This is a genomic window from Parapedobacter pyrenivorans, assembly GCF_014636865.1.
Classification (GTDB): Bacteria; Bacteroidota; Bacteroidia; order Sphingobacteriales; family Sphingobacteriaceae; genus Parapedobacter; species Parapedobacter pyrenivorans.
In genome coordinates this window covers 1,394,475-1,452,145 of record NZ_BMER01000001.1, presented here as the reverse complement: position 1 = coordinate 1,452,145, position 57,671 = coordinate 1,394,475, and the positions used below count along the sequence as shown (strand labels likewise).

Here is a 57,671-nt window from a genome sequence, read left to right as displayed (position 1 = left end):
GCGCAAAAAATATAGACAGAAAGGCTACAAAGTAAAAAACGCTCATGCTGTTTTCGTAAGGTTTTTCAGCGGATTAAGCTGTGGGTTCATGTTCATCTTTATAATCAAATCGGGGTTCCACCAATTTGTCTTTACCATAAATAAAATCCTTGCGCAGGTAATCGGCGGTCACATGCGGCCCATCCAAGTAAATGGCTTCCTTCGGGCAGGCTTCTTCGCATAGGCCACAGAATATGCAACGCAACATATTGATTTCGTACACCGCCGCATATTTCTCTTCCCGGTACAAGTGTTCTTCCCCTTTCTGCCGCTCTGCAGAAATCATTGTAATGGCTTCCGCGGGGCATGAAAGGGCACACAATCCGCACGCGGTGCACCGTTCGCGACCTTCTTCATCGCGCTTGAGCGAATGCTGGCCGCGGAAATTCTTCGAATAAGGCCGCTCCACCTCCGGATAACGAACTGTGGGAATCGGTTTAAAAAAATGCTTGATGGTAATGGAGAGTCCCTTGAAAATGGCGGGAAGATAGATACGCTCCCAAAAATTCATGGGCTTCTGCTCCAAAACTTTTTTTCTATTACTCAAAGACTGCATGTCGTTTCCCTCAACCAAATTTCGTTAAAAAAAAGTATCTTTTATGACGGTGATTACCCCGGTCAATACAATATTGGCAATTGCCAATGGAATGAGAACCTTCCACCCCAAGTTCATCAATTGGTCATAACGGAATCGCGGAAGGGTCCACCGTATCCACATAAAGAAAAAGATGAATGCAAATATTTTTGCAAAAAACACCAATACACCGATGATGGTAATCCAATTCTGAGACAGCCCTAAATCATTCATGAAGGGAAAGTTATATCCCCCGAAGTAGAGTGTCGCCATCAATGCGGAAGAAACAAACATGTGGATGTATTCAGCGAACATGTAGAGCCCTAGCTTCATTGATGAGTATTCCACATTGTAGCCGCCGATCAACTCCGTTTCGCATTCCGGCAAATCGAAAGGCACACGGCTACATTCGGCAAAAGAACAGATCAAAAATATGAGGAAACCTAAAGGTTGCACCCAAATGTTCCAATTAACAAAGCCCTCTTGCTGTACGACAATTTCCTTCAGTGAAAGCGATTGGGTAACCATCAATAGCGCAATTAGTGAAAGCCCCATCGCCAGTTCATAACTGATACTCTGTGATGCGGCACGTACCGCGCCCATCAATGAAAACTTATTATTGGATGCCCAGCCGCCCAACATGATGCCATATACACTTAAGGCTACTACGCCAAACATATAAAGTACCCCTACATTAACGTCCGTTACCTGCAACTCGATGACCCGCTCGCCGATCGTCAGCTCTTGCCCCCATGGGATGACCGCGCTTCCAATGCATGCGGTAATGATGGCAATGGTGGGCCCCAGGATAAACAACGTCTTATGCGCGCCTGCGGGTATAATTTCCTCTTTGAAGAAAAACTTGCCTCCATCACACAATGGTTGTAAAATCCCGAACGGTCCGGCACGGTCCGGCCCAAAGCGATCCTGCATAAAACCGGCTACCTTGCGCTCGGCTAAGGTCGAATACATCGCGATCACCAACGTAATCACGAATATCAGGCTCACTAATAACACTTTCTCGATGACAAATGCCAATTCCATATCTTGTATTGAATTAGGCGGTGAGCAATGAGGCGCACCGGCTTCAAATTTTCAAATCAATTGATCTCCCGTCAACCTTACGGCAGTAGCCGCTCTATGCGTTCAAACTGCTCCTTATTCGCTGCCTGCAGCGTTAAATTCTTTTTTACCACAGGTGGCGGATTCAACTGCTCATAATGATTCGACGAAATAACCGACGTACGTTTAACGACACGTGGGCCCTCTATGATCCAATCAGAAGTAGCTTTATTCTCAAACCTGCAGGTATTGCAAATAAACGCTTCTGCCTCCCCATAGGTGTCCTTTCTCGCAGTTACGCGCAATACGTCCTCGCCTTTATACCAAAGGGTCACTTTGCCACTACATGTAGGGCAATCGCGATGTGCTTCTACTGGTTTGGTAAACCACACCCGGTTTTTGAAACGAAATGTCTTGTCGGTCAATGCCCCGACCGGGCATACGTCAATCATGTTACCCGAAAACTCATTATCAACGGCCTTTGCGATATAGGTAGATATTTCGGCGGCATCACCGCGGCCCAATATGCCATGCACCCGCTGCGGGGTCAGCTGGTCGGCTACAAACACACAGCGGTAGCAGAGTATGCAGCGTGTCATGTGCAACTGAATCTTATCGCCGATATCAATTTTATCAAAAGTTCTACGCTCAAATTCATAACGGGTATCCGCCAAGCCGTGCTCATAGCTTAAATCCTGCAAATGGCATTCCCCGGCCTGGTCACAGATCGGGCAGTCCAACGGATGGTTGATCAACAGCATCTCCACCACTCCCTTCCTCGCTTCCAGCACTTCCGCCGACGTGATACTCTGTACCTCCATCCCGTCCATCACCGTAGTACGGCATGAGGCCACCAATTTCGGCATCGGTCGCGGGTCTTTTTCCGATCCCTTGCTGACTTTCACTAAGCAGGTACGGCATTTTCCGCCACTGCCCTCCAGTTTGGAATAGTAGCACATTGCCGGCGGCACAACGTCTCCGCCAATCAGACGGGCAGCATTCAATATCGTAGTTCCCGGAGCTACATCCACCGGAATTCCGTCTATGCTAACCTTGAATCTAACGTCTTCAGCCATGGTATTCTAACTATCAACTATCGGTTTTCGGCATTCCGCCTAGCATCGGTAGCTTATGTATCTAATTTCGTAATTTATATCACCGGTTCCAACGGGTCCGCATAATGGGCCAAGCCATAATTGCGTGCCTGTGCTTCCTGACCATTCGTCACATGCCACTCAAACTCATCCCTAAAATGACGGATTGCACTGGCTACAGGCCAAGCCGCAGCGTCGCCGAGCGGACATATCGTATTCCCTTCAATTTTCTTGGCCACGTCTACCAACAAGTCGATATCACTGAATGAGCCATGCCCATGTTCGATCTTATGCAGCACCTTCTCCATCCATCCTGTGCCTTCTCTGCAGGGTGAGCATTGCCCGCAACTCTCATGGTGGTAAAACCGTGTAAAATTCCAGGTATTGCGTACAATACATTGATCTTCATCATAGGCAATGAACCCGCCTGAACCCAACATCGTACCACTTTGGAATCCACCATCAGCTAACGATTCGTAAGTCATCAAACGTGGCTCCCCCTTGAGTGTCTTCAAAATCAGGTTGGCCGGTAAAATAGGTACTGAAGATCCACCCGCCACTACAGCTTTCAACCGCTTGCCATTGGCAATGCCGCCGCAATACGCATCGGAATAAATGAATTCCTCAACTGGCAATCCCAACTCGATTTCATACACGCCTGGCTTATTCAGGTTGCCACCAGCGGAAATCAGCTTCGTACCGGTACTGCGTTCAATACCGATTTTCGCATACTCCTCACCGCCATCATTGATAATGGGTACCGTAGCGGCAATGGATTCCACGTTGTTCACTACAGTTGGGCAATTATAAAGCCCCGACACTGCGGGAAACGGCGGTTTTATACGGGGATTGCCTCGCTTGCCTTCCAATGACTCCAGTAATGCCGTTTCCTCCCCACAGATATATGCGCCACCGCCCGGCTGCACGTATACTTCCAGGTCATACCCCGTTCCCAAGATATTCTTCCCCAGCAATCCCGCATTTTTTGCTTCGGCAATGGCTCTTTCGAGGATGCGTATTTGGGGCATCATCTCTCCACGCACGTAGATGTACGACGTATTGGCACCGAGTGCGTAGCTCGATACAATCATCCCTTCTATCAACGCATGCGGGATGTGGGTCATCAAGTAACGATCCTTGAACGTACCCGGCTCCGATTCATCGGCATTACACACCAAATAGCGAGGCACACCTTCCGGCTTGGCGAGAAAGCTCCACTTCATTCCGGTAGGGAAACCCGCCCCGCCCCGCCCACGCAAGCCCGATTTCTTCACCTCTTCCACCACCTCTTCGGGCGTGAGTGTTTTCAATGCCTTCTCAACCGCCCGGTATCCACCTTTTTGGCGATACACCTCGAACGTATGGATGCCCGGAACATCGATATGCGTTAATAGTAACTTACGAGCCATAATTGCTAACTATCAGCCATTGGCTATCGGCGATTGGCCGTTAGCCGATGCTTTCTCTTTTAATTCATCAATTAGTTTGTCCACACCCGCTTCGGTAAGGTTTTCATAGAAGGTATACTCCGGTCCGATTTGCAGCACAGGCCCATAACCACATGCTGCCAGGCATTCCACACCACGCCAGCTAAACAATCCGTCTGAGGTTACTTCCCCCTCCTTCACGCCCAACCGCTCTTCGATATGCTTCATGATACGCTCAGCCCCCACCAGGCAACAGGGTCCGGTACGGCATACTTCCAAGGCATATTTGCCTTGCGGCTGCAGGAAATACATGGTGTAAAACGTAGCCACTTCATACACCTCTATCGCTTCCAATTGCAGGTAAGCTGCCACACGATCCATGGCAGGCACGCTCAGCCAGCCATAGTTGGCCTGCACTTCATGCAAGATCGGCAGCAAAGCCGATTTCTGCCTTCCCTCGGGATAGCGCGTGACGATCTCGGCAAACTTACCAAGCATTTCTTCCGTGAACTCCAGCGGTTCGTTTTGTTTCACACTAAGCATCCAGTTCTCCTGCTATAACATTTAAGCTACTCATGTTGATAATAGCGTCCGAAAGAAGCATCCCACTGCTCATTGGCGCATACATCTGATAGTTGATAAACGAGGGCCTGCGGAAATGTAACCGGTAAGGTGACCTGCCGCCATCACTGATCAAGTAGAAGCCCAATTCACCATTGGCCCCTTCCACACTATGATAAACTTCTGTTTTAGGGGTATCGATCTCGCCCATCACGATCTTGAAATGGTAGATCAGTGCCTCCATATTGTTATACACCTGCTCCTTGGGCGGCAAGTAAAAATCCGGCACGTCTGCGTGGAAGATTCCTTTTGGTTCCTTTTCGATTTTATCCAGCGCTTGCTCAATGATTTTTAGGCTTTCCCACATCTCGTTATTGCGCACCATAAAACGGTCGTACACATCGCCCTTGGTACCGACAGGGATATCAAACTCAAACTCCTCGTATGAAGAATACGGTTCGTTTACCCGCACGTCATAGTCCACACCGGTAGCCCGGAGTATCGGGCCGCTCCAACTATAGCCCAATGCAGTCTCGGCATCCACGGCAGCAACATCGGCCGTACGGTCGACAAATATCCGGTTGCGATTGAAGAGTTCCTCAAACTCTTTCAATACAGGCGGGAAGCGCTTCAGGAACTCCCTGATCTTGGCAAAGGCGGTTTCATTGAAATCCCGCTCAAATCCGCCTATACGACCGATATTGGTGGTAAGCCGCGCACCACAAATCTCTTCATAGATCTCATAGATAAATTCCCGCTCCTGCAAAACATACAGGAAGCCGGAGAAAGCACCCGTATCTACCCCTAATATTCCGTTGCAAATGATGTGGTCCGTGATACGCGCCAGTTCCATGATAATCACCCGCATGTACTGAACCCGCTTCGGCAATTCGATATCCAGCAACTTTTCAACCGTCATGTGCCATCCCATATTATTGATGGGCGACGAACAGTAATTGAGGCGATCAGTTAGTGGTGTGATCTGATAATAGGGGCGATGTTCGGCTATTTTCTCAAACGCCCGATGGATATAACCGATGGTGGACACACCACTTACGATGCGCTCGCCATCTACCTGCAGCACGTTTTGGAACACCCCATGTGTGGCCGGATGGGTAGGCCCCAGATTGAGTGTGAATAATTCATCCTGTGGGTCATTATCACTGTAAACAGGTTTATTGCCCGATATTTTGGAAACCGAATCGTTCATCATGTCTTATCTGCCGAAGAAATAATCTTTCTTATCTACTTTGTTGGGGTCCTCCAGCGGGTATTCTTTCCTCATGGGAAATACATCCATATCGTCCACGTTTAATATCCTGCGCAGATCGGGATGCCCTACAAACTGTATCCCAAAAAAATCATAGGTTTCGCGCTCCATCCAGTCAGCGCCATTCCATAATACCGTAGCTGTAGGAATAGCCGGATAATTCCCCTCCAAAAAAACCTTGATCCGGATACGCACATTATTGACCAAACTATGGACATGATAGACCACAGCAAACGCCCTTTCCAAATCCGGATAGTGTACAGCGGTAATATCCGTCAAATAACCAAACTGCAATTCGCTATCCGTTTTTAGAAACTCTAGAACATCCAGAATCCGCGTAGTATCGGTCTCAATCGTGAGCAAACCAAATGGCTCAGACACGTTTCGGATAGTCTCGGCAAACCGCTCCTGAAGGCGTTGCAATACCGTGTTGTTATTGAGTTTAGCCATGGGTATCTATTCCGTACTGTTCGAGTAAAGCTTTGTATTCCGGTGAGTTCCGCCTACTCAATGACTCATTCTTCACAATTTCCTGCAACCGCATCACACCGTCCAAGATCGCTTCGGGGCGCGGGGGGCACCCGGGTACATATACATCCACGGGAATGACTTCATCGATACCCTGCAAAACGGAATAGGTATCAAAAATGCCACCGCTTGACGCACAAGCACCTACCGCAATTACCCAACGTGGCTCTGCCATCTGAATATATACTTGCTTAAGTACAGGGGCCATTTTCTTAGCAATGGTGCCCATTACCAACAACATATCTGCCTGCCTTGGCGAAAAGCTCGGCCGCTCGGCACCAAATCTAGCCAAATCATACGTAGCCCCCATCGTCGCCATGAATTCGATGCCACAACAGGATGTCGCAAATGGTAGCGGCCACAATGAATTAGCTCTTGCCAACCCGATCGCCTTGTCCAATGTTGTTGCAAAAAAGCCCGACCCTTCCACACCTGGTGGCGCCGCCGCTAACTTAATATCGCTCATGCTTACTCCGGTCTTACCTCAAAAAAAAACCCATCTATATTACTGTACAGATGAGTTACAAAATTACAACATATTGGGTGCTTATGGGGCTAATTATATTATTTAGAAACGTTCTAACATGCTGTTAATCCCATTCCAACGCTTTCTTTTTTAGGATATAAATAAAGCCCAACAATAGCATTCCCATAAACACGAACATCTCAATCAGCCCCGAAAGTCCGAATTCCCGGAAGTTGACGGCCCATGGGTACATAAAAATAACTTCAATATCAAAAATAACGAATAATATCGCGACTATAAAATACTTAATGGAAAACGGCTGACGGGCATTTCCAATAACCTCTATCCCCGATTCAAATGCCCCCAATTTGTTTTCAGTCCTCACTTTAGGCCCGATGAGATGCGTAATGATGATGGTCCCCACGCCAAATCCAGCCGCCACAATCAATTGAATCAGTATGGGCAAATAATCATGAGGGGTACTTAATATTTCCGATTCCATATTATCAGCTTTAAGGTTCGACAAAGCTAAAAAATAAAGCGCTAATTCGAAAATTAGCGCTTTAAAACATTCTTACAGATTTAAAACGATTACTACTGCACTGTTGTGGTATCCGCTGAAGTAGCTGTTTCTTGCTCCAAATACTGCAGCGTACTTTTAGCCCAGGTATTTTCAGGATCAAGTTTCAGGATCTCGCCAATCAAATCCCTGCCCTTCTGGTACTCGCCCCGCTTAACACTGACCACCGCAATGGTGCTGTACGCGTCAACCAGTCTGGCTTTATTTTTCTGCACTTCAGCATCGCCCTTTTCCTTCACCATCTCAATATATTTAAGGAAATAGGGCTCTGCCGTCCCTTTCGGATTCTCGGAGTCTTCCAACAGATTATTTACATTGCCACGAAACAGGTAAGCGTCTTGTGTAGTCGGTGCTTTCTCGATCACAACGCCGAAAGCGGTATCCGCTTTGTGCAATAGCGCAGTTTCGGCTTCGCCACGTTGGGCCACCGGCTTGGTCGCAACCGCATAATACGCGGAATAACCCAGATAGAAATTATCGTAAATGAAATTTCTCGATGTCGGTGTAGATGCGGCGATCTCGAATACCTTGGATGCGCTCAAAAATTTCTTGTCGGCAAAAAGCTCCTTGCCCACATCGTTCAGATCGTCAGCGATCGACGAATCGGCAGCGACGGCCTTTTTAAGTTGTGCAATACCTTCATTAAACAACGCTTCTTCCACGGGCTCACTTTGGCTTGCCAATCGAATGTCTGCTAAACCCAAATGCAGGTAGTCACGCGGGATGATGCGCTCGGCATCCATCCGGGTAAACAATTTATCCAACGCGTCCTTGCTTTCCTGAAACTGCTTATTTTCATAAGCTGAATAACCCAAATAACGCAACACCTTTGGATTCACATCTTCCAGTTGCGCCAATTCGGCCGCCTGAACCTGCAGTTCCGCATAGTCCTTCACATACACCAAAAAGTCGGCGTAGCGGATCCGGGAGTCAACCGTATAGTCGGTTTTATCCATGTATTGCTTGTAGTACGTTACCGCTTCCTTATTCCGCGCATTATAGTCTTCTATTGTGGTCGCCGTATTCGCCCAAGCGTGATAGGTTTCGGCCAGTTCACGATAAGTCGGTGCATAATCCGGTACCTCCCCAGCAATCTTCTTCAATCCATCAATTGCTTCCTGCCATGCATGGGAAAGCCGGGTGATAACCTGCAATTGTACCCGAGCCCGTGTAAGCGTATTATCCAACGACGATGCATCGCGGTAATTCACATAGGCCGGACTTGCATTTTTCAGTCCAAAGTACGCATCGCCCAATGCCAACGGAACCATCGGATCCTCACTATTCTTGGCTTTCGCTTGATCCAAGTACTCCACGGCCTTCTTGTAATCAGGTTCGGGAGCGTCGATGTAAGCACGGCCGATGTGATAGAGCTCCAAATAATCTTTCCGCTTCAACTTTTGTGTAGCTTCCGCAAACTTAGCAGTCGCCCCACTTGCATTATCTTGGTACAAAGCGACAATACCCTGCCCCACTTTGTTCAAGTTGTTTTTCGGATCGGCAGCCAGTCCTTGATCAAAAAGGGTCAGTGCAGAATCTAAGTGCTCATTATTTACATATACGAGCCCCAAATAAAAGTAATTCTCACCATCTTTCGGCTTGTTCTTCACAAGCGTTTCCAGCATTCCCTTAGCTTTGGCGAACTGTTCAGCATCAATCGCCTTTTTCGCGTCGTCTAAGCTTTGGGCATGTACTCCAGTAACCACAAAAGCAAGGGATATACCCCATATCATTGCTTTTTTCATCATGTTCATTCTATTTAGTATTTAATCTATTTACTCCTGATAATCAATTCTCTTGGTGGCAGGCTATCGGGCATCAATCCCGATTTCAAAATAATCCGTTGCCCCGTCACCCCTGTCAAAAATGCTGCAAACCCCATGCCCAAACTTTTACGCGGTTCGGCATTAACGATATAAACCGAGCGCGACAGGGGATAGTGTCCCTCAGCCAAATTGGATTGCGAGGGCTTGTAAAAGCCATCGGACCCTGGCTTTCCGGCTTGATTACGCACACCCAACACTTTTACGCCGTCCGCGTACATTTGGAGCGTGCTATCGGGCCTAACGATCCAGCTAATTCCCAAAACACCCATAGTTTGGGGTGTTTCATACACATATTTCAGCACATCTGCATTCGACTTCATCGCATAAACACCTTTATCGGGCAATGAATCCACTCCTGCCAATTCCTTTAAAAAGCGGACCGTACTGGAGTTGGGGTTATCAAACACCAATCTGTTCACATGGCCAGCCGGTTGCTTTCCCCGCATCACCCGGATGATATCATCCACATGCACCACCGAGTCCGGACTATTCTTGTTCACAATCAACGCGATGGCATCCGTTGCGAATTTATGCACCCGGGGCCGGAATTGACGGGCTTCAAAGAACTTCATTTCATCTTCATTCAATTGCCTGGTCAGCACAACCACTTCAACGTCAGTATTCACTAATTTGCTGACAATCTGGTTTTCCTGCCCTACTGATAAAGCCACATCCGTTCGTTTGTACAAGTGTTCAAAAACAGCCACTTGTTCCTCCATGATCGGCGACAATGTCTCATCGACCAGCACCTGCAATTGACCGCTTACGATGGTTTGGTTTTCCTTAGGTTGTCGATTATTACAGGACCACAAGAAAGCCAAAAGACCAAAAATGAGCGGTAATAATACTAATTTTTTCATTGTCATGAAAAAATATCCGTTTTTTTTATAAAATCACCCATCAACATCTACCGGTTCTGCCAAAGCCGCACAAAGCGAAAGAACGAATACACCACCAATAAAACCCCAAACAACACGCGGTATGTACGATCCAATTCGAGCGGGAAGTCTTTCCAAAAGATCACGACCAAACCCAACACCAAGTAAAGGCCAAACATGAATAGGCCCAAAACAGACAGAAATCGCTTGGCGGGCGATTTCTGTCTACCATTGTTATCCCTATGGTAATGTGATGCCAATATTTCTATTGTTGCAGATTAAGGCGGATAGGCAAGGTATATGCTACGCGCACAGGTCGCCCGTTCTGTATACCAGGACTCCATTTTTTTGCCTTCTGCAACAGTTTGACCGCTGCTTCACCCGTACCGTATTTCAAATCCCGCACCACTTTGATGTCGGTTAGGCTGCCATCCCGTTCCACCACAAAAGAGACCTGTACCTGTCCATTCACACCGGCTTCGATAGCACCTTGTGGGTAGTCATAATTTGCGCCGACCCATTTCATAAACTCAGCCATTCCTCCAGGCGGATTCGGATCAATTTCGACCGATTGAAAAATCTGGTCACTGTTTGTTTCCGTTACCTCTGCATCAATCTCACCTTCACCAACCGGCAGGTCAATACGGATTTCTGCATTGGGATCCCCTTCAATCGTTTTTGATCCGGGATCGGCGAGCTTTAACTGCTCCACCGTAGGCGGTTCTTCGTCTTGCACTTGCTCAGCCGGAACCACTTTCATCTCCGGCATCCGCACTTGGTCTACGCGCGGGGGGGGTGGCTCCACCGGCGGCGGGGGAGGTGGTTCTTCCTCGTTTACCGGCGGTGGTTCAGAAAGCACCACCTCGGTTTCGATAACCTTCTCAACCTCATCGCCTGCATTCATATCAACGCCGATCCACCTCGCAATAGCAGGTGCCATCAGCAGCAGCACAAATGCTACCGATGCCACTAGCACCCCGACGTTCGTAGCCCTGGGCGAAAGTTTCCGAAGTTCATACGCTCCGTACTCCTTATTCCGCCCCTCGAACACCACATCGAGCCATTCCTTCTTAAAAATATCTAATTTAGTACCAAACATAACTTACTGTTTTATGTGGTGAGCATTAATCATTGTATATGCCATCACGCTCCAATACCTCAATCTCCGGCTCACTGATTGTTCCGATCGTATATTGCTTGGCTTCCACAATATTCATCTCGTCCAAGATATCGACGAGATTGCGGTGTGTAGACTTCTCACTAGGCCGAATCACCACAATGAGTCCTTTTTCCGAATCGCCAGTAATCTGCGGAACCTCCTTCAGTTTTTTCAACAATATCGGACGGATACCATCTTTTCCGTAACCTACAATTTCCGGTCCTTCGATAGGTTCACTATAGGTGCCCATGTACCATTCGATTTTATTGTCAGAGCCTAGAAGGAGGGTCATGGAACGGTTATCGGCAATCTCCAGCCGATCCTCTGGATCCTCTTCGTTTTTATCCGGCATCGCCACGTCCATAGCATTGGGCTTATTCAGGGAAGTCGTAAGCATGAAGAAGGTGATGAGCAGGAATGCCAGATCCACCATCGCTGTGAGGTCGACCCGTCCGCCCGCCTTCTTACTTCTTACCTTGCCGCCCTTTTTGCCACCGCCACTATCTTGATTTAATTCTGCCATTGCATTAAAATCTTAAACTGTTAACAAAATCCCAGCCACTAAAAATCCTCGTTCCGGAGGCTCGTAATCAAGCTGAATTTATTCACCTTCTGGCTCTGCAGAATATCGATTACCTGCTTAATAGCGGGATACTTCTCCTCCGCGTCGCCCTTTATGGAAAGCCTCATTTCCTCATTCTTGAGTTCCTTGGTCGCCACCCGGGCAGAATAGATCCAGTGAAACAACTGATTGGAGAGTTCCTTCGTGGTATCGGCCGGAATGCCTGGCTGCAATCCCGGGCGCACCCGATCATTCGCATCCATATTAATGACTTCCTTCAGGTTACCCATCGGGACGCCGAATGTCTCCATGATCGTGAACTTATTTTTCTCCTCGGCTGTAAAGGGAATGGCATACTTCTCAGACATCAGCTCAAGCATACGTCCCCTGACGTCGCGCCCTTTTACACTGAAGAAAACCTTGCCTCCATCGCCCACGGTAATCAACCCCAGGTTTTCGTCAGGCACCTTCACTTGCGTCACGGATGCCGGCGTATCTACCTTCATCGGCTCGGGTTGAACCGCCGTGGCCGTCAATATAAAAAATGTGAGCAGCAGAAAAGACACATCGCACATGGCGGTCATGTCTATTGTCGTACTGGCTCGCTTTACTTTTACCCTTGGCATAATTGCAATTTTTTTCTATTACTACTAACTATGATGCATTTTCATCCGGTTTTCCATAAAGCCGAATGAAAATATGCTATTTGTGGCTAGCCGCGTACGTTTGCACGATAGAAAAGCCTGCTTCATCTATCGAATAGGTGAGCGTGTCGATCTTAGAAGTAAAGATATTATAGAATACAATGGCGATTGCTGACGTAGCAATACCTGTAGCCGTATTTACCAATGCTTCAGAAATACCGTTTGCCAATTGCGCCGAGTCTGTAGAGCCACCCGTTGCCAAAGCCGCAAACGCCCTGATCATCCCGGTTACCGTACCCAACAGTCCGGTCAATGTACCGATAGATACCAACGTTGCAATAATAGTGAGGTTCTTTTCCAGCATCGGCATTTCTAGCGCCGTAGCTTCTTCGATTTCCTTTTGGATAGCCACAGTAGCCTGTTCAGTATCCAGATTCGGATTGGCAGATACGTCTTTGTACTTCAACAAACCGGCTTTGATAACATTTGCAACAGAACCTTTTTGCTTATCGCATTCCGAAATAGCCGAATCAATGTTACCGTTGCCGATCAACGATTGTACCTTTCTTACAAAGTTACCGACATTCCCTTTACCTGATGCTCTTCCGATAACGATAAAACGCTCAATCGCAAATACCCACACCATAAGGAACAGGCCTAATAACACCGGCACCACATAGCCCGCGTGGTACACCATCCCGAAATAATTGCCCGGCTTCGGTTGGTTTTCGGGATTGTTATCGATAAAGTTGTTTGGATCGCCCATGATATACTTCCAAACCAATGTTCCGATTACGAAACAGATAATAATCGCCAGACTTGCAAAAACATTCGAACTTGAATTGCCTTTCTCTGTGTTTGCTGTACTTGTTTTTGGTGCGTTTGCCATTTTTGTGAATTTTAGATTTTAATGTTGTTAATATGATTTTTTAATAATTTGTGCAATTTAATCCATGGTTAGCCGCCATCGCGGCTAAAGCAAATATAGTGTTTTAAACCAATAACAAAACGTTTGTCAATAATTGTTTAGTAAACCACTCCCTATCCAAGGGGCGCGCAGCAGCAGCATCGGCACACCCTAAACAAACCTCGCTTCTGTAATCCAAAAGCAATTTTTTTACAATGAAAACTATTTTTTTTTGTAATTGCAAATTAAACGTTCAAATAAATCGGTTTTAGCAACACATAAACGGCATTTGAACATTTATACCTCATTTGAATGGCTGTTCAATTCAATACCAACGAACTATGTGCCAATCCCTTAAACAGAAGCAACAATCGTTTAACGTATTTTAATTGTTACTATGGTTACGTAAACGATTATCCACCCGCTGGCTTAGCCCGGTAACCGTCATCCAGTAAAAGCTGCAATATTCGTTGTTTGAAATCGCCCTGAATGATGATTTCGCCCGCTTTTGCACTTCCGCCCACACCACATCGTTGCTTGAGCCGCTTGCCCAATGTCTCGAGGTCTGCCGATGTGCCTGTAAAACCTGTCACCAGCGTCACTGTTTTTCCACCCCGCATTTTCCGATCCAACATCACGCGCAGGTTTTGCTGGTGATTGGGTAGTGTCTCTACGTCATCGTCCTCCGAACCCTGATAGGCAAAGGTCTCATCCGTTGAATACACAATACCTTCATAGCGTTGCTTCTTCTTCATGCTTTTTTCAACTTCATGTCTTAGTAAACGATAGTTTTACAAATAAATTGTTTTTTTTAATCACTTCAGCAAACAATCCGTAATGTATTCGGATTTACAGCAATCTCCAACACTGCTCCCATATCCTTGGGTTCGCCATCCACATGCACGGCATCGGCCGTCTCCCGCTCGATGCGAATGCGTTTGCCCGGTATAATTTCTACGTATTCCGATTGGTCGGCCGTCTTGTTAAACAGGTGGAACAACATCATTGGAATGGTGTATAAGGGAAATTTATGGATAATGCAAACGTCCAACAGACCGTCGGTCACCGATGCTTGCGGAGCGACATAGGCATTATTGCCGTATTGCGGTGAATTGGCGACACTGATCATAAAGGCCTCCCGTTCAACAATTTTCCCGTCGATATCCAGGATATACCGTTTTGGCTTATACGTACTGATTTCGCTGAGTACCGCTTTCAGGTAACCGATCGGCCCTCTTATATTGTCGTTGGCAAACCGATCACTTACTGACGCATCAAAGCCGATGCCCGCCATATTAAAAAACGAAACACCGTTGATCATCCCGCTATCGATGGATAGGTGTTCAAGCCTATTCAACCTACGGATGGCTGCCCGTTCGTTCAACGGAATGCCCAAATACAGCGCCAAACCATTTCCAGATCCCTCTGGAATGATTCCCAATGCAGTGTCCGTACCATTCAAAGCCGACGCAATTTCATTGATTGTACCGTCTCCACCCACGGCCACCACTACGTCTACCCGCTCTGCCACTGCCTGAATAGCCAATTCGTTCGCATGGCCCGGGCATTCGGTAAGCATAAACCGGGCATCATATAAGGCCAAATCCAGATCCGCGATCGCCCGCTTCTCAAAACCTTTCTTTTTTTTACCCCCAGATATCGGATTGACAACAAATAAAATCCGCTTCTTCATTCCTATCTCATGTATCAATTTATCACAAATGTATCAGCATTACCGATACAATGCATAAGTGTCATTATGATTTTATAGAAACTTAACATAGACAGAACAAAAAAGTTGATAATAGCTCATTATCATTTTGAAAACAACAAAAGTATCGTAGCTTTGCAGCGTGAAATGTGGATTGATTTGCGTGTGACCGTTACGTTAACGGCCTCACAGGATTGCAACCACGGTAAAAAAGTGCTAAGCTCCTTTCCACCATTTCAACCATAAAAACAAGTTGTATCAAGATAATCGCATACTATGCCTTATTTATTCACCTCGGAATCCGTATCCGAAGGACATCCAGACAAGATCGCTGATCAGATTTCCGACGCGCTAATTGACAATTTTCTGGCTTGGGATTCCGATTCCCGGGTTGCAATCGAAACATTGGTCACCACCGGCCAGGTCGTGTTGGCAGGGGAAGTTAAGTCCAAAATATACTTGGATGTACCTAAGATTACACGTTCGGTCATCGAACGTATCGGGTATACCAAATCCGAATACATGTTTGAAGCCAATTCATGTGGCATCCTTTCTGCCTTACATGAGCAATCTCCCGACATCAACCAGGGGGTAGACCGCAAGGAAAAGCAGGAGCAGGGTGCGGGCGACCAGGGTATCATGTTTGGCTATGCCAGTAACGAAACCGAAAACCTGATGCCGTTGGCACTTGATCTCGCGCATCGGCTATTGTATGAGCTTGCTGCCCTAAGACGCGAAAATAAGGACATTACGTACCTTCGGCCGGATTCCAAAGCGCAGGTCACGTTGGAATATAGCGATGACCATAAGCCTATCCGCATCGATGCGATTGTCATATCTACCCAGCATGATGACTTCGGTCCGGAAGAGGTGATGCTCAGTCAAATTAAATCGGATATTATCAATATCCTCATTCCACGTGTAAAGGCACAACTGAAGCCCGAATTGCAACAGCTTTTCACAGATGGTATCAAATACCACATCAATCCGACCGGCAAGTTTGTAATCGGCGGACCGCATGGCGATACGGGATTGACCGGCAGAAAAATCATCGTGGATACCTACGGCGGCAAGGGTGGCCACGGTGGGGGTGCATTTTCGGGTAAGGATCCCTCCAAAGTAGATCGTTCGGCGGCCTACGCTACCCGTCATATTGCCAAAAACCTGGTAGCGGCAGGTGTCGCGGATGAGCTCTTGGTACAGATATCATACGCCATCGGTGTAAAGGATCCTATTGGCATCTATGTCAATACTTATGGTACGTCAAAGGTGAAGTTATCTGACGGTCAAATTGCAGATAAAATCCATGAGCTGTTTGATATGACGCCGTATGGCATCGAAACACGGCTCAAGTTGCGCTATCCAATTTATGCGGAGACAGCGGCGTATGGACATATGGGCCGCGAGCCACGCACATTGACCAAAACTTTTGAAAACAGCAATGGAGATTCCACCAAAGTGGAAGTCGAGCTCTTTACCTGGGAAAAGCTGGATTACGTCGAAAAAGTAAAAGCCGCTTTCGGATTATAAAACGGCGGCGGCTGTTTCCGCTTGGCGGTTTATCTTTTTCACCAATCCTTGCAACACGTTGCCGGGACCGACTTCGGTAAACACCGTGGCGCCATCCTCGATCATTTGTAGGATGGTCTGCGTCCAACGTACTGGTCCGGTAAGTTGCTCAATAAGGTTATGTTTTATCGCATCGGGGTCGGTATACGCTTTCGCATCGACATTTTGGTATATCGGGCATATCGGTTTGCTTATTTTCACCGCTTCGATGGCGTCCTGTAATTCCACTTTGGCCGCTTCCATCAACGGCGAATGGAATGCTCCCCCTACGTTGAGCTTCAATGCGCGTTTTGCACCCGCTTCCAGCAGCAGTTCGCAGGCTTTGTCAATACCTGCAATGGTACCTGAGATAACCAGCTGCCCCGGGCAGTTGTAATTCGCTGGCACGACCACGTCGCTTACGCGTTGGCAGATATCTTCCACTGTGAAATCGTCGAGCCCCAAAATGGCTGCCATCGTTGAGGGTTGTATCTCCGTGGCTTTCTGCATGGCATTGGCCCGGGCCGCTACCAATCGCAATCCATCTTCAAACTCCAACGCCTCAGCAGCAACCAGGGCCGAAAATTCGCCCAGCGAATGCCCTGCCACCATGTGTGGTACAAAGGCACTGCCCAGCGCTTTAGCCAAAATTACAGAATGCAGGAAAATAGCCGGCTGGGTGACTTTCGTCTGCTTCAGATCTTCGTCTGCACCTTCAAACATGACGTCCGTAATACGGAACCCCAGGATTTCGTTAGCCTGTTCAAAAAGGAATTTTGTTTCTTCACCGTGGTTGTACAGGTCCTTACCCATGCCCACGAATTGGGCGCCCTGCCCGGGAAAAATATATGCTTTTTTCATATTGCCGTTCCGTTTTATTTACACCGTAGCCGTATGTATTTAACTGCAAATATAGCGTAATATGCCGAAAACTGCCGCAAGCGGAGCTGAGAATTCTCACCTCCAGCTAGGGAACGATCAGTTGTCCATCAATCCCATTTGTTCCAGCCAATATACACATCGACCAAACCATTCATCAAATGATGGCGCTGTAAGAAAGCCATGCTCCCCCTTGGCGTAAATATGCAGGCCCGTTTCCACCCGGTGCTGTCGCAATGCCTGATAAAAATAAAGACTGTTCTCCACGGAAACCACTTCGTCGGCTCCGGAATGGACAAGAAACGCAGGCGGGGTCAACGAATCAACATGCAATTCATTAGAGAAATACAGCATCTGCTTCGTACCTGGCTGGTCACCCAAGAGGTTACCCCGCGATCCGGTATGGCCCACTGAATCCATGAAGCTGATAACGGGATTGATCAGCAACATAAAATCGGGACGCAGGCTCGTCCTTTCCGGATTTTCGATATATGCATCGGCATGGTGCGTTCCGGCGGTAGCGGCTAAGTGTCCCCCTGCAGAAAATCCCATCACGCCGATTCTATTGGAATCTATCCGCCAATCGCCCGCACGTTCACGGACGGTTTTGATGGCCTGCTGCAAATCCTGCAGGGGGCCGATACTCCGATTTACCATAATACGGTCATTGGGCAATCTATAGTGCAGTACAATGGCAGTTATACCCAATTTGGTAAATGCCCTAGCTACGTCGCTACCTTCACGTTTGGTTAGCAATGCGTGGTAACCGCCGCCCGGACAAATAATAACTGCGGTACCCGTTGCTCGATCCGCCGGTGCCAAGAACAGCGCGATACTGGGCTCGGATACGTCGAAAGCTACGCTATCCACCATCGCATTGGGCTCATTGCGTTCGAGGTTTTCGGCCTCTTTTGCATTGGGAATACCCTGTGGATAGAGCGGGAATCGCTGCTGAGCAAGTCCGAAATAGGAAATGAACAACAGTGCAAATCCCGTGGTTAGTGTTTTGCAGGTCATATTGACTGGTTTCATATCCCAATTAACACATTTTCGGTTAATTCCCAAAGGATGCTGCACAAAATCTGATCAAGTGGCCTGCTCCAAGGTTTACACATTGACCCGTTCAAAATCCTTCGGCAGCACCCCAAACTGCTTTTGAAAACATTTCGAAAAGTAAGATGGTGAGCTGAATCCAACCAAATAGGCAATCTCGCCCACGCGGTACTCCTTCTCACGAAGGAGGCCTGCTGCTTTTTTCAGCCGCACCAACCGGATGAAGTCATTAGGAGTCAATTCAGAAATGTGCCTTACCTTGCGGTAAAATGTGGCCCGGCTCATGTTCATCGATTCTGCTAGCTTGTCTACATCAAGGTCTACTTCATCCAAGCGGGCATGGATGACATTAACCAAACTATCTAAAAATTGCTGGTCAGCCTTGGAATGCGCAATGCTTTCGTAGGCCGTTTCCGGAAGGGTGCGGTACGCCTCCCGAAGTTTACGACGGCTCTCCAGCAAATTTTCGATGCGCGCACGTAAAAAATCAATGGAGTAGGGTTTATCGACATACTCGTCTGCTCCAGCCTTGAGTCCGTCAATTTTGGATTGAAGGCCTGTCTTCGCAGTCAATAGAATAATCGGAATGTGGCTAAACTTTAAGTTTTCCTTGACGTAATGGCAGAACGCAATGCCGTCCATCACGGGCATCATGATATCGCAAATGATGATGTCTACTTGCGCTTCGTGGAGTACCCCAATCGCGTCCTTACCATGCTGAGCAACCAGTACGTCGTAGTCCCGCTGAAGTTGGCTCACCATAAATTGCTGGAATTCTCCATTGTCCTCTATCGAAAGAATCGTCCTTTTAACGTCACCGCGCAGCAATTCATCCACGTCTCCCAACGGCGTGAGTGGATTGACCTCTACAGACCGCTCACTCAACAGATCTTCCTGCCGTAGGTGCCCGGTTTGATGGGTGGGCAACTCCAGTACAAATACGGTGTCGAAATGCACTTGCTGTTCGAGATACAGGTTGCCATTGTGAAGTTCAGCCAATGATTTGGAAAATGCCAGTCCCAATCCGGAGCCTTGCGACTTCTCGTCGAGTTTGAAAAAAGGAAGGAAAATCTTATCGGCAATATCGTTGGGAATCCGGTTACCATCATTGGCAATGGCCAACTTGATATAGCCTTCGAATACTTCCAAAGAAACCCGTATGCGATTCTTTGCGTGTTTCAAGGCATTATGAATCAGGTTACTGATAATTTTAGTGAATATCTCTGCATCCAAATCCGCGTGGACCGTATGATTGGGTAACGCGACATCCATAGCAATACCATTTAGCTTGGCCGATGGGATAAACCGACTCAGGGTGTCCTTAATCACGAAAATCACATCCAAATTGGTAAAGTGTACCGACACACCCTTTGCTTCCGCCTTCCGGAAATCAAGCAATTCGTTCACTAACTTTAGCAACCGATTGGTATTACGCTGCATAATGGAAAGGTTTTCCCAATGGCTATCCGCCGGACCGGTATTTTTCATCATTTCCTCCAACGGCGCTTTGATCAGGCTCAATGGCGTACGTATTTCGTGGGTTACATTCGTAAAGAAATCAATTTTGGTATGATATAGTTCCTTTTCCTTCTTGCTTTCAATGGCTTGGAGTACCCGTTTGTTTCGGGCGCGTATGCGCTGCCTGAAATAGCGTATTGCCCAATAGGTGGCCAATGAAAAAAGAAGAAAATAGACCAGGTACGCCCATGTCGTGCGGTAAAACGGCGGAAGGATATGAATTAGCATATCGGCGCCTTGCTCATTCCATACACCATCGCTGTTGGAGGCCTTAACCCGAAACGTGTAGGTACCGGGAGGTAAATTAGAATACGTAACCCGTGATGGATAGTCGGTAGTAATCCAATCGTTGTCTTTCCCTTCCAGCTTGTAGGCGTACTGATTACCTTGAGGTGAGACATAGCTGAGCGCTGCAAAGCCTAAGCTGAATACGGCGGAACGATACGGGAGCGATAATTCCGCTACGCCAACGGTTTCCCTGTTTTGAATCTGGATGCTGTTGATCACCACGGGCGGGGGCACTTCGTTCTGCCAGCTATTGTAAGGGGTAAAGGCAACGAAACCTTTAATGCCTCCAAAATAGAGTTTGCCTTCTTTGCTACGGAAGCCAGATTTGTAATTGAACTGATCGCCCAATAGCCCATTGGCATGGGTATATACATCGATTGTCTGCTGTTTGGCATCCAGCTTGAAAAGTCCTTTATTGGTACTTCCCCAGATATGACCGTACAAATCTTCAACCAATTGGTAAATGACGTTGTTTGGTAAGCCGTTGTCTTCCGAATAGAAACTGGTGAATGCATCGCTTTCGCGATCATAGCGATAGATACCCGCGCCTTCCGTACCGAGCCATAACCGGTGCTGGCTATCCTCCAGTATGCAGGTGATCTTATTGCTGGCGGCATCGCCCGGTATGGGCAATGGATAATGCCGCCAGGTATCGCCACTCCGATCATACGCATATAAGCCCTCGCCGATGGTAGCAAACCACAGTGTACCTTGGTAGTCTTCCAGCATATCATTCACCTGAGCGCTGATGAGTGTGTCCTGGATGGGTATAAAGGTATCCGCCTGGCGATCGTACTGGCACAATCCCATCATTGTACCCACCCAAATGGTGCCGGTATAATCTTTATAGATGGAATAAATGTTATTATTGATCAATGATCGCGGAGCCGATGTGTTTTTGTACTGCCTGAAAAGCCTGGTGCGTAGATCTACGACAAACAACCCCTCGGTGAATGACCCTACCCACAACGTATTGCCATCACGCATCAAGGCATGGATATTGGTAGCGGGTAGGATTCCATTTTCAAACTGCCTAGCAACCGGATCGTATACATGGAGCCCCGCATCTTCGGTGCCAATCCAGATCTGGCGCTCATCCACCTCGCAAAACTCACTGATGCTCTTTCCTTTGATGGAGTTTTCGCCGGTAACCGGGTAGTACTTCTCGAAAAGACTGTACGGGCGGATAAAATAGTTCACTCCGCCGAAAAACGTACCCAGCCAAATACCCCCTTCACGGTCCTGGTAGACGGAATGGACTGCATTGTCCGTTAGGGAATAGCTATCGCCATTGACATGACGTACATTTTCATAACGCTGGGTTTGTGGGTAATAGATGTATGCACCGCTCTCGGTACCGATCCACAGTTCACCATCGGTAGATCGGTATATCCGGCGTACGTACAACGATTTGCCTTGTTCATTGGTTTCAAGCACCGGCGAAAACGCACGTGTACGGAGATTGAAAGCCTGTACCCCCTTGTTGGTGGTACCGACCAACAGCGTCTCCGCATTTAGCAGAAAAATATCGTTGACATCATTATCGACAACGTTCTTTGCATCCGGATTGATAAAGAATTGCTCAATCCGGCCAGTCGTCGGGTCCAGGCAATACATGCCGCGATGGTAAGTACCGATCCAAAGCCGCCCCTCCGTATCAAATGTAATCCGCCTTATCCATACCGGTGTTGGGCTATCTTCGCGATCCAGGTTGAAGTAGGTCAACGTTTTTGACTTGGCCACGCGGAAAACGCCCTTATTGAAAACCGCCATCCACACATTCCCCTGCTTATCTACTTGGATGTCGCGCACCATCCCCGCCACCGCCTCGCCCTCTTCGCTATGCGCATCATATCGGGTAAAATTTTCGTTGCGGGGATCATATATATAAGCCCCGTCACCTGTACCAACCCATAGCTGACCCTGATGGTCTTGCGTAATGGCTGTAACCGTATTATTGCCAAGACTCTGTGGATCGCCGGTATTCTTCTTGAAAATCTTGAACGTATGACCATCATACCGGTTCAACCCATCCTGGGTACCAAACCACATGTAGCCCTGTTGATCCTGAAAAACAGCGTAGACGGAATTTTGCGAAAGCCCATCCTCGACTTGCAGGCTCCTGAAATAATAGTTGGCCTGCCGCTGCTGTGTCTCTTGCCCGCGAACATGCGTACCGCTTAAGACCAACCAAACCGCACTCATCAAGGCCAACCAATACGTATTGTACGGTTTCATTTACCGCTCCCTTTGTCCAAGCGTAAATTTAATCTTTTTCCCGTACATCCCCAGTCATTTCTTATCTTTCACGCAACGAAACCCTACTGTAGCATTGCGTTCAAATCCTTGCGAAACGCGAAGCAGGTATTGCCGATAATGCAATTCCCGAGGACCGCCTTGTACGTACCACCAACTGGACGTCGGATTGAAATAAGATCCACCTTTCATCATGATATAAGTGTAAGACCCGCTTTTATATACATCGTTGGTCAGCTGCCAAACCGATCCCACGAGGTCTTCCAAACCATAGGGGTTCGCGCCGCGTTTGTATTTTCCCACCGGATAGGGTTTGCCATCGCCCAAGTTCGCTAATTTCGAATCAATACCCTTGATTTTGTATACGGTGAGGCTGTTGGTCACGGGTTCCAATTCCCGTTTGATGTGCTTCGTATCTTTCGACCAAGGCCACTCGCGGAGATCCGGCGTCTGCGCGGCATACTGCCATTCTACTTCGGTGGGCAACCGCTTACCGGCCCAGCGGGCATAGGCCTGTGCATCTTCATAGCTCACATAAACTACCGGATAACGCTCCTCGCCCTTAAGCGGCCGGCCACCCTGCCAGTGCTTTAGGAAATTGGCGGTATCGGTGGGCTGATAGCCACTGGCTTCCATAAACCGGAGGAAATCCGCATTCGTTACGGGATATTTGTCCATCCAGAAACCCGTCAGTTCGAACGTCTTTCCTTCATCGTGCTTGGGGTAGGCGATGAATTCATCACCGTTCGTGGCGTGAAACACAAAAGAACCTTTCGGAATCTCGATCATACCCTCCGTATCGCCTACCGTTGCCGAAGGGCTAACCTCACTAGCTAGACGCGGCGTACCCGCCTTGATAACGGCTACCCGTTGGTCAAGCAATATACCGTCTTCCAGTAGTTGGACAACCAGCTTACCCTCATGCCGGCCGAAATGCTCGAATATATCCAGCTCATGGCTGCCGGAAGTTAGCTCCACCGGCTTTTTCTCATAATCCGGCGCACCTGCCCAAACATTGATTTGCTGCCCTTTATCGGCATGGATGTGCAATGTGTTGTTGTCCAATGAAACCGTCAACAGCATAGGCAACTGCGCAATACAACCTACTTCACCTTCATTGTTGGTGCCCAAATCAAAGCGGTCAAAGGCATGGATTTTTGCCGGGAGGTATTGATGCCCATCCTGCATCACGGGTTCTACTTCCTCGTTATTCCACAGATCGACGAAATGGGTACCCTCCGTAGGTGTTACCTCAAGGAGCGGCGCGTTAAACCCTTCCGGTTTGATGCTATACAGCGTATAAAGGATCTTGTCGGGCAACGACCATTTATTGGCATAAACGCTATCCACCAATGTCGGAATAAGCGGTATATAGTCACGACTTAGGAAGTTGTACGTATTTTCGCGCAATATCCGAGTTGTACGGCCCAGGTAGCGGTACTGTTCATCGACCCAATCGGGTTGGCCAGGCGCAAAAATATTGAGCTCAGTTCCGTAACCGTTAAAAAAGGCGGTGGCAAACTCCCGTTTGATGGGTTCCTTAGCCAATTCCGCAACCCGGTATATCGTAAACTCCGGTTTGATAAACTTATTGAGATTTAGCATAGGTGGGTAATACAGCGCATTGTGTACGCGTCCCGATACAATGCCCTGCATATCCTTGGGCACCGCAAACCCCTCGCTATACATGATCACCCCCGGTTTGGCGCGATCTGCCGCCTCCTGCAACTCGGTGCTGGACCCCCCTTGGGTATCCAGCACGACGCCATCCGCCCCAGTCTGCATGATGAGATCGTATAGTCCTTCCATATGGCCTTCGCCGCGCGTACTTTCGTCCCAAGGGTTATAACAGAGGAAGAAAGCGGTGCCGTGACTCCGGCAATAATCGGCGTCCTGACGTATGCGCGCCATGCCTCCCGGCAAATCACGGAATAGGTCAAACTGATTGCGCTGGTCGATGCCCAGGGTAGGCCATGTTGGCCATAGTCCAATCACGTCATCACCGCCATACAATTTCTTACCGCGTTCGATAAACCCTGGAAGACCTGATTGCCCGGTTTCACTATCGTGGTAAAACTTATCCCATGCCATGATGAGATGCATCACGTAGGTATGCCGGATCCATTTAAGGTCATCGCGCTCGAACAGGCTATTGTCAAACTGCGCTACGTCATACAGGTAACGTTCCTGAAATACCTTTTTCAAACCTTGTTGCCAATCACCGCTGTATACATCCGCAAACAGGTTATATGCGATAGAGCCGCCGGGTGCGATGACGGTCTCGAAGCGGCGGATGGTTGCCTTGTATGCGCTGGCCCGATCCCGCCTTACCAGTGCACATACGGAAAGCCCATTGGGCAGCGCCATCGCGCTGTATCCCAATTCCCAGGCATTGTCGGGGAGGATGCAATTCACCGGTTGCTTCCCCGGAAGGAAGAGGTGCGAGCGCGATAAGCCATGCTTGCCCTTTCCGGTGATGTACACGGCCTTATCGGCACGGCCCAACGGTACCACGTTGGATAAAACCAACGTATCGGCTGACCGATTCGTAAACCGCAAAATAGCTTTATAAGCCGGGTTAAATCCGGTTACCGTTTCGAGGGAAATATCGATAATTCCCTTCGCATCGGCAGCCAACATGGTACGGTCATTGATATCGAATGCCACGAGCGGATGGGATCCGGTACTTTGAAGCTCCTCGCCGGTCGCCATCACAAATCCGGTAACCTCCATGCCCTCCGAAGCACGCACGAATTGCTTGAGTTCCTGAGCCTGCGCCACAGGGATACACCAAATACAGGCGAACAAACAGGTGCTATGATTGAATATTTTGTTGGATATTTTTTTGATTACGTGTAGTGTCATCGGGATTTATTGTTGAGGGTTAATCACTGGAAAGGCCGAAATACGCAGCGTGGTAGCACCGTAAGGTATCAAGGTAATCTCTTCTTCCGGTTGTTCATTGGTCGACTGGATGCCATAGATGATATTGCTATGAGGCAACGGGCCGGCCATACCATTATATAGCGTCCACGTAGGCATCCGCTTCCCCGTTACTTTTAGCTCAACGGGTGCATTTTCCAAGTTCCAAGGATAGGTGAAATCCACGTCCTGGCGCTTGATGACCTTAAAGACATCGTTCGGATCCTTTTTCGCGAAATCGACGATGCCGTAGTTCCACGGCGATTCGGGATATACTTCGTAGTAATGGGAGCCATATAAGGCCGGATTGTCGGTAACCGCTTTCTTTTCCCAGCGCTCAGCAATTTTCAGTGCATAGACAATCGGCCCTCTTTCTACAGCCATCGCATTTTCATGCCACGTGCTCGTCGTGATATGCATCGGTAATGCGAGTTCGACCCGATCACCGGATTTCCAAGTACGGCGGATAATCGCAATCTGCCCCGAATCGGTATCCCCTCCCCACAGCTCGCCATTCACTTTAATTTGCGCGCCTGTACACCATGTCGGTATACGCAGGTGCAAAGGGAAATCGACCGTCGCGACTCCACGCTCGATCGCCAACGTAAAACGGATGGCCTCATCAAACGGATAGTTGGTTTCTTCGGTAAGCGAAACTGTGACATCGTTACCAACTTTTGCAGTAACGTTGCTTGGCGAATACAGCAGTGCGGCCAACCCACCATCGTCCGTGGCATACCAAAGATTCTGCGTAAACTTTGGCCACCCTTGATGCATGTTGGACGTGCAGCACGGGTAACCGGTAAGCAAGCCAAACACCAAATCGGTCTCTCCGTGATTGATGTTGAAATTGTACGGCCGTCGCTGGATTTGCACCTGATTGGCCTGTTGGAAATACTGCCTATCCATAAAATCATCGGTCACTTGCGTAGGAAGCGCATTAAACGCCACCTTTTCCAGGTGCTCGGCAAATTCGATATCACCGGTGATTTCCAACATTTTTTCCAGCGAAAACATCAGCTCCACGGCAGTGCACAGCTCAGACCCTTGGGTCGGGTTATTGCCATGCAGTGCCTCGTCACCACCATACATGCCCTGTGGATGTCCGTTGAATTTGCGGATGTCACTAAAACCGAGCTTTACGGCGTCGATGAAACGCTTGTTGGGATTTTGCTGGTAATAGATGATCGGTTCTTTGATGCCCTGGGCCAAATTAACACAATGGATGCTACCGATCGTACTCATCGCTTCACGTTGCTCAAACATACCGGTATAATCCTTACCCTGCCCGTGGATCAGCTCGGCCAACTTCAAGAGCGAGCGTTCACCCGTGATGTTGTATAACCAGTACACCGCTTGAAGATTATCGCCCGACCTAAACTCTGCCCAAAATGTCCAATGACCTAAAGGCTTTTCGGTAAGCGTGTTCAACTGGTACCTGAAGTAGCCCGACATCAGCTTGATGACCCGGTCATCGCCAGTAGCCGAATAATATTGTTGGAGGATTTTCAGCACCACCATTTTAGGCCACCAGTCGTGTGCGTTGTTGCGCTGAAGCCCCGGCTCGGATCCGTAGTCTTTATCAGGGCCGAAGTACCCATTGGGTTTCTGGCTCTTGATGGCCCACTCGACCCAGGGCTGTACCTTCGCCTTCAACACCTCATCGTCGAGGATGTAAGCGAGTGGCAATAACCCATCTATCCAATAGGGGCCACGCTCCCATTGATCGCCATCGCCGCCCAGCCACCCGTTTCGTGCACCCATAACGGTAGGATATAACGTATCCAATTGCCCCGTAGTGCCGCTTTTTTGCCGTAGCAGCATTTCGTGCAGCCATCCTTGAGGCTTGATGCTACCCAGCGGCAATTCGATATACGGCTTTTTGGCAAGCGGTGCCCGGTTGTTGATGTAATTTTGGGCCAAGGCTAATTGAGCTAGCAAACTGATAGCAATGAGCATACAAAAAATAACCGTTTTCTTTAACTTCATGTGTTTTTGCAATATGATTTACTGCTGTGCATCCATCATCATCCGGTTGATGATACCTGCCCAAATGTATGTTTTATGGTATCCGCCCCAAGGGTGGTCCGGGCTGTAAAATTCCCACAAATTGTGATTTTCCTTTAATACCGCAACCATGCCCTTGGCCACCCGATCGACCAATTCGTCCGCCACATCGTGATAACCATAATCTTGGAGCCCCAGTTGGATCAGGTAATTCCATTGTACCCATACTGGCCCGTTCCAATACCCTTTATCGTTGTAATACGAATCGCGTGCGGATAGCGTTGGTATACCATACGGTCTCCAGAACTGCGTGGTGTCTGTTAGCTTTTCAACCAACCGTGCCGCGCGCTGCTTGTCGGCAACACCTGCCCAAAGTGGTAGGAAGCCAATGATTTCGTCGCGCTTCAAATCATCTTGGGCCTTATGGCTGAAGGTGTGCGTTACCTTATCTACTTGATAGTAAAATCCGTTTTTTTCGTCCCAGAACGTTTCATTAATCAATCGGCTACGTTGTTCATGATCGGCCTTCCATGCAGCTGCTTCTTCCGCTAACCCTAGCTTCAGCGCCATTTGCTCCAACGACTTGGCTTCTTTAACCAACATGCAATTGAGGTCCAAGCTCTCGAAATTGGTAGGGAATCCCACTTCGTCCCACACGGCTACCAATGCATCGCGCACCGATTCGAGCACGGCGTGCCCACCCCACTCGCAGAGCCCGTCCCCATCGCTGTCCCGGTTGTCCACGATGAAGCGGAACAACTTTTTCGAAGAATCATACATTTCTCCCAGAAACACGCTATCCTGTGTTATCCGGTAAACTTCCCAGTTGAGCCAAGCATACCAAGGTGCGGAGGTTGTCAGCTGGCCGTTGTGCTCGATAACCTCGTCCAGGTATCCACCTGTCCGATAGTTGATGTATCCGTTTTCATACTGGCGTTCGCGGTATACGCGTTGGGAATTCATCGCACCTATAGGATCTACATGTGCATACGCCAGCATCGCAATACTTTCGTGGAATACCTGCCCGCCATGCCCCCATCCCCAAGTGGGCTCCCTTGAAAAGACATAGTAGTTATAGCTAGACTTCCCTTCCGACGGATAAAATACCTGTCGCATCATGTTGTTGGCACTCCAATATAGCGCTTCCTTATCTGGGTCACCGAAGTGGGGCACGGGGGTTTTTGCAAAAAATCGTTCGTTGTCCTGCTGATAAGGTTCGAGCGGCTGGCGCAACAGTGCGCGTGCGGCGTGCACCAGTGAGTCCGATGCGGCGGTGACGGATGCGATACCGCGGATAAAACGAAGTTGTTTCGACTTTCCGGCCTTCAATTGCAAGGCATACTTGAATGTCAACAGCTTGGCATAGTCCATCGCCGTAAAAGAATCGGCAGCCATGGTATCCTGCACGAAATCCGCGAATACCGTCTGCCCGATTGTAGTCACTTCTGGCGCATGCATTCCCAATTCGCCCTGTTGGTTTGCAGGGATAACCAGATATCCATATACTTCACCCGGTTCTGCGGTTGCGTCGGTGTAGCTCGTTTCCACGATGTTACTGACTATCCGCTCATAATACGCTGCAGGATAATGCCTACGGTATATCGAAAATGATGCGTGTTCCCGACCCGCCTTCCACGCAAGGTGCACGTGGTGTAGCGCATCCCAATGGATTTCCGTGTCGCTCATTACCGTTATTGCCGCGCTAGACACCAGATCGACGTCATGGCGCTGGCTCTCACTGGTCAACACCCCTGTAATCTGGCCCGATAACCTTTTGGCGGCATCGTAAGCTTGCAGGGTAAACGTTTTGGCGTTTTCGTTGAGCATGGCCGCTTCCAACCGGTAGAAGCCTCCTTGATCGATGGCGGGATGCATGCCTCCCCAAACGGGGCTGCTTTCCGTAAGCAATTTTGTCGGATCGCCGTCAATCATCAGCTGTAGGCGCAACCTGCCATCGGCATCATTGACGCGCTGTTTTCCGGGCAGGTAAGCCCGGCCATTAATTTGCAGCACCGGTTGCCGCTCATTTTCAATGCGATTGGGTAGTTTGAAAGGCTCTCCGTTTTCACTGGTGAATGCCCCCATAGCCGAGGGGGGTTCAGCGGCCAGCCATACATTCCGAATGCTGTCCGTATAGGGAAGGTCATGATCTAGCGTCCATGAATCTGGATATTCCTGGTGGTCAAAAAGAAAATGATCGTCCCGTTGTTCGATCTGCTGGAATGCGCGGCCATTGCTACGCATGAACGGGTATACCTCCAGATCCATAGCTGCTCCAGTAAGATTGGTTGCACAAACGTCTATCAACGCCATCGTAGAGCTGTGCACCACAAACCACACATCCACCTTAACCCCTTCAAAAGGCCGATAAGTATATCGCACCATGTCCGGGTAACTCGCCGTGATGATCGGTGCTTGGTGCATATCCTCAATCCGGTAAACCCACTGATCACCCATCTTGAATCCCAGTCCGATATCGCCACCGGTATCCGTGGTGAAATCAGCCCCCAGACTATCGGTGTAATACCGAAAAGTATAGCCCTCATCCAATATGAAATTCGAGCGTTCCGTCGCCGCCGCGTAGGTCGTATACAGCGGGAAATCGCTATCCGCCTCCAGATCAGAAAGAAAAGGCCTTTGCGGTCGGCCGCACGAACCAAGGATTGCCAATGCGAGCAACCCGACTATTGATAATCGGTATCGAATCACGGATATAATCCTATTGTATGGTCAATGTAAATAAGGTAACGCCGTCATTCAGCAATAAATAGGGTGTCGTTCCTTCACCGCTCAGCGCGTCCTTCTGTGCCATTACGGTGAATACGCCCTTTTCCTTCAGCTGTTCGCCGGTAAATAACACCCGGCCTTTAGCATCCGTAGTAGCCGTAGCCAACGATTGTCCGGCACTATTCAGCACCTCTACCGTGGCTCCGTCTATTTTGGGGTATTCGGTGCCTTGCGCCACCCCTTCGATCTGCACTTCTAGTGCTGGAGCAGTGATCGATAATGTTTCGAATGCCAAATCCCGCTCACATGCTTGTGACAATATGCCTGCGGTTACAAAAAGCAAAACTAACTTCTTCATTTGTATCTATTTTTTAGCCTCGTTAAGCCTACGTAATATTAATTGATTACACCAATTCACATTTCATTTCCGACACCACCAAACGTATATAGCGCTTGGCCGTGCATTTTCAGTTCAGGGCCTGGTATTGGGAAATGCCTCGCCGTACCTGGGATCAGCTGATCCTTCCCTCGCCGCCGGTCGAAAAAGCCCAACTGTGGCCATACAAGGTCGCACTCTACGTAACGTTCATAAAACAGTTTATCTTCCAATGCTTCGTAACTTTCCGCGGCAAGCGCCGGCGGAAGGTCTCCTAAGGTTACCCGGCTGTTGTTGATTAATTGTGCAATTCGTTCCCGGTCACCACTGGTACGGATGAGCGCCTCCGCCAAGTACGTATCGTTTTCGGCTTTCAGGAAATGGTCTACCATCCCTTGTCCTCTTTCTACGATGTCATAGTATCGCCAGTACCGGTATTGGCTCAAAATAAACGTACCGTATCCCGGTCTTTCTGTACGATCCGACCCAAACCAATTTCGCATATTTTCGTACCTAAAATACTTCGTCAACCGGCTGTCTGGGGAATTTTGGATTTCAGGCCAATCCTTAAAACTGTCGCTGCCTGGTGTTACCGGGATCGGATATACCGAATAAGGATCATCCGGCGCCATCTTATTCAATAGCCATTGGCTGATGCGGATCCAGTTCATATTGTAAAATGCGAAATAGTTTGAGCCGACATCCCTGGTCATCACTTTTCCCCGCCAACCTTCATCGTAGGCCACCTTAAAATCAGCTTGCAATCCTTTTTCGGCATAGCTTTTCACCCGATTCCAATCCACTTGGCTGTTCTCTGCCTGTGTCCGGGCATTGGACGCCAAAAACCGGGCGCCCATCGAATTTGCAAATTGCAAGAGCAGCGCCTTGTTAAACGTTACGCCCGCTACCACGGATGCAGGGTCTTCATCGATCGCATCCGTCTCGATCAGTTCGATCGCCCTATCCAATTGGGTCAATGCGTAATCCATCACTTCCTGATACGTCTTGGTATTGGCTGCAAAGTCAAACGTCAACGCATCGTGCTCTGCTGTAAAAAGATAGGCTTTATCATATAACAACGCGATATTGCCATAGAGCAGTGCTTGGATCAAATAGGCATGCGCCTTTGCGCGGTTGGTATAATCCACACCTCCCAACGTGATCTTAAAATTCGGGTCTTCAAACATTTTGGACATTTTGATTGCACTGCCCACGCTGCCGTAGTAGTTATACCACGCGCCAAAGTTGATGATGATCACTGGGTCAGGCGTATCGTCATTAAAAAGCTGCTGCCGTGGCCTGAACCACATGGTGCCCGATCCCCAACCGGGCGTTCCTGCCTGAAACAGCTCTGCGTTTGCAAACCCGATTGTCGGACTGGCGGCTATGGATCCATTGTACCAGGTATTATAGCCGTTCCGCAACAGCGAATAAAATTCGGCCGGTGTCGCGAGGTCATTGATATTAGGCTGGTTTTCATTTGCAATGTCAATGGGTTCGAAAAAACTGCATGAACTGGGTACCAGCATGAAAACCGCGGCGATATAGATAAGTAATCTTTTCATGATTTATTTTGGTTAAAATGTAAACGCTAATGAGCCACTGAATGTCCTATATAACGGATATTGCTCATTGGACTCAAACCTAAAGGCATTTGCATCAACGCCTTTGCTGCGGTCTGCCGACACCCCTTCGGGATCGAATCCCGGATATTTCGTCAGCGTCAAGATGTTGCGGCCGATCAGGCTTACCTTGATATTATCGATAAATCGCCATTTTGCAGGCTTGATGTCATAACTGATCGCCAGTTCCCTTAGTTTGAGAAATGAAGCGTCAAACACCAGCACATCATTATCCCATCCAAGCATACCGATCTGCTGCCCGCCATTGCTATAATATGCGGCTGATTTCACTTCATTCCAAGGCTTACCCGATTGGTCAAATAATTTGGGCTCGGTGGTATAGCGCACCGCATGGTTGTAAAGTATTCCACCGTCTTGGTACGACCACAGTGTATAAAGTGAAAGATTTTTAAAGCGGATGGTGGTATTGAAGTTCAGGTTAAAATTAGGTGTCATGCTCCGGCTGGGCAGGGCTACCACATTGCCATTGTCATCCTTGATTTTAACCGGTGTTTCATTGATGGTGCCGATTTCGTTACGGCGCACCACAAATCCTTGGTTATTGACGACAAATAGTTCGTTCGCTTCCCTCCCTGCCGGCACCTGATTGGCTACTTCCTCCAACGATCGTGCAAACCTATCGAGGTATAGCACACCAAAATCAACGCCCTCTTCAATTCTAAAACGTGTTCCGTCCAACATGTACGGGGTGGCATTCAGTTTGGTAATCTTTTGTTTGATCTTGTCGAATGTAACGCCTGCGTCCCACCCCCAACTGGCTTTATTGATCAGGTTGGCATTCAGGCTGGTTTCGAAAACCCGCGTCTGGATAGTGCCGGCGTTTTGCCATTGGAAGGCTGCGCCGGAAAGCGGGGTTACAGGCACTTTGAGAATCTGGTCAGTATTATTGGCAACCGAATAATTAGCACTGAAATAGAACCGATCCAGAAACTGCATATCGGTACCGATTTCCGTCTCTTTAGAGAACGACGGCTTCAACAGGCTATTCCCCAAGGTCTCCATATTACCCGGCACGCCGTTCTGAAGTGCAAATACCTCATACTGGGCTTCAAATGGTGGCCGTAGTCCCGCTACCCCATAAGATGCCCTCAATTTCCATTCATTAATTCCTCCGATATTCACATCTTCTGTAATCCGCCATGCACCGGCTACGCGATAAAACGTCTGCCACCTCACATCGGCGCCAAACAGCGAAGAAGCATCCCTTCGCACCAGTGCATCGAGGATATACTTATCCTTATAATCCAGCACAAATAGGGCGGCTACGTTGTTCGCTACCGTGCTAAAAACCGCTGAGCTGGCCGTTTGATTGGCCGAAAGGTTTACAGACGTGATATTCATTCCACCAATACCCAAATCACCGCCACCGCCATTCAAGCTGGATGATCGAGAAGCCTCATACAGGTACTGCACCTTGAACTTGGTATCAAAGTCACCGAATTTCTTATGAAACATCGCATCTACCGAAAATACCTTTTCGCTGTTCCTCCACATCCCACGGGATATATAACCCACCTCTGGGGTCAGGTCGTATCGCAGGCGGCCCTTCGGTGTCAAAAACAAGTTCTCGCCGATTGAGCGGGTTGTCCCGAATGAAGAAGAAAGCGTCAGGTAATCCGTGGGGTCATATTTCACCGAAAAATTGGACAGTAGTTTCTCCAACGTGGATTCGTTTTTCGAGTTGGTAATCGAATAGAGTGGGTTTACGATATTCTCAATCCGGTTGGCATTGACCAAATAAGGCGACCCATCAATATTTGGTGCGAGTAAATCTGCTCCGGGGTCCGAGCGGAATAAGGCCCCAAAGGCGCCACTTGCCCGGTTGTCTGCATTGGTGTGGGTGTAGAGATTGGATGTTGTGAGCGTCAGGTTATCCAAAATCCGATAATCCAAATTCAACCGCACATTAGCGCGTTCAATGCCCTTTACCATTTTTACCACGCCTTCCTCTTTGGTAAGTTGGAGCGAGGTGTATACACTGATCTTATTGTTGGAAGACGTGCCCCTTATACCGAGATGGTTGGTCACATAGCTGCCCGGATTAAAAAATTGGTCGATATGGTCATACGTGGTCGGGTATATATTGTCATAAACCCGATCGGGATCGGTCACGCCATAATTTACTACGCCATTTTCAACGAGGCGGTTGGTTGCCGATGATCGCTCCGGCACAAAACCCAGCCCGTTTTTACCATACTCCGTCCGGAAATCAAGCCGCACGTCTCCCGCCGCTACGGAATTCCCGCGTTTGGTCATGATACTGACAACCCCGTTTGCGGCCCGTGACCCATAGAGCGATGATGCCGCAGCCCCCTTCAACACTTCTATGCTTTCGATGTCCTCGGCGTTGATATCAGCCAATCCATTTTCCGTTAATACGCCGTCGATGATATACAACGGGTTTGATGAGCCGAATATCATCTTTACACCCCGTAGCTGCACATCCACTTCGGACCCGGGGGCACCGCTTGATCTCGTGATGCGCACGCCAGCTACTTTACCCTGTAATGCCGTTGCGGCATCAACCGCAGGCACTTTCGATAATCGTTCACCGGAAATTTTTTCGATCGCGAAGCCAAGTTTTGTTTTCGGTGTACCGGCGGCCACCCCCGTTACGATCACCTCATCCAACGAAACACCGCTTTCTTCCAACACCACTTGCAATTCGCGCGATTCGTTTACCACGATTTCCTGCGTTGCAAACCCGACATACGTAATTGCCAAGGTCGAGCCCGGCGCCACGCTGATTTGGAACGTTCCATCCGTTGCAGTTTTAGTTCCTGTGTTTGTCCCTTTTGCATTGATGCTGACCCCAGTCAGCGGAGTACCGGCTTCATCGGTTACCGTACCCGAAATGACAAGCGTGGGTTGCGCCTGATGAAGCTTTGCCTCTGCGTTCACGCCGGCGGCTGCCATTATAAAAAGGGGAACCATCACTAGGGTTAGTAGCTTCCATGTACCAATGCGCAACAGCTGGCTTTTAGGATGCCCATTATTGATATGATTTCTTTCCATATTAGAAAATTTTAGATGATGACGACCTATGGTTAGTTTCTAACAGCGGTTAAACTGTTTCACAAAAGACGGCATTAACGCTTTCTTTCGATACTAGAATCGTATCAAAAAAGGGAAATATTATATCAAATTAAGGGCCTACGGTCGTCCGTAGCGACTACTATGCATCCGGAATGAAACTCAACGAAGAAAGGTTATCCTCAGCCAGTATTTCATTGGCTATGCCGAGCAACTGGCCGGCATCCACGGCATCAATCTGTGCAAGGATCTCGCTTAACGATTGTACGCGATCATAATCCATCAAACTCTTGGCTAAAGAAACGATCAGGCTAAGGCGACTTTCCTCGGCTAAGGCAATCTGCCCTTTGAATTTCTGCTTTGCCTGGTAGAGTTGCATTACCCCCAGCCTCTGCTCCCGGAGCTTTTTCAGTTCTTTCCATATCAGCCGGCGGGCTCGTCCGGCCTTTTCTTCATCTGTACCAAAATAGATGTAAAAAAGGCCGGTATCGGAGTAGGGCGTATAATTGGATTCCACAGTGTAAGCGATACCGTGTTTCTCTCGCACGATCAGGTTGAGCCGGGAGCTCATCCCCATTCCACCCAGCAAATTATTCAGCAACAATAAGCCAACCTTGTTTTCGTCATGCACACCATAAGCTTTTGTACCCATCACGTAGTGCGCCTGATTGATGGGTTTGTGGCAAGCCGTTTGCTGGCTGGGAATTACCGTTGGTGCAATTCTAGCCTTTCCGCTATTATTTTCAGGCAATTTACCCAAAATCTTTTCGGCCAATAAGCGGACTTTCTTGCTCGTGTAATTTCCGCTTACGCCGATGATAATTTCATGGGTATTGTAGTTTTGCTTGATAAAATCTACAATGTCGGCCTTGGAAAGGCCTTGCAGGTCGGTTGCCGTACCTAGGATATTGTGACCTAATCCGTGCCCCTCAAACAACAGGTCCTCAAAATCATCCATGATCGCGTCTTCCGGGCTATCCAGGTAAGAGGCCATCTCATCCATGATTACCCCTTTTTCCTTCTCTATTTCGTTTTCCGGAAATACTGAATGGAAAAATAAGTCTTCGAAGAGATCCAATGTCCGCTCCAGATAGGGGGAAAGGAAAGAAGCATGTATGCACGTATATTCCTTGGTCGTATACGCATTTAGATCACCGCCTACCGCTTCAAGCCGGTTCAGAATCTGGTTGGTGTTTCGCCTTGCCGTCTGCTTGAACAACAGGTGTTCGATAAAATGGGCCAGCCCAAATCTGCCGACCGGCTCATCCCTTGCTCCGGCATTGACCAGCATACACGCGTGCGACACGGGTGAATCGACGTGATGCAACACCAGCCGGATGCCATTGGGTAACTGAATAACCTCATACTCCATTGCGGCGCAAGATAGTGAAAAAAAGATCAGCCGCCCCAACGACCGGGCCCACCCGGACCGCCAAAACCACGTGGGCCATCCATGCTCCCCCCTGCAAAGTTGGAGAAGCGATAGGATACCGTGAGCATGAAATAACGGGCCAATCGATTGCTTCTGCTGTCGATGATCATATTTTCCGAGACACTGCGGGATACATTCGTCTGTTCGTTGAGCAAGTCGAACGCCTGGAAACGGATAGCGCCTGTCTTGCCCCGGAAAAATTGCTTCTCGATATAAGTATTTACAATCAGGGGATTGGCATCGACTGAACTGTTGTACCCATTATTGCTGGTCTTGGCTACGTCTGCACCAAATATCCACGTGGGCGTCAGGTTCACTGATCCGTTCAAGGTAAGGGCCCATGTAGAGACATTTCTATTGTTTCCGGAATTAACGGTATTCGCCGTCGTATTATAGGTATACCGCACACCAGGCGTTATTTCTACGGTCTCTTTGGGGTTATACCTGAAGTTGATGTTTTGAGAGAGCACCCAGTTTTTCGCCACATTCCTCGCACTGGTCAAGTCCGTTTCGCCATTGTTAGTCAGCGCTGAGGTCGCGTATGACACGTTGTTGTTGTAACTGATCATGCCGCCATACGAAAAGGTATAGGTACGGTTTGCAAAAGGCTTTGAAAAATTATAGTATCCCCTGGTGTTGTAATACCCATCCGTGTTCAAATATTCGGTGGCCTGCACCAGGCCGATGGAATCGTCTACAAACGTCGTGCGGTTGGTTACGATTTTGTCTTCTGCCAATGACCCGGAGAGCCCAACAAAAAACGATGTCCCTTCACCCACGTTGAAATTCCGGTAGTTGATGCGCAGCTCGTGGGTAAATTCCGCCGCGAGGTCCGGATTTCCGGTTACCGGCGCATTCACATTCGAATAGTCGGTGAATGGTTGTATTTGCGTCACGCCCGGTTCATTCGCTCGCCCTGAATAGTTGATATTAAATCGCTTGGTCCGTGATACTTCATATTCCAATCGCGCCACCGGCATCCAATTGAAACCCGTCCTATTGATGGGGATCGCCGTGCCGTCGATGGATGCGCCACCCCTCAACACATTGGGTTGAGCCGCTACACCCAATGAATAATTCCATTTGTCTTTGCGATACCGGTAAGTAAGCGACGCCCGGTGGGTATAGAACGTATAATCGTATGTGCGGCTGTTGTTGTATTCCGGATTATCGATGATCAGTCCGTCCGCATCATACGCATTCGCCATCCGGTTATTATCGTAGGAAGCGAAATTAAAATCGTAACTTGCCTCCAAATTCGTGTGTTCGCCCAAGGGTTCAATGTACGAAACGGTGGCTCCGCCATTCAGGTTTTTATTCTCCAAAGTAACCAAATGCTGCTGATACACACTTTCCAGGTCTTCGATGGCGGTTTCATAAACCAATGTATTCAGCACGCGTTCCTGATCTTGTTCGGTACTTGCCGTATTGAGTGAGAAATTCACAAAGATATTCCGCCCATTATCGTTCAACCGCCGGTTGTACAACCCACTGGCGCCGTAGTTCGGAGCGTACGACTTGTCGATTTGTCTGTTGGTCAGGTCGTTGATCAGCGTTTCGCCACGGCTGTTGGTGCTCAAGGAAAGGTTGTTGGCGCGGTTTTGCCGATACGACACATTCGGCGAAAATTTGATGTAGTTCTTATCGTCCGGCTTATACTCCACATTCCAACTGAAGCGATGGTCATTTCCGATGCTCCCATTATTCATGTTGCTGGTGGTATACGTTGTCGCTTCCGAAGCGAAGATTTCCCGTAATTCGTCACTTAGTGTGGTATTGTCCGTATGGCCAAAGCTGTATTCGCCATACATCGTCAGTTTGTCATTGAAATCCTGCCGGTAATTGACGCCGATGGATTGGGTGTTGGTCAGGCCGTTTGATCCACCCCACATCCCACCCCCGCCGAATCCGCGGCCAAAACTCCCGCCCCCCGGACCGCGGCGGGCACCGCCACTCCGGATATTGAAGTCGAATAGGTTCGCATTGACGTTGTTCAGGTTCCCCAATACGGAAATTTGCCTGCCTTCGCTAAAATTGCCATAAGAAGCCGTTGCCTGGTAACGGTCGGTCGTGCCGCCGCCCACCCGGAAATTACCGAAATCACCCTTGTTCCGGGATGGGGCAATCTCCAGGTTCAACACCCGCTCGGGGTCGCCCGTCCGGTTGCCCGTCACGTTGGCCATATCACCATAATCATCTACGATCTGTATCTTTTCAACGATTTCAGCAGGTAGATTCTTAATGGCGGCTTGCACATCTCCCCCAAAGAAATCCTTTCCGTTGATGCGCGCACGTGTGATGGTTTCACCCTGGGCGGTTACATTCCCGTCCTTGTCTACCTCTACACCATCCAGCTTTTTAAGGGCATCTTCCACCAGCGCCCCTTCGCGCAGCCGCAGGTCTTTGGTCGCATATTCCAAGGTATCTTCCTTTACGGTGATCGCCGCCACACCGGTAACGGACACCTCGGCCAACATCTGGCTGGATTCGCTGACACGGATGGGCAAAATCAATTCGTTTTTTCCCGATTCAAAAGCATATTCCTGCCGGAGCGTGTCATAGCCCAAACTCGTCACTGTTAGCACAAATCGTTCTCCTTTTAGGTTATTGAACGAAAAAGCGCCGCCTACGCCTGAGCTCGTTTGTACCGAATCGAGGGCAGATACCAGTTTGATCGATGCTCCCACGATCAACTCCCCGCTTTGATCGCTTAAGGTGCCCTGTACCCGCTTGTTGGTTTGGGAAAATCCTGCGAACGCAAAGGCTGAAAGTACTGCGCCTAACAGACCGACTCGTACTGTTTGTTTAATCGTTGATTGATTGATAATTGTCATTGGTTATGGTAAATAAAAATATAGTCATTCTCTCGCCAAAGGGGCCATCACCCATACGCCCGGTTCCTCGCGGGGTTTCGAAGGCATCTGCTGCCCGTAGCCGTAGGGATATCCATAGCCGTAGCCATACCCACCGTAGCCACCGTATCCCCGTCGCATCATACTCGGTGAGCTCCCGCTGCCCGGCACCATCACCCCGTTAATCTTCACGTTGAACGCCAATTCTCGCTGGTCATCACCTGTAATACCCAACCGCGCTAGTGGAACCACAATTTCCACACATAGCGCATCGGCTGTATCTAGCGTGGCTTGTGCATGGATGCCATACGTGTTTTCCAGCGAAATCTGGCCGTCGAGCACATCATCAAACCGCATCACATAGATAGCGCGTATGGCTTCCAACGCACCTTTCCGCATATCTTCGGGCCGATCGTCATTGTCGGCAGACATGATCGAACGGAAAGCCAGCCGGTCGGCGACCGGGAAATAAACCGTAGGGCCTTCCCGCTTTTTACCCTTGGTATTGACCGTAAATGCGAGCCCCTGCGCAAAAATCTGCATCTGCCGGTCCTTGTCGGGTACGCGCATCGCTACGTATACATTTTCCCCGTTGTTTTTGATGTGGTAATTAAATTGTTGGGTAGCGTGTTCGTAAATCAACGAATCACCCCACTCATCCAACTGTCCATCAATAACGATATCAGTGGCCCAATCCAGCGATTGCTGGATATTCCCCTTATTCCGTTGCGCAAATACCGGATTTGCCACAACAAACAAGAACAACCATACCGTACAAACATTTAAAGCCATTGGTTTTGCTGTAATGCGTGATTTTGACATCCTCATCATGATTAAGTTTAATTGTATAAGAATTATTACAAGCGGAGTATTAAACCCCTTTTTTCTGCGGTTTATTGACAAAAGTATATGTTTCATTCGTAAAGTATAGCTAAAGCAGCTAACGAGCAGTGAATAACTTGCATAAAAAACACCAGTTCGCTAAGTTTGCCAACTGTTAACGAAGCGGAAAAGAACAATGCTACTAGCTAAGCACCAAGATATCCTTATTGAGGCGGGCTGTGACGAAGCGGGCAGGGGATGCCTAGCAGGCCCGGTATTTGCGGCAGCGGTGATTTTTCCGAAAGACTTCGGGCACGAGATACTGACCGACTCCAAGCAACTATCCGCCACGCAACGTACCGAATTGCGCAGCATTATTGAAATGAAGGCCCTAGCATACGCGGTTGCCAGCGTAAGTCCACAAGAAATAGACCGGATAAATATTCACAATGCCTCTTACCTGGCCATGCACCGTGCGCTCGATACCTTATCGTTAAAGGCAGAATATATTCTTGTTGATGGCAACCGGTTTATTCCCTATCAGCAAATCCCACATTGCTGTATCATCAAGGGCGATGGCAAATACTTGTCCATCGCTGCCGCTTCCATATTGGCGAAGACCTACCGGGATGAATATATGGAAAAGCTCGCGGAAGAATTCCCCCAATATGGGTGGTGTCAAAACAAAGGCTACCCAACCATCCAGCACCGAAGTGCCATTATGCTGAACGGGCTCACCCATCACCATCGGCGCACTTTTCGGGTAACCGATCCACAGCTCAAGCTTTTCTAGCCTGTTCCCTCGATGCTTTCTTTCGTACCTCCAACCAAACCAGCCCACCTATACCGAACAGTAAAATAATCGAAGCAATCAACGAAATGGTTTCGCCAACATGGTATGCGCGTGGCTCGAATTTAAACTCCACTTTATGATTGCCTCCAGGTAGCTGTAACGCACGCAGGAGGTAGTTTGCTCTCAAAATCGGATACTCCTCGCCGTCTACGTAGGCTTTCCAGCCTTTGTCATACCAGATCTCGGAGAATACGGCCAGCGCGTCATTGGGTGCCGAGTATTCATACACCAATCGGTCCGGCCGATAAGCCGTCAGCTCAATGGATGAATTCACAGGGCGGCCCAAACGGCTCTCATCCAACAACGGCTTAAATTCTTCATGAACAAACGCTTCCTTTACAGGATCAAAGGCATTGATGGCCTCCATCTCTTCTTCATCGCTCTTCACCAGCGTCACCTTCTCCACAAACCAAGCATTACCAGCGGCGGTACTCCGCCGTTGGATACGCTGGCTGTTTTGATTATCCGTCGTAATCAGGTAGCGCGTATTGAGCATATCCAACACATCTTCGTTAATGGCGCCGGCAAACTGCCGCTCGATCATTTCTTGATAGCGCATCAGCTTAGCAGCATGATAGCCCCCGATGGATTTGTGGTAATAGGACGCACGTGCATCCGCAAACGGATTGGTGGTCAGGTCAAGCACGCGGTAGTTGGGATCTTTATCCATGAGGATCAGTTTGTCTACTTCCCGCTCTTGATTGAATTGACGTGCTAATTGCAATTTATCTGCAAACCGATCTTCGTTCAGGTACCGCCTATCTACTCCCCATAGGTCGATCAACGTCACTATTCCCAGCAAGATGACGACTGCCTGTGCCTTGAGCTTGTTCTTGACCAGCAACCATACCAATACAAACGTGGCAACGATAAATAGGAGTGAGCGAAACGCATCTGCCCTGGCCAACGCCGCCCGATCCTTCACCAAAGCGGCCATCACTTCGTTGGCGAAGGTATTGTCTTTCAGCTGTTGCCCGTACTGCTCAATCATCGCCTGGTGGTTGGAACTCTTAAAGCTCAGAAACAGGTCGGGCAATGCGGCGATAAGCAAGGTGAGCCCCCCCACGCCATATAATACGTACAGCGCTTTCTTATCCAGGTTCTTTATTTTACCACCATTGGTTACCAGCTCATTGATCGCTAATACCGCCAGCACAGGAACCAAAAGTGTGGCGATGATCAAAACGGACTCTACCGCCCTGAATTTATTGTATAGTGGGAAGTAGTCAAAAAACAAATCCGAAACCAGTGGAAAGTGGCGTCCGAAGGAAAGTAACAGCACCAAAGCCGTCGCCCCAGCCAACCACCACTTGAGCCGACCCTTCACGATAATCAGTCCGAGCACAAACAAGAACATGACACCCGCACCAAAATACCAGGGCCCCGATGTACCAGGCTTCTCACCCCAGTAGGTCGGCAGGTTTGCCGCAAAACCGGCGGCTTGGTTGGGGTCAGCCCCTTTACCCATCACCAGTTTGGCCACATGAGATTGTTCATCCAACCGTGTAGACATGCCACCGCCATAGGCATTAGGAATCAAGAAGGTAAGACTTTCGCCCACCCCTTGGCTCCAGTGATACGCATACTCGCGGCTCACTCCGTTGTCAGCCCGTTGCGTATTTTCTGTTTTTAGATTGGATGCTCCCCGCAGGGTTTCCTTACTGTACTCATAGGTAGGCCATAATAAGGATGCATTGACCGCCACCGCCACCAAAACGGCCGCGATTTGATAGGCAATCGCTTTGCCAAACGACAACAGTCTCTTTTCCTTGATGGCATGGTATAATTCGATCCCCGCCAAAATCAGGGCGGCTAAAAACAGGTAATAGGTTACCTGAATATGGTTTACCCGGATCTCCAATGCCATGGCCAGCGCCAATAGCACCGCCCCCCAAAGATACTTACCCCGGAAGGCCAGCAGTATACCGGCCAAGATCGGTGCCATGAAGGCTATTGCATAGGTTTTGTTGGCATGACCGGCCTCGATGTAAATAAAATTATACGATGAAAATGCAAATGCAATCGCACCCACAGCCGCAAGCCAAGGCCTCACCTTGAGCACGGTGAACAACAGATACGCCCCCAGCAAATAGAGCAACACCACGTCGATCGGATGCGGAAACACCGCCTTGAAGCCCCTTAGCAGGTACGTGGTTAGGTTACTCGGCAACTCGATCAACACCTGATAAGAAGGCATACCGCTGAACATCGAATTGGTCCAAAGCGGCATATCCCCGTCACGGGCCTTGATGTCCAAAATCTCCTTCTGGCCGGCCTGTGCCTGTAGCACGTCATGCTGATAAAGCACTTTGCCCTGCCATGCTGGCGTGAAATACAGGAAACAGATGGCAATAAAGACGCCGATAACAGCCAGATGTGTTGAATTATTGTTGAACCAGGTTTTCATTTGCCGTTGGTTTTTTCAGTTATAAGCGCCAAACTTAGCTAAAATGCGCGGTATTCGCGAACACCGCTTAAATAAAAATGTAGTGGCTATTTTTCGCTTACTCCCCCTTTTGGATCAACCGGTTGACATCTTTTAATTCGCCAAACAATACCAGAATATCATCTTCGGCAAGCACCGTGTCCGATTGGGCGATGCCCGTTGCTTCTTTGCCCACTTTTATCTTTCCGTTTTCGAGTTCCTCGGTCGATTTGATGGTCGTCAGCACAATCACCTTAAACTTGTTGGTAAGGTTTGCATCCCTTAGGGTCATTCCTGCATATTTCGTCGGCACCTTCGTTTCGATGATGCTATACTTGTCTGAAATCTTAAACGAATCTACGATATCAATGTTGTCCAATCGCATCGCCAGCCGGGCGGCAGATTCCTCTTCCGGCATGATGTATTCATCGATATCCATCGCTTCCAACACCGTCTTCTGCAAGTCGGATACCACGCGGCCAATGATTCGTTTTACACGAAGCTGTTTCAACAATGCCGTGGTCAGTAGGGAAGCCCCTTCATCCTCACCGATAGCGACAATTACAGCATGAGCGTCTTTCAAAGGCAATGCACTAACGGCATCGATGTCTGTGCTATCCATGCACACCGTATGCGTGACCTTCTCTTTAAGCTGCTCTACTTTCGTCATCCGGTTATCTACACCGATTACTTCATGGCCGAGCTCGGTAAGCCGGATAGCCAGCGACTTCCCAAAGTTCCCAAGGCCCAATACGATATACTTCATAATAAAAATTTTAGAACAACACCTTTTCCTGCGGATACGTAAAATTCCGGTTCCTCGTGTTCTTAATCAGTGCAACAAGCAATGTCAACAACCCAACCCGACCAACAAACATCGTGCAGGTAACGATCACCTTTCCGCCATCGCTAAGTCCGGGCGTAATACCGAGACTAAGACCGCACGTGGCATATGCGGAGAAACACTCAAATGCGATATTCAACAATCCCTTATCGCCGTCGGTAACGGTCAGCGCAAAAATAGCTAGACCGATAGCCAAAAATGACAACATGATAATCGCGAATGCCTTGCTCACTGCGTCATTTGAAATTTTCCGCCTGAAAATCTCCAAGTCGTCCTTCCCCCTCGCCAAACTAACAATATTTAGAAATGCAATGGCGAATGTTGTCGTTTTTATGCCGCCTCCCGTTGATCCAGGAGAGGCACCTACCCACATGAGCAGGATCATCAACATTACCGTAGGAAACGTAAATTCACTCATTGCTGACGCATTGAATCCTGCTGTACGGGAAGAAGTCCCGGTGAAAAAGGCGGAAACAATCTTTCCCCATAAGGTTTGGTGCTCGGCTAGGGTATGACCATATTCTAAGAAGAACGTACATGCTGTACCGAAAACAATAAGGATGAAAGTCGTCCATCCAATTAAACGCGAGTTAAAACTAATTACCCACGCGCGATAGCTAAATGGTCGCCCGTAAAACGCACGATTAAAAAAATTGATCACCCAACGCTTGATGAACGTATAAAGATTTAATACGATCGCAAATCCAAATCCGCCCAATATAAACAATGCCGCGATAACCAGTTGCAGGCTGTAGTTAAACCGCATTAATGGGTTATGTATGCCGTCACCGATGGTCGAAAATCCAGCATTGCAAAATGCCGAGACGGCATGGAAAACCGAAAAAAACAACCGTTCACCATTCGAATCAAAATCTGCGGATTCCATGCTGAAGTAAATCAACACCGCTCCTATCGCCTCAAAAAACAAGGTGATAAAAATGATCTTGATCATCGTATTGATAACCGACCCCACCTTATTATGCCCTAGAATCTCACTGTACATCAACTGGTTTTTATACGAAAAACCCCCAGAAAAAAAATACCCAAAAAACCCGGTAAAGGTCATGATTCCCAGCGCACCCAGCTGAATAAGCACCAATAATACCGTTTGCCCAAATCCGGTGAGGCGTATCGACACATCGATGACCGAAAGCCCGGTGATACAGACACCGCTTGTCGCCATAAATAACGCATCTACAAAACTCAATGGCTGACCAGATGTGGTGCGTGGGAGCATCAGCAACAACGTGCCAATCAGGATCAACACCAAGAAACTAATGACAAAAAGAATCGTAGGATTGAAATAAAAATTATCAAAAAACAGGCTGCTTTTCGACAACTCCGTAAGGAATACAGCTAGTATTCCCAAGTATAGCCACTCATCCTGTTGTAAAAATGACACAAAATCGAGGTGCGCTGTTCGGGCAATCGCGACCACCGCAAAATAAATGATCAGCACCAATCCACCGTAGTGTGCCGCAACGATTCGCTGCGCAACGACAATGGATAGCGCCGTCCGAATCATCCCCAATATCATCAGTCCATAAAAAATCCATTTGGTAATGACTGCAAATTGACGCGCCGTGGCTTTATCCGTATTATAGCCCAGATGAAACAGCACAACTAATGCGCAAACTAGGCTGACATATAGCATTACCCGGTCAACGGCCTTTTCCCGGTATCTGAAAATGTACTTGATATCGCTCAGCATGCTGGAGTGGTTAGCGCTCCACGAGCTCGATATGATACAGCTTACTCCAAAGCTTACCGGTTACGAAAAGCCGGTCACCTTGGCGGTCATACGCAATACCGTTGAGCTCGTTGTCATGACTCGCCTTATCCGGATAAATACCAATAAGGTTAATTTCGCCCTCAATAGCACCCGTTTTCGGGTCGATGATCACGATGATGTCCTGCATATATACATTGGCATATATTTTACCGTCAATATACTCCAGTTCATTGAGGCTATCTACCGGGCCGTTTTCGTTATACACTTCTACAAAGCCCTCTTCGGCGTAGGTATCCTTATTGAGGAAATAAAGCCGGCCGCTACCATCGGATTTGATCAGTCGTGTACCGTCATAGCAAAGCCCCCATCCTTCTAAGCTTTGGCCATAGGCAAACTCCCCGATTTTAGCGAAGGTATTTTTGTTGTATATGAAACCAACCCGCTCGTCGCGCCAGGTAAGCTGGACGATTTTATCATCCACAATGGTCATCCCTTCGCCAAAACTAGTTGCGGCCAAATCAATCTTTTTCGTGACCTCCCCGGTCCGGTAGTCAACTTTGCGGAGGGTAGATCTACCTGTTTGGCCTGTACTTTCATAGAGCACCCCGTTTTCGAACTCCAGCCCTTGGGTATAGGCTCCCGGATCATGCGGATACTCCGCGATGACCTTGAAACTATATCGCTTCGGAGCCGGTGGCACCACCACGATGTTGCTATGGGCTATCCGCTCTTCACCGTTATGATAGAGCTTGGCACTGAGCGTGCGGCTACCTAAAGCCGCCTTTTCCGTATCGAGGGTTACCGATGTACTATCGGTCTTCCGCGCTAGCACCACCCCATCCATGCTATACACCACGGAATCAAATGATGAAATATCTGCCGGAAATATCAATTTCAATGGTACGGATTCGCCCAATTTAACCAATGTACCGGCTGCCGGCGTGTCAAACCGAAATTTTGATGCCTTCTTTTGGGTATTGCAGGATACCATAAATGCAAGCAACACCGTCGGTAAGTAGATCAATTTGTTCATAAGGACAAACTTAGTTATTTTTTATTTACGTCCTAATCCGGCCAAAATGCATCCCTGATCAACCGCATGTCATATGTTTTGCTTTCCGCGGCATACAAAATGGATACGATATCAAACCGGATTTCCCCACCGTGCTTCATCGCGGCAATATAATGATTGGCGGCACGCGTCAGCTTAGCCTGTTTGGCATAGTCAACAAATTCATAGGGCATGCCGTAGGCGTGGCTGGTGCGGGTTTTGACTTCCACAAAGACCAGTATATTATCTTCTTCGGCGATGATATCCACTTCCAGGTTTTTATAACGCCAATTCTGACAGATAATACGGTATCCCTGTTTTTGCAGGTATTGCATGGCTGCGGCCTCTCCGTCCCGGCCTTTTTTGAGGTGTAACGGCATCATCAACCTATTTTAACACAATGGTACCCAGCTTTTCGCTGACTACCTTTTCAGCCTCTTTATACTTATTATATTTCTCCAGCAACGCCATGATCGCTACTTCATCCGATTCGGTTTCCAATTCCTTTCGGGTTTGTATTATTTCGCGCTTTATCTTCCATTTTTTGATCCGATATATAGCGTTGTGTACCAAACCCTCCAACCGTTCCCGTTCATGCGTGACATAAATTTTTCGCTTTTCATCATTCCAATTTGGACTCAAGGTATACTTTGTAGCCAGCATGGATATCGCCAGATCAGCGATTTTCCGGTCGCTATGCGTCACAAAAAAACGCTCACCCGGCAACTCCATCCGCGTCATGTATTCCTTGTATACCCGGATAATGGCGAGGCAGGCCGGGTCTTCAAATGTAATATCGTCTAAACTATTGATGAGAAAGGGGGCAATCGGAATACCCTGGGCAGGTTCCCATTCAGCAACTACCTCGCCATAATTCAACAGAATGCGTATGATTTCCCGCTCCTGGAGAATATCCGGCGTATCGGTTGTTTCCGCCGCTGTGGGGGTTGGATCATCACCCAGCAGGAATTCAGGGGGAGGCAAATCGGGAGACAACGGCTGTGATGCCTTTTGCCTTTCGGGTTTGCGGTGCCTCGCCAGCCGTATCTTGTTGAGTTCGGTAATCAGGGCCCGCTCCTGGATATCCAATAAGCCACTGCACTCTCGGATGAAAACGGAAACTTTGATCTCATCTGGAATCAAGGCGATACTCGCCACCACATCATGAATGACCTCCGCACGCTTTATCGGATCATTACCCGCATCGCGCAGTAAGATATGGGTCTTGTAGAAAATGAAATCCTGCTGGTGCTCGGCTACATACGCCTTAAACGCTGTCGATCCAAATTTCTGGACATAAGAATCGGGGTCGTTGCCGTCGGGAAAGAGCAGCACTTTTACATTCAGTCCTTCCTCCAACAACATGTCCGTACCGCGCAGTGAGGCTTTGATACCGGCCTCATCCCCATCGTAGAGGATGGTCACATTCTTCGTATACCGCGAGATCAGCCTAATCTGCCCATGAGTAAGCGAGGTTCCCGAGGAGGAAACCACATTCTCTACCCCGGCCTGATGCATCGATAGTACGTCGGCATAACCTTCCACCAAGTAGCAATTATCCGCATCAAGGATAGGCTTCTTGGCAAAATAGAGTCCATACAGCACATCCGATTTGTGGTACACCTCACTTTCGGGTGAATTGACATACTTCGGCGTCTTCTTATCGGTCTTCAGCGTACGGCCACCGAAGCCCAATATTCTGCCTGTTAGGTTGTGTATGGGAAATAGTACCCGCCCTCGAAACCGGTCGTACACACTGCCGCCATCATCTTTGCGGATGATGAGTCCGGTAGCTTCTAAAAACTCATCCTTGTGGCCTTCCGCTTTGGCCCGGTCATAGAGGGCGGTCCACGCCTCGGGTGAATAGCCGAGTTCAAACTTCTTGATGATATCGTCGCGGTACCCCCTTTCACGGAAATAGTTCAAGCCGATGGTACGTCCGTCTTCGGTGTCCCATAGGGTTTCCATGAAAAATTTTCCTGCCCAGTTTGTTACAATGAATAGACTCTCGCGCCTATCCTGTGCAACAAGCTGCTCGGGAGACCGCTCCGTTTCCTCCACTTCAATATGGTACTTTTGCGCTAGGTATTTGAGGGCCTCGGGATATGCATACTTCTCATGCTCCATCACAAACCGCACGGAATCTCCACCTGCTCCGCATCCGAAACATTTATAGATGCCTTTACTTACCGACACATTGAAAGAGGGCGTTTTTTCATTGTGGAAGGGGCACAACCCGATAAGGGAAGTTCCCCGCTTCTTGAGGTCCACAAAGTCGCCTACCACTTCTTCAATCCGAGCCGTGTCCAATATCTTATCAACAACCTCTTGCTTAATCACACGCTACTTTTTGGTAGGGTAAAATTAAGGAATACGAAAGAACTAACAAGCATATTGGGAAAATATTATATTTTTGCCACGCAAGACGCAGAAGCTTATGAAGGTTAAAAAAATATGCTGTATCGGTGCGGGCTACGTTGGTGGTCCCACCATGTCGGTCATCGCTCAGAAATGCCCGGATATCACCGTTACGATTGTAGACATCAATGAGCAGCGCATTGCTGCCTGGAACGATTCGGACCTCTCCAAGCTGCCCGTGTACGAGCCGGGGCTGGCCGGCGTGGTGGCTGAGGCCCGTGGGCGCAACCTGTTTTTTTCCACCGATGTGGATACCGCCATCGCCGACGCGGACATGGTGTTCATTTCGGTGAATACCCCAACCAAAACCTACGGCAAGGGCAAGGGCATGGCTGCCGACCTGAAATTCATTGAACTCTGCGCACGGCAGATTGCCGCTGCCTCCAAATCCGATAAGATCATCGTGGAGAAATCCACCCTGCCCGTGCGTACGGCCGAAGCACTTAAGAGCATCCTTCACAACACGGGAAGTGGTGTGAACTTCCATATCCTTTCCAATCCCGAGTTCCTCGCCGAGGGGACGGCTATCGAAGATCTCCACGATCCCGACCGGGTACTCATCGGCGGGGAAAATGCCGAAGCGGTGCAGGCCCTGGTGGATGTCTACGCTTCGTGGGTACCCCGTGAGCGTATCCTCACCACCAACCTGTGGTCTTCCGAGCTGTCCAAGCTGACCGCCAATGCCTTCCTCGCCCAGCGCGTATCCTCCATCAATGCCATCTCCGAGCTCTGCGAGCGCACCGGGGCCAATGTCGATGAAGTGGCCAGGGCCATCGGTACGGATAGCCGAATCGGCTCCAAGTTCCTGAAAGCTTCCGTGGGCTTCGGCGGTTCCTGTTTCCAGAAGGACATCCTCAACCTGGTCTACATTGCCCGCAGCTATGGCTTGCAGGAGGTGGCCCACTACTGGGAGCAGGTCATCACCATGAACGATCACCAGAAGCACCGCTTCGCGGATAACATCGTGCAGACCATGTATAATACCGTGTCGGGCAAGAAGATTTCCTTCCTGGGTTGGGCCTTCAAGAAGGACACCAATGATACGCGCGAGTCAGCGGCCATTTACGTGGCCGATGCGCTGCTCAGCGAGGAGGCCAGCATCGTCGTTTACGATCCCAAGGTGACGGCCGAACAGGTCTACGCCGACCTGGATTACCTCGGCACACGCACGCCAGCGGAAAACCGCAGGCTGGTCTCCGTGGTAGGCGACCCTTACGATGCCGCGGAACGTGCACATGCCATCGCCGTGCTTACCGAATGGGATGAATTCAAAACCTATGATTGGCACCGCATCAAGGACCACATGATGAAACCTGCATTCGTATTCGACGGCAGGAAATTGCTTTCGGGTAGCAAGCTTGACGAGTTGGGGTTCCAGTACTACGCCATCGGCGAATAACAAACATGCTATATCGCTAGTTTGCGGCTTCCGCCACGGCTAGGAATGTTTCCGGGCGGCCTATTTCATTATACTTTCCTTCACCGGCGAGGATGCTGTAATATTCATCGGTAGCAAGCGTCAGCAGTGCCCGGGCACGTTGCAATTGGCCGTCGTGCTTAAATGAAAAGGTAGTCCGGCCTTGCCCGTAGTAATAACGGGAGATGATTTCGTTGCCCAGCACAGCTTTTAGCTCTTCCCGGTGGTTAAACAGGTCCCGTTGCTTGCTATCCGACAGCTGATGCTCCAGCATGGTTAATTCCTGAAGAATATCATCGGGTTTCCGTTCGGCCTCCGCCAAGGCTTTCAGCTGCCGCAATGAGGTTTCGGTTTTGGAAAAGTAAGGGTAGTCCTTATCTTCCAGAAACCGGATGAAATCAGCATACTGCGTCTCACTCACTTCAAAGCTCTTCGGACCCGGAATTTGGCGGTGGGTTTGTTTAAAGGTCGTTGCATAATCAAAAATCAGGTGGTGATGCAATAGTGTTTTCGTAACCGGGCTATAGGCCTTTTTTTTCACGGTAATGTCGGGATGGATACCACTACCGTCATATACCACCCGGCCCCTTTTGGTATTAAATGCTTTGATCATTGAATCCGACACGTGTGTATAATCGCCATTGTCGTCGCGGTGTGCAAAATCTAAGGCTTGGATACATCGGCCGGAGGGGGTATAATATTTCGCAACGGTTACTTTTACCAGGTTATTATAGGGAATGTGAAAGGTCTGCTGCACTAACCCTTTCCCAAAGCTCCTTTCCCCCACCACCACCGCCCTATCCAGGTCTTGCAACGCACCCGCCACAATTTCCGCAGCAGAAGCGGAGTGTTGGTTAATCAGTACGGCCAACGGGATTTCCGGAGCCACGGCTTTCACGGTTGTCCGGTAGCTATTGGCTTTAGTCGTATTTTTACCCCGTTGGCTTACCACAAGCTCTCCAGGAGGCACAAACAGGTTGACGACCCTCACCGCTTCCTGCAAAATACCACCGCCATTATCGCGCAGATCGATAACCAAGCCCTTGAGCTTACCCTCCTTCTGTAAATCGGTTACGGCCGCCTCGACTTCGGTAGCAGACCGCTCCAGAAATTTATCCAGCTTGATGTAGCCCACACCGCCGTCCAATAAGGCGATGTGACTTACATTGGGCTGCCGTATCGCCTCGCGCGTAATGGAAAGTTCCAATAGCGTGTCGCGTTGCGGGCGCTTTATTTGAAGTCTCACCTCGCTGTGTTCCACGCCCCGCAACAATTGGCTTATCACCGTGGTCGATTTATTTTCCAACGAATTCCCGTCAATACGGACCAGTTCATCACCCACCTGCAATCCTGCACGATCAGCTGGATATCCAGGATATAACTCGGCAATATAAACACGACGGTCGCGGTTAAACGTAGTGGTACCTATGCCGCCGTATCTCGTGTCCACATACTTTAGCTTGTAATCGTCGATATCCGCTTCCTGCACATATTCCGTATACGGATCGAGACCATCAAGCATGGCATCTACGGCTGTTTTAATCAGTTTATCAGGGTCTGTCTCATCCACATAGTTGATGCTAATCTGCCGGTATACGGCAGAAAAAATATCCAGATTCTTGCTGATTAGGAACAAATCATCCTTCACCGCAGCAAATGCGGAAAAAAGCAATAAAATGACAACCAAGATGGCAACGCGGTTTGCGCCCAATAGGTGTTTGCTGTGGTTCATTTGTGGTGTGTCAAAATCAAAAAACAATTAAAGTTAAAACAAATTGTAACGAATACCAATAACCAAGTTTCACAAAATGATTAAACACGGCCAATACTTGCATATATTATGTGATATGCCACTGGCGTAAATTGCATATAACAACAATTTTATCTAAGTTTGCCTTCCAAAAATTAGGTTAGCTAATAAACGTTGAAATGAGTTCGACACCGATAAAAAAAGAAACTTACTTGGAGTGGTATAAGTCCATGCTGCTCATGCGTAAATTTGAAGAGAAGGCAGGTCAATTGTACGGACAGCAAAAAATCCGCGGGTTTTGCCACCTCTACATCGGCCAAGAGGCGGTGGTAGCGGGTGCGATGTCCGTGTTACGCCCCGAGGATTCCATGATCACCGCTTACCGTGACCATGCCCATGCCATCGCTAAGGGTATATCGGCCAATGCGGCCATGGCTGAGCTTTTTGGCAAAGCCACCGGATGTTCCAAAGGAAAAGGCGGGTCGATGCACTTTTTCAGCAAAGAACATAAGTTCATGGGTGGTCACGGCATCGTAGGCGGACAGATTCCCTTGGGTGCAGGTATCGCTTTTGCCGAGAAATATAACGGTACGGATAACGTGTGTGTGTGTTACATGGGCGATGGTGCCGTAAGGCAAGGTGCTTTCAATGAGGCGCTGAATATGGCCATGTTGTGGAAGCTACCTGTCATTTTCGTCTGCGAAAACAATGGGTATGCCATGGGCACATCCGTAGCCCGCACAACCAACATGATTGATATTTACAAAATGGCGCTTGGTTTTGACATGCCTAGCGCACCCGTAGATGGTATGGACGTCGTGGCCGTACACAATGCAATGGACGAAGCCGTGCAACGCGCACGTAGCGGCGACGGCCCCACGTTCCTGGAAATGCGAACCTATCGCTACAAGGGGCACTCCATGTCCGATCCTGCCAAATACCGTACAAAAGAAGAATTGGAAGAGTATAAGGGTCGCGATCCGCTGGTTGTGACCAAAGCAGCCATCGTTGATAAGAAATATGCCAATGATGAATGGTTTGCACAAGTAGACGCCGAAATCAAGAAAACAGTTGACGAAAGCGTAACGTTTGCCGAAGAATCTCCCTATCCTGAACCGGAAGAATTGTACAAAGATGTGTACGTGCAGGGTGACTATCCCTACATCATGGATTGAAGTATTTGAAATAGCTAATTAACGTTTAATAAAGGATTAACCGCATACAACATGGCTGAAGTAGTTAGAATGCCCAAGATGAGTGACACCATGACCGAAGGGGTGATCGCAAAGTGGCACAAAAAAGTAGGCGACAAAGTCGGTTCCGGTGATTTGGTAGCAGAAGTGGAAACCGACAAGGCCACGATGGACTTCGAATCGTACCAGGAGGGAACCTTATTATATATTGGACCCAAAGAAGGTGAAGCCGTACCAGTCGATGCAATTATCGCAGTGTTGGGGGAAGAGGGAGAAGACTACCAGGCGTTGTTGGAGGGCGGAAAAGGCGGTGAGGCCGGCAACCAAGCTAAAAGCGATCAAGGCAAAGACGAAAAAACCGAAGAAACAGCCCAAGAAAGCGCGCCTAAAGCCACTGCAGCCGAGGATGATGGCGACGATGATGAAAACGTTACCGCGGAGTCATTGGGCGCTACCGTCATCACCATGCCCCTGCTTAGTGATACGATGACCGAGGGCGTCATCGCCGAATGGCATTTCAAGGTGGGCGATACCATTAAAAGCGATGATGCGATTGCCGATGTGGAAACCGATAAGGCCACGATGGAAGTGACCGCTTATGCCGACGGCACCCTGCTCTACATTGGTGTGGAAAAAGGCCAAGCGGCAAAAGTAAACGATATTATCGCCATCGTAGGCAAAGAAGGCACCGACATCAAACCGTTGCTCAAGCAACGCACCGGCAAAACCGAGAAAGCGGAAAAACCTACCGCTGACCGAGGTGAAGCGCCAACTGCGGCCAAAACATCGCAACCGGCAGCCCCCGAAGAGACGCCTGCCTCACAAGAGGATTCCCGCGTAAAAGCTTCACCGCTGGCCCGCAAAATTGCCAAAGATAAAGGGATCAGCCTGGGTGAGGTTAAGGGTTCGGGCGATGGCGGCCGGATCATCAAAAAGGATGTGGAGTCCTACACGCCTGCCGCGAAAGCAGCAGCGCCGACGGCAGCAGCACAACCCGGCGCCGGCGAAAGCCGCACCACCACCGTCAACATCCCCCAATTTGTAGGCGAAGAACGCTATACTGAAAAAGTGGTTACGCAAATGCGTAAAACCATCAGCAGAAGGCTTTCTGAAACATTTGTCATTCCGCACTTCTACCTCACCATCAAAATCAACATGGACAGCGCCATGCAGGCCAGGACCAAAATCAATGAGGTGGCACCCGTCAAAGTATCATTCAATGACCTGGTAATCAAAGCAGCAGCTGCTGCGTTGAAACAACATCCAGCCGTCAATGCTTCGTGGCAGGGTGATAAGATCCGCTACAACGAACACGTGAATATCGGTGTGGCTGTCGCGGTAGAGGACGGGTTATTAGTGCCTGTCGTACGTTTTGCCGATGGAAAATCGCTGTCGCACATTTCTGCAGAAGTGAAAGAATTTGCACAACGGGCAAAAGCCAAAAAATTACAGCCTGCCGACTGGGAAGGCTCTACCTTTACGGTATCTAACCTGGGCATGTTCGGCATCGATGAATTCACGGCTATCATCAACGCGCCCGACTCCTGTATCCTGGCCATTGGCGGCATCGATCAGGTACCTGTCGTGAAAAACGGACAGATCGTGCCGGGCAATATCATGAAGGTGACGCTCACGTGCGATCATCGGGTAGTCGATGGAGCAACAGGAGCGGCATTCCTGCAAACACTCAAATCGCTGCTCGAAGAGCCGGTACGCATATTGGCCTAGCAAGCTACTGCTCAAAAGTTTTGAAAGCCGCTCTCACGAGCGGCTTTTTTTATTGCCATGCAACCTTTTTGCTTATCTTACCGTCATCCTAATAAACACACCGCAATTGGAGCAAACGGTTATACTCGATGGTTTGTACGAAGGCTGCAAGACCGGCAGTCGCCAGGCACAGGAAAAACTGTACCACGCGATGGCACCGCAACTACTGGGTGTGTGCATGCGCTACGCACAAAGCACATTTGAAGCGGAAGATATGCTCCAAACGGGATTTATAAAGGTCTTCGGCAGCATCGATAGTTATCGTGGGGAAGGCTCATTCGAAGGTTGGATACGAAGGATCATCGTCAATACAGCCATCGAGACCTACCGGCGGAATAGCCGAAACGGCCAGCAGGTTGAAATCGATGAGGTGTACGACAATGCGCAGCATACCTTTTCGATGGATAGCTTGGAATGCGACGATTTGTTGCGGCTCATCCAGGCACTTCCCGAAGGCTATCGCATCGTGTTTAACATGTACGCGTTGGAAGGGTTTTCGCATAAGGAAATCGCAGCGACATTGCGCATCAGTGAGGGTGCGTCCAAATCCCAATTGTCAAGGGCACGGGCGTGGCTCAAAGAACGAATAAAACAACGAGAAGGAGGGACACATGAACCCAAATGAGAAAAATGAGTTTGACCGGCAGCTGGCCGATAAGTTCAAAGACTTCAAACCCAACGTCCCCGCGGGGCTGTGGGATCGCATAGCGACGCAATTGGACGCGCAGCAAAGCCATCCGGTAATCCCGCTAAAAAAGCGTCGCTTTACTACGCGATGGATGTCCGTCGCTGCAGCCATCCTGATGGTTTGTGGTATGGTCTACTGGTACAACCGGCCAATACCGGTTACCTACCTACAAGGCCGGGTTGCCACCCATGAGGAAGTCGCCAGCGATCCCGCCGGGATCGATGTGACCGCGAAAGCGCCAACACCGGAGCCCATACCCGAAGTCGAGCCGTTAGACATCGTACAGTTGAAACGCGTATTTACAAAAAAGAACCGTCAACGCACGATAGCCACAGCGGTGCAACCGAAGAATCTCCCGGCCGAATCCACTGAAATCCAACAGCTGGCGGCCCATGAAATTGCTTCACCGAAGGACACGCCAACGGCGCCAATCCAGGCTGCTGAAACGCAGCCCACTTTGCAAACCATCCCGGCAGAAGCAGTCGCCGCCGTGCCCGACATCCAACCGCTGGTGGTATTGGAGGAAGAGGAAGAAACCCTATTGGCCGCGGAAAACACGGGCCGACAGCCTTTCGGCATCAGCAATATTCTCAATTATGTGGTGGGCACGGTTGATCAACGGGAGGAAAAATTGGTTACGTTCTCCAACGATGACGAAGGTTCGTTAAAATTGGACTTTAATTTTGGCTTGGCAAAAAACCGGAAAAAGAAAATAAAATAAATCAAACCTTATAACGAGAACACAACATGAAATACATGAGCCTTACCGTGTGGTTTTGCACCGTCCTGCTGACGGTCTCCGCACAAGAAAAAAAACGGACAGACAGCATCCGTAGAAGCGATGGGGTGGCTATGGACACCGTCATTATGGAAGATGTAAAAACCGGAG

At 48.9% G+C, this 57,671-nt stretch carries 46 protein-coding genes (2 of these 46 cut by a window edge); 8 read left to right on the top strand and 38 right to left on the bottom strand.

Translation table 11 applies throughout. The features are described 5' to 3' along the window. From IEV98_RS05800 to IEV98_RS05710, 19 genes are all read right to left on the bottom strand, one after another. Positions 1 to 46 carry the 5' portion of an NADH-quinone oxidoreductase subunit J family protein gene (locus IEV98_RS05800; RefSeq protein ID WP_188504934.1) on the bottom strand. It extends 452 nt beyond the left edge of the window, so only the first 46 of its 498 coding nucleotides appear in the window; it begins with the start codon at positions 44 to 46; its stop codon lies off the left edge, out of view. A 27-nt stretch (positions 47 to 73) separates the two neighbouring features. Next, positions 74 to 595, bottom strand: coding sequence for a NuoI/complex I 23 kDa subunit family protein (locus IEV98_RS05795; RefSeq protein WP_188504933.1), 522 nt, complete (start codon positions 593 to 595; stop codon positions 74 to 76). 24 nt (positions 596 to 619) lie between these two features. After that, positions 620 to 1,657: an NADH-quinone oxidoreductase subunit NuoH gene (nuoH, locus tag IEV98_RS05790; RefSeq protein ID WP_188504932.1), complete on the bottom strand. Its 1,038-nt coding sequence runs from the start codon at positions 1,655 to 1,657 to the stop codon at positions 620 to 622. 77 nt (positions 1,658 to 1,734) lie between these two features. Then, positions 1,735 to 2,751 (bottom strand): NADH-quinone oxidoreductase subunit G, encoded by a 1,017-nt coding sequence (locus IEV98_RS05785; protein ID WP_188504931.1) that lies wholly within the window; start codon positions 2,749 to 2,751, stop codon positions 1,735 to 1,737. A 74-nt stretch (positions 2,752 to 2,825) separates the two neighbouring features. Beyond that, the gene (gene nuoF, locus IEV98_RS05780; RefSeq protein ID WP_188504930.1) at positions 2,826 to 4,178 is read right to left on the bottom strand and encodes an NADH-quinone oxidoreductase subunit NuoF; all 1,353 of its coding nucleotides are present in this window, start codon (positions 4,176 to 4,178) and stop codon (positions 2,826 to 2,828) included. Between the two features lie 12 nt (positions 4,179 to 4,190). Continuing rightward, positions 4,191 to 4,739 carry an NADH-quinone oxidoreductase subunit NuoE family protein gene (locus tag IEV98_RS05775; RefSeq protein ID WP_188504929.1) on the bottom strand — a complete coding sequence of 183 codons (549 nt, stop codon included), beginning with the start codon at positions 4,737 to 4,739 and terminating at the stop codon, positions 4,191 to 4,193. Continuing rightward, entirely contained in the window at positions 4,732 to 5,967 is a 1,236-nt protein-coding gene (locus IEV98_RS05770; protein ID WP_188506138.1) for an NADH-quinone oxidoreductase subunit D, read from the bottom strand. Before IEV98_RS05770 ends, IEV98_RS05775 begins: the two co-directional genes overlap by 8 nt. A gap of 6 nt (positions 5,968 to 5,973) precedes the next feature. Beyond that, on the bottom strand, positions 5,974 to 6,477 hold the full coding sequence (locus IEV98_RS05765; protein ID WP_188504928.1) for an NADH-quinone oxidoreductase subunit C: 504 nt from the start codon (positions 6,475 to 6,477) through the stop codon (positions 5,974 to 5,976). Beyond that, entirely contained in the window at positions 6,470 to 7,021 is a 552-nt protein-coding gene (locus tag IEV98_RS05760; protein WP_188504927.1) for an NADH-quinone oxidoreductase subunit B, read from the bottom strand. The genes IEV98_RS05765 and IEV98_RS05760 overlap by 8 nt, the downstream gene beginning before the upstream one ends. A 124-nt stretch (positions 7,022 to 7,145) precedes the next feature. Next, positions 7,146 to 7,523, bottom strand: coding sequence for an NADH-quinone oxidoreductase subunit A (locus tag IEV98_RS05755; RefSeq protein ID WP_188504926.1), 378 nt, complete (start codon positions 7,521 to 7,523; stop codon positions 7,146 to 7,148). Between the two features lie 92 nt (positions 7,524 to 7,615). Next, positions 7,616 to 9,349: a tetratricopeptide repeat protein gene (locus IEV98_RS05750; RefSeq protein ID WP_188504925.1), complete on the bottom strand. Its 1,734-nt coding sequence runs from the start codon at positions 9,347 to 9,349 to the stop codon at positions 7,616 to 7,618. 23 nt (positions 9,350 to 9,372) lie between these two features. After that, entirely contained in the window at positions 9,373 to 10,287 is a 915-nt protein-coding gene (locus IEV98_RS05745; RefSeq protein WP_188504924.1) for a PstS family phosphate ABC transporter substrate-binding protein, read from the bottom strand. Between the two features lie 47 nt (positions 10,288 to 10,334). After that, positions 10,335 to 10,565 (bottom strand): hypothetical protein, encoded by a 231-nt coding sequence (locus tag IEV98_RS05740; RefSeq protein WP_188504923.1) that lies wholly within the window; start codon positions 10,563 to 10,565, stop codon positions 10,335 to 10,337. Positions 10,566 to 10,570: 5 nt separating this feature from the next. Then, a complete protein-coding gene (locus tag IEV98_RS05735; protein WP_188504922.1) occupies positions 10,571 to 11,404 on the bottom strand; it encodes an energy transducer TonB in 834 nt (277 codons plus the stop codon). A 25-nt stretch (positions 11,405 to 11,429) separates the two neighbouring features. Further along, entirely contained in the window at positions 11,430 to 11,987 is a 558-nt protein-coding gene (locus tag IEV98_RS05730) for an ExbD/TolR family protein (protein WP_188504921.1), read from the bottom strand. 38 nt (positions 11,988 to 12,025) lie between these two features. Further along, a complete protein-coding gene (locus IEV98_RS05725; RefSeq protein ID WP_188504920.1) occupies positions 12,026 to 12,652 on the bottom strand; it encodes an ExbD/TolR family protein in 627 nt (208 codons plus the stop codon). Between the two features lie 76 nt (positions 12,653 to 12,728). Beyond that, complete coding sequence (locus tag IEV98_RS05720) at positions 12,729 to 13,559, bottom strand: MotA/TolQ/ExbB proton channel family protein (protein ID WP_188504919.1); 831 nt, start codon at positions 13,557 to 13,559, stop codon at positions 12,729 to 12,731. 431 nt (positions 13,560 to 13,990) lie between these two features. Continuing rightward, the gene (locus IEV98_RS05715; protein WP_188504918.1) at positions 13,991 to 14,332 is read right to left on the bottom strand and encodes a translation initiation factor; all 342 of its coding nucleotides are present in this window, start codon (positions 14,330 to 14,332) and stop codon (positions 13,991 to 13,993) included. Between the two features lie 65 nt (positions 14,333 to 14,397). Continuing rightward, positions 14,398 to 15,270 (bottom strand): diacylglycerol/lipid kinase family protein, encoded by an 873-nt coding sequence (locus tag IEV98_RS05710; RefSeq protein ID WP_307726851.1) that lies wholly within the window; start codon positions 15,268 to 15,270, stop codon positions 14,398 to 14,400. Between the two features lie 294 nt (positions 15,271 to 15,564). On the opposite strand from IEV98_RS05710, the gene metK reads away from it, so the two are divergent. Continuing rightward, on the top strand, positions 15,565 to 16,818 hold the full coding sequence (metK, locus tag IEV98_RS05705) for a methionine adenosyltransferase (protein WP_188504917.1): 1,254 nt from the start codon (positions 15,565 to 15,567) through the stop codon (positions 16,816 to 16,818). On the opposite strand, the gene fabD is transcribed toward metK, so the two are convergent. From fabD to IEV98_RS05645, 12 genes are all read right to left on the bottom strand, one after another. Next, complete coding sequence (gene fabD, locus IEV98_RS05700) at positions 16,813 to 17,697, bottom strand: ACP S-malonyltransferase (RefSeq protein WP_188504916.1); 885 nt, start codon at positions 17,695 to 17,697, stop codon at positions 16,813 to 16,815. The two genes, metK and fabD, sit on opposite strands and share 6 nt — an antisense overlap. 117 nt (positions 17,698 to 17,814) lie before the next feature. After that, the gene (locus IEV98_RS05695; protein ID WP_229738595.1) at positions 17,815 to 18,747 is read right to left on the bottom strand and encodes an alpha/beta hydrolase; all 933 of its coding nucleotides are present in this window, start codon (positions 18,745 to 18,747) and stop codon (positions 17,815 to 17,817) included. 75 nt (positions 18,748 to 18,822) lie between these two features. Further along, the gene (locus IEV98_RS05690; RefSeq protein WP_188504915.1) at positions 18,823 to 22,812 is read right to left on the bottom strand and encodes a hybrid sensor histidine kinase/response regulator transcription factor; all 3,990 of its coding nucleotides are present in this window, start codon (positions 22,810 to 22,812) and stop codon (positions 18,823 to 18,825) included. Positions 22,813 to 22,866: 54 nt separating this feature from the next. Beyond that, entirely contained in the window at positions 22,867 to 25,695 is a 2,829-nt protein-coding gene (locus tag IEV98_RS05685; RefSeq protein ID WP_188504914.1) for a formylglycine-generating enzyme family protein, read from the bottom strand. A gap of 6 nt (positions 25,696 to 25,701) precedes the next feature. Beyond that, complete coding sequence (locus IEV98_RS05680; RefSeq protein WP_188504913.1) at positions 25,702 to 27,741, bottom strand: beta-L-arabinofuranosidase domain-containing protein; 2,040 nt, start codon at positions 27,739 to 27,741, stop codon at positions 25,702 to 25,704. A gap of 18 nt (positions 27,742 to 27,759) precedes the next feature. Then, entirely contained in the window at positions 27,760 to 30,468 is a 2,709-nt protein-coding gene (locus IEV98_RS05675) for an amylo-alpha-1,6-glucosidase (protein WP_188504912.1), read from the bottom strand. 10 nt (positions 30,469 to 30,478) lie between these two features. Further along, a complete protein-coding gene (locus IEV98_RS05670; protein ID WP_188504911.1) occupies positions 30,479 to 30,844 on the bottom strand; it encodes a hypothetical protein in 366 nt (121 codons plus the stop codon). Between the two features lie 56 nt (positions 30,845 to 30,900). Beyond that, complete coding sequence (locus IEV98_RS05665) at positions 30,901 to 32,427, bottom strand: RagB/SusD family nutrient uptake outer membrane protein (protein WP_188504910.1); 1,527 nt, start codon at positions 32,425 to 32,427, stop codon at positions 30,901 to 30,903. Between the two features lie 12 nt (positions 32,428 to 32,439). Then, a complete protein-coding gene (locus IEV98_RS05660) occupies positions 32,440 to 35,520 on the bottom strand; it encodes a SusC/RagA family TonB-linked outer membrane protein (protein WP_188504909.1) in 3,081 nt (1,026 codons plus the stop codon). Between the two features lie 160 nt (positions 35,521 to 35,680). Further along, positions 35,681 to 36,910, bottom strand: a complete 1,230-nt coding sequence (locus IEV98_RS05655) for a M16 family metallopeptidase (protein WP_188504908.1) — start codon at positions 36,908 to 36,910, stop codon at positions 35,681 to 35,683. A gap of 26 nt (positions 36,911 to 36,936) precedes the next feature. Continuing rightward, positions 36,937 to 39,804: an outer membrane beta-barrel protein gene (locus IEV98_RS05650; RefSeq protein ID WP_188504907.1), complete on the bottom strand. Its 2,868-nt coding sequence runs from the start codon at positions 39,802 to 39,804 to the stop codon at positions 36,937 to 36,939. A 24-nt stretch (positions 39,805 to 39,828) separates the two neighbouring features. Next, positions 39,829 to 40,614, bottom strand: coding sequence for a hypothetical protein (locus IEV98_RS05645; protein WP_188504906.1), 786 nt, complete (start codon positions 40,612 to 40,614; stop codon positions 39,829 to 39,831). Between the two features lie 226 nt (positions 40,615 to 40,840). Here IEV98_RS05645 and rnhB point away from each other — a divergent pair, with 226 nt between their 5' ends. Beyond that, on the top strand, positions 40,841 to 41,437 hold the full coding sequence (rnhB, locus tag IEV98_RS05640) for a ribonuclease HII (RefSeq protein WP_188504905.1): 597 nt from the start codon (positions 40,841 to 40,843) through the stop codon (positions 41,435 to 41,437). Here rnhB and IEV98_RS05635 read toward each other — a convergent pair. The 6 genes from IEV98_RS05635 to dnaG form a co-directional block, all read right to left on the bottom strand. Continuing rightward, entirely contained in the window at positions 41,424 to 43,904 is a 2,481-nt protein-coding gene (locus tag IEV98_RS05635; protein ID WP_188504904.1) for a YfhO family protein, read from the bottom strand. The genes rnhB and IEV98_RS05635 overlap by 14 nt on opposite strands. A gap of 97 nt (positions 43,905 to 44,001) precedes the next feature. Beyond that, the gene (locus tag IEV98_RS05630; RefSeq protein ID WP_188504903.1) at positions 44,002 to 44,688 is read right to left on the bottom strand and encodes a potassium channel family protein; all 687 of its coding nucleotides are present in this window, start codon (positions 44,686 to 44,688) and stop codon (positions 44,002 to 44,004) included. A 10-nt stretch (positions 44,689 to 44,698) separates the two neighbouring features. Beyond that, a complete protein-coding gene (locus IEV98_RS05625) occupies positions 44,699 to 46,477 on the bottom strand; it encodes a TrkH family potassium uptake protein (protein ID WP_188504902.1) in 1,779 nt (592 codons plus the stop codon). Positions 46,478 to 46,487: 10 nt separating this feature from the next. Further along, a complete protein-coding gene (locus IEV98_RS05620; RefSeq protein ID WP_188504901.1) occupies positions 46,488 to 47,531 on the bottom strand; it encodes a glutaminyl-peptide cyclotransferase in 1,044 nt (347 codons plus the stop codon). A 32-nt stretch (positions 47,532 to 47,563) separates the two neighbouring features. Continuing rightward, positions 47,564 to 47,932 carry a YraN family protein gene (locus tag IEV98_RS05615; protein ID WP_229738594.1) on the bottom strand — a complete coding sequence of 123 codons (369 nt, stop codon included), beginning with the start codon at positions 47,930 to 47,932 and terminating at the stop codon, positions 47,564 to 47,566. A 4-nt stretch (positions 47,933 to 47,936) separates the two neighbouring features. Beyond that, on the bottom strand, positions 47,937 to 49,889 hold the full coding sequence (gene dnaG / locus IEV98_RS05610; RefSeq protein ID WP_188504900.1) for a DNA primase: 1,953 nt from the start codon (positions 49,887 to 49,889) through the stop codon (positions 47,937 to 47,939). A 97-nt stretch (positions 49,890 to 49,986) separates the two neighbouring features. On the opposite strand from dnaG, the gene IEV98_RS05605 reads away from it, so the two are divergent. Further along, positions 49,987 to 51,366 carry a nucleotide sugar dehydrogenase gene (locus tag IEV98_RS05605; protein ID WP_188504899.1) on the top strand — a complete coding sequence of 460 codons (1,380 nt, stop codon included), beginning with the start codon at positions 49,987 to 49,989 and terminating at the stop codon, positions 51,364 to 51,366. Between the two features lie 16 nt (positions 51,367 to 51,382). Here the strand turns inward: IEV98_RS05605 and IEV98_RS05600 are convergent, their stop codons facing one another. Further along, a complete protein-coding gene (locus tag IEV98_RS05600; RefSeq protein WP_188504898.1) occupies positions 51,383 to 53,116 on the bottom strand; it encodes a S41 family peptidase in 1,734 nt (577 codons plus the stop codon). 197 nt (positions 53,117 to 53,313) lie between these two features. On the opposite strand from IEV98_RS05600, the gene pdhA reads away from it, so the two are divergent. The 5 genes from pdhA to IEV98_RS05575 all read left to right on the top strand — a co-directional run. Next, the gene (gene pdhA / locus IEV98_RS05595) at positions 53,314 to 54,309 is read left to right on the top strand and encodes a pyruvate dehydrogenase (acetyl-transferring) E1 component subunit alpha (RefSeq protein ID WP_188504897.1); all 996 of its coding nucleotides are present in this window, start codon (positions 53,314 to 53,316) and stop codon (positions 54,307 to 54,309) included. Positions 54,310 to 54,360: 51 nt separating this feature from the next. Then, on the top strand, positions 54,361 to 56,055 hold the full coding sequence (locus tag IEV98_RS05590; RefSeq protein ID WP_188504896.1) for a dihydrolipoyl dehydrogenase family protein: 1,695 nt from the start codon (positions 54,361 to 54,363) through the stop codon (positions 56,053 to 56,055). Positions 56,056 to 56,161: 106 nt separating this feature from the next. Continuing rightward, the gene (locus tag IEV98_RS05585; protein ID WP_229738593.1) at positions 56,162 to 56,719 is read left to right on the top strand and encodes an RNA polymerase sigma factor; all 558 of its coding nucleotides are present in this window, start codon (positions 56,162 to 56,164) and stop codon (positions 56,717 to 56,719) included. Then, the gene (locus tag IEV98_RS05580) at positions 56,706 to 57,503 is read left to right on the top strand and encodes a hypothetical protein (RefSeq protein ID WP_188504894.1); all 798 of its coding nucleotides are present in this window, start codon (positions 56,706 to 56,708) and stop codon (positions 57,501 to 57,503) included. The genes IEV98_RS05585 and IEV98_RS05580 overlap by 14 nt, the downstream gene beginning before the upstream one ends. Before the next feature lie 26 nt (positions 57,504 to 57,529). Further along, positions 57,530 to 57,671, top strand: the beginning of a protein-coding gene (locus IEV98_RS05575) for an outer membrane beta-barrel protein (protein WP_188504893.1). It continues 770 nt past the right edge of the window; only the first 142 of its 912 coding nucleotides appear in the window; the start codon lies at positions 57,530 to 57,532; its stop codon lies off the right edge, out of view.

What these genes read in the sequence shown, in the direction of transcription:
- IEV98_RS05795 (WP_188504933.1), bottom strand. Translation starts at nt 595, where the DNA reads ATGCAGTCTTTGAGTAATAGAAAAAAAGTTTTGGAGCAGAAGCCCATG.
- nuoH (WP_188504932.1), bottom strand. Translation starts at nt 1,657, where the DNA reads ATGGAATTGGCATTTGTCATCGAGAAAGTGTTATTAGTGAGCCTGATA.
- IEV98_RS05785 (WP_188504931.1), bottom strand. Translation starts at nt 2,751, where the DNA reads ATGGCTGAAGACGTTAGATTCAAGGTTAGCATAGACGGAATTCCGGTG.
- nuoF (WP_188504930.1), bottom strand. Translation starts at nt 4,178, where the DNA reads ATGGCTCGTAAGTTACTATTAACGCATATCGATGTTCCGGGCATCCAT.
- IEV98_RS05775 (WP_188504929.1), bottom strand. Translation starts at nt 4,739, where the DNA reads ATGCTTAGTGTGAAACAAAACGAACCGCTGGAGTTCACGGAAGAAATG.
- IEV98_RS05770 (WP_188506138.1), bottom strand. Translation starts at nt 5,967, where the DNA reads ATGAACGATTCGGTTTCCAAAATATCGGGCAATAAACCTGTTTACAGT.
- IEV98_RS05765 (WP_188504928.1), bottom strand. Translation starts at nt 6,477, where the DNA reads ATGGCTAAACTCAATAACAACACGGTATTGCAACGCCTTCAGGAGCGG.
- IEV98_RS05760 (WP_188504927.1), bottom strand. Translation starts at nt 7,021, where the DNA reads ATGAGCGATATTAAGTTAGCGGCGGCGCCACCAGGTGTGGAAGGGTCG.
- IEV98_RS05755 (WP_188504926.1), bottom strand. Translation starts at nt 7,523, where the DNA reads ATGGAATCGGAAATATTAAGTACCCCTCATGATTATTTGCCCATACTG.
- IEV98_RS05750 (WP_188504925.1), bottom strand. Translation starts at nt 9,349, where the DNA reads ATGATGAAAAAAGCAATGATATGGGGTATATCCCTTGCTTTTGTGGTT.
- IEV98_RS05745 (WP_188504924.1), bottom strand. Translation starts at nt 10,287, where the DNA reads ATGAAAAAATTAGTATTATTACCGCTCATTTTTGGTCTTTTGGCTTTC.
- IEV98_RS05735 (WP_188504922.1), bottom strand. Translation starts at nt 11,404, where the DNA reads ATGTTTGGTACTAAATTAGATATTTTTAAGAAGGAATGGCTCGATGTG.
- IEV98_RS05730 (WP_188504921.1), bottom strand. Translation starts at nt 11,987, where the DNA reads ATGGCAGAATTAAATCAAGATAGTGGCGGTGGCAAAAAGGGCGGCAAG.
- IEV98_RS05725 (WP_188504920.1), bottom strand. Translation starts at nt 12,652, where the DNA reads ATGCCAAGGGTAAAAGTAAAGCGAGCCAGTACGACAATAGACATGACC.
- IEV98_RS05720 (WP_188504919.1), bottom strand. Translation starts at nt 13,559, where the DNA reads ATGGCAAACGCACCAAAAACAAGTACAGCAAACACAGAGAAAGGCAAT.
- IEV98_RS05715 (WP_188504918.1), bottom strand. Translation starts at nt 14,332, where the DNA reads ATGAAGAAGAAGCAACGCTATGAAGGTATTGTGTATTCAACGGATGAG.
- IEV98_RS05710 (WP_307726851.1), bottom strand. Translation starts at nt 15,270, where the DNA reads ATGAAGAAGCGGATTTTATTTGTTGTCAATCCGATATCTGGGGGTAAA.
- metK (WP_188504917.1), top strand. Translation starts at nt 15,565, where the DNA reads ATGCCTTATTTATTCACCTCGGAATCCGTATCCGAAGGACATCCAGAC.
- fabD (WP_188504916.1), bottom strand. Translation starts at nt 17,697, where the DNA reads ATGAAAAAAGCATATATTTTTCCCGGGCAGGGCGCCCAATTCGTGGGC.
- IEV98_RS05695 (WP_229738595.1), bottom strand. Translation starts at nt 18,747, where the DNA reads ATGAAACCAGTCAATATGACCTGCAAAACACTAACCACGGGATTTGCA.
- IEV98_RS05690 (WP_188504915.1), bottom strand. Translation starts at nt 22,812, where the DNA reads ATGAAACCGTACAATACGTATTGGTTGGCCTTGATGAGTGCGGTTTGG.
- IEV98_RS05685 (WP_188504914.1), bottom strand. Translation starts at nt 25,695, where the DNA reads ATGACACTACACGTAATCAAAAAAATATCCAACAAAATATTCAATCAT.
- IEV98_RS05680 (WP_188504913.1), bottom strand. Translation starts at nt 27,741, where the DNA reads ATGAAGTTAAAGAAAACGGTTATTTTTTGTATGCTCATTGCTATCAGT.
- IEV98_RS05670 (WP_188504911.1), bottom strand. Translation starts at nt 30,844, where the DNA reads ATGAAGAAGTTAGTTTTGCTTTTTGTAACCGCAGGCATATTGTCACAA.
- IEV98_RS05665 (WP_188504910.1), bottom strand. Translation starts at nt 32,427, where the DNA reads ATGAAAAGATTACTTATCTATATCGCCGCGGTTTTCATGCTGGTACCC.
- IEV98_RS05660 (WP_188504909.1), bottom strand. Translation starts at nt 35,520, where the DNA reads ATGGAAAGAAATCATATCAATAATGGGCATCCTAAAAGCCAGCTGTTG.
- IEV98_RS05655 (WP_188504908.1), bottom strand. Translation starts at nt 36,910, where the DNA reads ATGGAGTATGAGGTTATTCAGTTACCCAATGGCATCCGGCTGGTGTTG.
- IEV98_RS05650 (WP_188504907.1), bottom strand. Translation starts at nt 39,804, where the DNA reads ATGACAATTATCAATCAATCAACGATTAAACAAACAGTACGAGTCGGT.
- IEV98_RS05645 (WP_188504906.1), bottom strand. Translation starts at nt 40,614, where the DNA reads ATGGCTTTAAATGTTTGTACGGTATGGTTGTTCTTGTTTGTTGTGGCA.
- rnhB (WP_188504905.1), top strand. Translation starts at nt 40,841, where the DNA reads ATGCTACTAGCTAAGCACCAAGATATCCTTATTGAGGCGGGCTGTGAC.
- IEV98_RS05635 (WP_188504904.1), bottom strand. Translation starts at nt 43,904, where the DNA reads ATGAAAACCTGGTTCAACAATAATTCAACACATCTGGCTGTTATCGGC.
- IEV98_RS05630 (WP_188504903.1), bottom strand. Translation starts at nt 44,688, where the DNA reads ATGAAGTATATCGTATTGGGCCTTGGGAACTTTGGGAAGTCGCTGGCT.
- IEV98_RS05625 (WP_188504902.1), bottom strand. Translation starts at nt 46,477, where the DNA reads ATGCTGAGCGATATCAAGTACATTTTCAGATACCGGGAAAAGGCCGTT.
- IEV98_RS05620 (WP_188504901.1), bottom strand. Translation starts at nt 47,531, where the DNA reads ATGAACAAATTGATCTACTTACCGACGGTGTTGCTTGCATTTATGGTA.
- IEV98_RS05615 (WP_229738594.1), bottom strand. Translation starts at nt 47,932, where the DNA reads ATGATGCCGTTACACCTCAAAAAAGGCCGGGACGGAGAGGCCGCAGCC.
- IEV98_RS05605 (WP_188504899.1), top strand. Translation starts at nt 49,987, where the DNA reads ATGAAGGTTAAAAAAATATGCTGTATCGGTGCGGGCTACGTTGGTGGT.
- IEV98_RS05600 (WP_188504898.1), bottom strand. Translation starts at nt 53,116, where the DNA reads ATGAACCACAGCAAACACCTATTGGGCGCAAACCGCGTTGCCATCTTG.
- pdhA (WP_188504897.1), top strand. Translation starts at nt 53,314, where the DNA reads ATGAGTTCGACACCGATAAAAAAAGAAACTTACTTGGAGTGGTATAAG.
- IEV98_RS05590 (WP_188504896.1), top strand. Translation starts at nt 54,361, where the DNA reads ATGGCTGAAGTAGTTAGAATGCCCAAGATGAGTGACACCATGACCGAA.
- IEV98_RS05580 (WP_188504894.1), top strand. Translation starts at nt 56,706, where the DNA reads ATGAACCCAAATGAGAAAAATGAGTTTGACCGGCAGCTGGCCGATAAG.